The following is a 55,381-nucleotide window of genomic DNA, read 5'->3' as shown; positions in this document are numbered from 1 at the left end:
GAATTTTGTAGATCTATAAAAAATACGGTTTTATAAAATTCATTGTAATGGGCCAAAGAATAACCCTGACGCCTTTAATTTGTATTATAGGTAGTCTTACCCCTTTTTACACTGGATAAAACAATATACTAAAGCTACTTGTAACTCATGGGTAGTGAATTCGAGTAGTCATGGCAATATAGACGAATCTGAAAGAAGCGCATTTTACAAAATTCTCTTTTCAAGAAGGGATGTAAGAAAAGATTTCATTAAAAAGAAAATATCAAACCAAACTTTGTATAAAATTTTGTTGGCAGCCCATCATGCACCTTCTGTTGGATACTCCCAGCCATGGGATTTTATATTGGTTCGGGATCTGGATAAACGGAGTCAAATAAAGAATTCGTTTTTGGATCAAAAATTGAAATCTATTCACTTACTAGATAATCAAAATGAAAAAAAACAAAAATATCTTGAATTAAAATTGGAGGGAATTTTGGAATCAGATTTAAACATCTGTGTAACTTATGATCATGCTAGATTTGGCCCTTTCGTAATAGGTCGGATGACAATTAAAGAAGCAGGTATCTATAGCGTTTGTTGTGCAATTCAAAATTTGTGGCTGGCTGCAAGGGCAGAAAATATTGGAGTTGGATGGGTAAGTATATTAAACAATCGAGATCTAAAGAAAATATTAAACATTCCTCAACACATAAAGCCTATCGCTTACTTGTGTTTGGGATATGTAAAAGAATTTGAACCTTTGCCTGATCTTGAAAAAAGCAATTGGGCTGAAAGAATGCCATTGACGCAAGTAGTAAATTTCGAGTGTTGGGGATTAAAAGATCCAGAAAACGACATTGATAAAATAAATCAACAGAAAATTTTCTGGTAATATAACTTTTTTCAAGCCTGCTTTGCGAACTACTGTTCTTTTTTTAACATTTTACTAGTTAAAACAAATATAAAATTAATGAAATAGTGCTAATTATTTAGTAACATTACTTTGACTTTTTATATTGAATTAGCAGTAATCCACATTGAGGAGGCTTTTTTATCCTTTTTGATTTTTGCAAATCAATTAAATTGATTTTGTCTTCAATTTATATATTGCGGATTATTTACATTTTTGATAAATATTGTAATTTCCATACCATAATTTACATAAATGAGATAAGAAGCTGAAAAAATTATGCCGGAGGCGGGATTTGAGCCCGCGACCTTTCGATTATGAGTCGAACGCTCTGACCAGGCTGAGCTACCCCGGCAAGCCCAGCCATTCTAGGTTATAAGCATATCATCTTAAAGTTATGTACAATATAATCTATCCTTTCCGAGGCGCAAAATTTTATGTTTTGTCATAAAGGGTTAAACATGAAAGATAGGTTAGTTGTTAATTCAACCTTCCCAAGAGCAACCTTAATCCTCTCCCATTATTGCTCTTTAATTAACATGCTAAATTTTGATTTATTAAGATTAAAAAAGACTAACAAAAACTGATGCATAAAAAAATAAACTCGTATAATCCAATTTAAATTATATATATCGGAAAGAGGGCGCTGTTAACTTAAGCGTCGTTCACCTCCTTGTTATGATAATCTGAAAACATATTCAACCAGTTACTTACGTGCTTCAACTTGCAATTCTTTATTCTACAGGGAAAATAATCATCAAAACTTTCCGTTCTGTCTTTTATGTATTGCATCTTTCTTTCAATCAGACTTTTCTCCAGAGAGGAATGAATGTGATGATCGAGAATTAAGAATCTACAGGCCAGTGGATACCAAGTACCTCCATCAGTCGAAACTGGATGAATTCCATGAATCTTGACTAAACCTGAAATGAATCTTTCAGCTACAAACATGTTTCTCTCCTTTGAGATAGTTAGTGCGAGGATCTGTTTGTTTTTTGGTTCGATAGCAATCCATAGCCAGATGTACTCTGATCCCACCTTCAACATGGTCTCATCTATTATATACTCTAGAACTCTTCTTCTAGTTGACTTCAGCTTTTGAGGCTTGTACTTTTGAATCCAATTCCACTTTTGGCAAAGAAAACGTGATTTCTCTTGTATATCTGAGATAATCTTTCCGAGGCTTTCCTTAAGGATAGGCCTGAAAAGTACAAATGCAACCCATAATATACATACTTTGAAGGCGTTCTGTTTCTAGTAAGCATAAAAGAAATGGAATGCTTTCAAGCTATAGGCTTATCGTTAACTGAACAGAGCCTTCTTGAAGGTCCACATAATTGCACGCCAAGCGTTCAAATATTTTTTGTGAGTAGCGGAATGGCAGATTCAAAGTCTGAAGTAATCTTTGCTTTCAGGTGCTCATTTGAATATAAGGTGATTAAGATACTCGAAATCCTTAATTATGCAATTTTAGAAGTCCGGTAATGTCTATTTACTGATAGATATTTTTTTGATTTTTATTGACTTGTATTATCTTAGGAGCAGTATCCGCAATGGGGTATTAAAGATTAATATCATTGTTCCTGTGGCAATCGAGGTCAAATAAATACCAATAAAGATATTGCTCCATACCATAGGATAAAATAAATACCACTAAGGTATTGTCGTATTTCTTATTGATAAAATACTATACAAGTTAGTTTAATGTCCTACTGGGAATTCTAAAAGACATATCAAAAGTCACACATTGAAATCAAAGATACAATCATTTAAAACATCTATACAACTATAAATCACTGCCATTCGAACAATAAAAGTTTCCAAAATGTAATTCTCTTAGTCTAGATCACGGCAACGGATTTTGGTAAAAGTTAACCATGTTTTAGGGAATTAGGAATCATTAGACGAGTTTTGAATCCTTCATATTGCTGATGGAAAACTAAAAAATATGGTGATATACTAAATTAAAACGTTTTATAAATCATAGTAAATGTGTTCGAGACAAAATAAATATTGATAATGCAGCTAAAATCATTTTATAATTTATTCTTAAGACCATAAACTTTGCAATTGTAAAAATCAAGAACATTGGAAGGAACGTTTTAATTAATGAAATGTGAATTCTTTATAAAAAGAGTTGGTTTTTGACATTCCCACAAAGTTTGCTGGAATTGAACTGAACAATCCCATCATTGTAGCATCAGGAATATTGGGTTTATCTCAAAGTATATTTAAAAGATTAGAAAAGATAGGCGTCGGTGCTATTGTCAGCAAATCAATCAGCATTAAACCGCGGGATGGTTATAGGAATCCCACCATAGTAGCATTAGGTAATAATAATTGGCTAAATGCTGTTGGATTGGCAAATCCTGGTGCAGAAGCTTTTGCCAAAGAAATTGCAAACAACTCTGTCCCTTTGTTTGTTAGTTTAGTAGGATCGAATGTTTCTGAATATATTCAAATTGTAGAAAAGATTAAAAATCACAACATTCTTGGCTTCGAACTCAATCTATCTTGTCCTCATGTAGAGAAGATGGGTATGGAGATTGGCGATGATCCAAAGCTGGTTTCTGACATAATAAGATCAATAAAGACCAAGACAAGTAAGCCATTATTTGTAAAGGTAGGTATAGGTAAGACTGACGTTATTCATATTGCAAAAACAGCAGAAAATTCTGGGGCTGATGGTGTAACCGCAATCAATACCATAAGAGCGATGAAGATTGATATAACAAATAGATGCCCTATTTTAGAAAACAAAATAGGTGGTTTATCAGGAATTGCTTTAAAATCTATTGGAGTAAGATGTGTTTATGAGCTTTATAAAAGCATCAAAATTCCTATCATTGGATGCGGGGGAATTCAAAATTATGAGGATGTTATTGAATATGTGATGGCGGGTGCTACAGCGGTTCAAGTTGGAAGCATGATAGGAACATACGGCATCAATTCAATTCAAAGACTTGCCAAGGATTTAAAGGTCTATCTTGAGGCAAAAAAATATGATTCGTTAAGGGAGTTGATAGGTGTTGCACATCGATAAGAACATTCTGCGGATTGTGAGGATAAAAAAAACTAGAGAGGAGACTCCTTCTGTTAAAACCTTAATCTTTGATGACTATCTTTCTCATAACGCTAAACCTGGCCAGTTTTTGATGGTCTGGATTCCACAAAAAGAGGAGATCCCACTAAGTGTCATGATATCTAATTCGCAAGGTGAAGCAGCGATAACAATAAGGAAGAAAGGGTTAGCATCTACTTCATTGTTTAATTTAGTGGAAGGAGAAACAATAGGCATTAGAGGACCCTATGGAAATTCGTTTTCAACCGACCCTGGTTTTAAACATAGGCTTCTGATTGGTGGCGGAACTGGCTTGGTTCCTTTGGTCAGACTTCTCAATCATACTAAAAATTCTGACATCTTTTCTACAATTATCGTTGGTGCGAGGTCAAAGAGTGAGTTATTTTTCATCGACTTGATTTCACATATTATGCAAGACAGGCAATTTGAACTTCTGATTGCAACAGATGATGGTTCTATAGGGTTTAAAGGATACCCCACTGAACTTTTAGATAATATCGTAGAAAAGGATCCCAAGATAGATATGGTATATACTTGCGGTCCGGAATTAATGATGAAAGGAGTATATGAAATTATTTCTAAAAAAACTATACAATTAGAGGCAAGTGTCGAGAGATATATGAAATGTGGAATAGGAATTTGCTCAAGCTGTAGTATAAATGATAAGCTTGTATGCGTAGACGGAACCGTTTTCAACAAAGGCCAAATATCAAAATTATCCGAATTTGGCCGCTTTTATAGAAACAAATCTGGAATACTTGATAGTTATTGACAGGCTCTTTAATGGGTTTATTATATGGAGAATATTTTTATATTCTAAATAGGGTTTTACTTTATATCAATTGACTTCCATTTCGATTTCTTCTGACGATAAATCTGAGCAAAACATTAAAAACAAAGAGAACCGAAAATGGAATACACTCTTTCATAACGGAGTCTGCTTTCCACCAATTTATCAGCCAAAGGGCTTAGAGTTCAGAATTAAAGGTGAAAGGATTACATTGGATGCGGATCAAGAAGAATTGGTATACGCATGGTCTAAGAAAAAGGATACACACTACGTGCATGATCCGGTTTTTCAACAAAATTTTATTCAGGATTTTAAAAAATTATTTCCTGATAATATTCGATCAAGGATAAACCAAATTTCTGATTTAGATTTTAGTAAATTCAATGAACTGGTCGATAAAGAAAAAGCAATTAAGGAAAAAGAGAAACAAAATTGGAGGGATTTGCCAAAAGATGTAAAGAAAAGAATATCTTTAGAAAAAAAAGTTGAAAAAGAAAGGTTAAAAAATTTTTATGGAAAAGCTTTCGTTGATGGTACTGAGGTAGATGTCGCAAACTGGCTCGTGGAACCTCCTGGCCTTTTTATGGGCAGAGGTCAGCATCCATTACGCGGTAGATGGAAACCAAGGGTTAGTCCACAAGATGTAATATTGAATTTAGGTGAAGAAGCGAGCGTTCCAGAGGGACCATGGCAAAAGATCATTCACGATCATACATCTACATGGCTAGCATCCTGGATCGAGACTTTGACTGGAAAGCGGAAATATGTTTGGCTTCATGATTCATCTTTGATTCGTCAAAATTACGATAAAGCAAAATATGACAAGGCATTGAACCTTGAGAAATACATCTTGAAAATAGAGAAGGAAATTATCCATAGGATGAGTTCTAGGGACCTTAATCAGAAAAAAATTGCTACGGTGTGTTTTCTCATCATAAAGTTAGCCATGAGGGTAGGAGATGAAAAAGATCCAGATGAGGCTGATACGGTAGGTGCGACCACTCTAAGAAAAGAACATTTGATCTTCAGAGAATTACCAAATGGGACTAAAACCATTGAATTTAATTTCTTAGGAAAAGATAGTGTCCCGTGGCAAAAATCGATTGAAGCTGATACCCCTGAAAAGATACTTTTATATGATAACCTCATGATGTTTGTCAAAAACAAAAATGCGACTGATCACATATTTGATAATATAAACTCTTTAAGAGTAAATACATTCTTAAGGAACATTGACTCAAAGAATGTTCCAGGTTTGACTGCGAAGGTTTTTAGGACTTATATTGCTACCAACGTAGTTAAACGATGGCTCAGGGATCCCCCGATCAAAGTTAACAAAGCATCAAGTGAGTTTGAGAAGACGTATGTAGCCAAATACGCGAATCTTCAAGCCGCGATTACTTGTAACCATAAAAAAGGAATTGATCCAAAAAATCCGAATTCAGTCCTTACTAATCAAAGATTTGAAGATTCTGTCCTAAAGAAGAAAGAGTCTATTTCAAAGTTAAAATCTGATCTAAGTTCCCGGAAATGGAAGACCGATAAGCAAAGGCAAAGATTACTTGAGAGAATTGAAAAACTAGAATTTCAGCTCAAATTGCAAAAAGATACTCGAGAATATAACCTGGGAACATCCCTTCGTAATTATATCGATCCACGTGTATTCAAGTCTTGGATGAATCTAGTTGAGTTGGATTGGAAAAAGATGTACACAGGTACATTACAGAGAAAATTTCTTTGGGTGGATTCAGTATCAAACAAAGAACTGAAATCTTTTTTTAACTTCCGATAGACTCGTGTTTTGGAGAGGTATATTGAAATGACAAGCAGGACTCCACATATCAGAGTTAAAGCCATTCTAAATAATAGTAATAATGAAATCCTTTTTATTATTGTGAATAAGAACGATCCATTTTCGATGATTAAGATTCCAGTAGGTGACGTACTTTATAACGAATCTGCAGAATCAACTGCTAAACGGATAATTGCTGAAAGTACCCCATATGAGATCGAACCTATAGCGATACTTGGGATTTATTCGGAATATGATGCGGGTGGAACTAATCATTTTGTCACTGCCGTTTTTATATGCATTGTTACTGAATTTAATGCAAAAATTCGAGGCATTAATTTAGATGTTAATTGGCTAAATTCTAAAAATCTCAGCAATGCTAACCTATATGATGATGATGTCAGAATACTTAAAGACTATAGAGATTGGCGAATACATAAGTCCACATATTGGACCTCCAAAATAATTTGAAATCAACTAACTAAGGTGAAAATGTCCTTATTGTTGCTATGGCTGATTCCGTGAGTTTTATGGTAAATGCCGCAGCATTGTCAGATTGAATTTTGGATATCTTTTCTAAAAAATTTGTCTTGTTTTTTCCTCTTTCAAACACACCTCCAGATTCTTTAATACAAAGCGGAAATCTTTGAATTTTCATACCCTTAGAAAATAAATAATCAATGAATTTAAGATAGTTTTTCGTATCAGAGTATTCCCAATTTTTTTCTTCACAAAGCATAATCCATACATCTATCGAGTTTTGGAAAAACGCTTTATCTCTTAATTGTTCTAAACTCAACAAGATTAATCTGTTTGAAAGGGATTTAAATTTTAGTTTTAAAGCAATTTGTCATTAATTTGATATTTCAAATTGAAATTAGGTGTAATACCCAGTGGTGAATAATCTCCTGTTGAACATGAGAAACACAATTCACTTTTCTTTAATCCAATTCCTTTTGCCAATGTCAAATTGTCATTATACAATACAGTATTGGCTCCAATTATTTTAGACACTTTGTTTCCGATACTTTCTAAATTAGTTTCATTCCTAGCAACCTGAAAAGCTATCAACTCCTCTTGTGAGGGAAAATCAATTCCGGCGTAACACGGATAGCTAATAGGTGGATAGGTAACCACCATAGAAATTTTTTTGGCTCCGGCACTTTTTACCGATTCTATGATTGCTCGAGAACTCGTACCTCTCACTATGCTGTCGTCAACTATTATTACATGCTTATTTTGAATAACTTCTCTAATAGGAAGTATGTTTTGATTAATTTCTTTACGATCTTCATTTAAAGGCTCTATAAAACTTCGCATAGAACCCTTCTTGCTATATCGATCCTTTAGTAACCCTTCTTCAAATGGTATTCCTAGCTTGAGTGAATACCCAAGCGCTGCCGGACGTGAAGAATCTGGAACTGGAATAACTACGTCAGCATCACTAATAGGATACTTTTCAGCTAAATATTCACCAATTTTTTTTCTGGCCAAGTAAATGTTTATTCCTTCCATGATAGAGCTTGGGTGGGCGAAATAAGTGAATTCAAAAGCGCAATGCGCGTGCTTTGTTGCATCAGCATATGTTTCGGATCGAATACCATTCTGATCAATTCTTATTAGCTCTCCTGGTTGAATGTCTCGCATCAAAATGGCCCCGAATGAGGAAAACGCACATGATTCGGATGCAATTATAAAAGTATTTGTATCCTTGTGGTGACCTAGAACCATTGGTCTAAAGCCCTTTGGGTCCCTCGCAGCATAAATTGTATTAGAATCAGTCAAAAATGTAAAGCAATAAGAACCTATCATCTCTTTTTTTAGTATAGTCATTGCACTCTTCATGTCGTCTTTGCTCTTTAAAATTTCAACCAACCTTTGAGCTGCCACCAAAGTGTCCGTCATATTCTGTGGAGTAAAGGTGCAACCTCCTACCAAATTAGAAAGTTGTTGAGCGTTTGTAATGGTACCGTTATGAGCTACACACAGGTCTTTTACCTTAAGTGGCTGGGCGTTTTCTAAAGAGCTCGAACCAAAGGTAGAATATCGAACATGGCCAATACCAATATTTGATGAATATTTTGTGATTATATTCTCAAACTCATTAGCGGATCGAGATACCAATCCAGTTTTCTTATATGGGATTTTTTTTGGGACAGCGATTCCCCAAGATTCCTGACCTCGATGCTGTAGCGATCGTAGGCAATCTATCAGATAGGGTATGACGTTAACCCCACCAAGCGAATATATGCCAACAACTCCGCAATTTTCATGAACCATTAGAAAATTATCCTTCGTCTTTCCTTCTTTTTAATATTTCATTTTACCAACCTATGTTATAAAAAACTCATCGGAATCATGTGCGTTTTCCTCATTCGGGGCCATTTTGATGCGAGACATTCAACCAGGAGAGCTAATAAGAATTTTTAAAAAAATATCAACTTTTCCCCTTAAATAATTCGTTTAAGCAATTGTTATAGATCTCAGTTACTTTGACCAAGTCTAAAATAATATTCTCTTTATCATTCGCTTTAATTATACATTCTTTTGTTGACTGGGTAATCCCAATGTTAGCAAAGGGTATGGCCATATTATCTAAGTAACTTGCCAATTTTAATGGATTCTTGGTTGTCAATAGGAAACGATTATGAGATTCGGAAAAAAGTAGGTAATCCAGCCGACTACATTCATTAGGGATTTTTGTAGTCGAAATATTAAACCCAATTTGCGACTGTATGGCCATTTCTAGCAATGAGATAACGAGACCCCCTTTTGAGCAATCATGAATTGCATTAATTAATCCATCTTGATTAACCAGCGATTTGATCACCTCTATAGTTTGTTTTAGAATGTCCAAATCTACTATTGGTACTTGACCGCCTGTAAGATTCAAGCAATATTCAAAGTATTCTGACCCGCCGAGGTCCTCCTTGGTAGTTCCGATTATGAAAATAAATTCATCTGGGCCAAATTTTCCACCTCTCATCTTTGTCTTAGAATTAATAATCCCAAGCATACCTATTACGGGGGATGGTTTTATGGAACCATTTGAAGTCTCATTATATAAGCTAACTTTGCCTCCAACTACAGGAATTTCCATAAAATTACAAAAATCCCTAATCGCGGTAATTGACTGAACAAATGTCCAAAAAACCTCCTTATTTTCGGGATTTCCAAACTGCAAATGATCAACTACCCCCAATGGTTTAGATCCACTACATGAAATATTTCTAAGTGATTCAGCAAGAATACCAAGTGTTCCATTATATGGATCCAAGTAACATTGCTTTGAGTTTCCATCCAAAGAAAAAGTAAGGTATTTCTCAGAATTCAATTTTACCACTGAGCTGTCAGATTCGCCTGGTTTTGTTACCGTACGAACTCCAACCTCGTGGTCAAATTGCTGATATACCCATTTTTTGCTGCATATGGAGGGATCAGAAAGCAATTGATAAATGCTGTTTTCATAATCATCAATTATGGCGGGAGATTTAAATGATTTTTTGATTTCCTTTAAGTAGGAAGGGTAATAAGTCTCTCTTTCTAAAAGTGGAGCATGGGCTATTAATTTTGCGGGCATTCTAGCTAATATGTTATTCTTTTTAGTAATGCATAACTCGCCATCATCTGTAACTTCACCAATTATTGCAAAAGTAATTTCATGCTTATTAAAAATTTCAAAAAATTTTTCTTTCATATTAGGATCAATAATGTATAGCATCCGTTCTTGTGATTCAGAGATCATTATTTGTATATCCGTAATATCAGAGAGATTTGTTGGAACCATAGATAAATCAATCATCATACCTTTGTTCAAATTGTCAGCAGTTTCTGATAGACAACAAGACAAACCTCCACCACCCAGATCCTTCATCGATTTAATGCAAGCACGATCTACTGCTTCCATTGTGGCTTCCATGAGGATCTTTTCCAAGAATGGATCTGGAATTTGAACTGCGCTTCGATTTTCCTCTTCCAAGTTTTTGGATGCAAATGATGCCCCATGAATTCCATCGATTCCTGTGGCGTTACCAGCCAATATAATCAGATCACCCTTTGAAGCAGTATTACCAATTATCTTATCCTTTTTTGAAAATCCTATTGATGCAACATCCACCAGACAGTACTCATTAAAAGACTCATCAAATTCAACCTCTCCACCAAGAGTTGGAACTCCCATGCAATTACCATAATCTGCGATTCCCCTCACTACATTCTTAAATAACCAGAGATTTTTTCCGCCATCCTTGGTTTTGGAATCGATATTTCCAAATCGAAGCGCGTTGTACAATGCTATGGGTCTGGTCCCCATCGAGAGTATATCTCTTAAAACACCCCCGACTCCAGTTGCGGCTCCTCCATATGGCTCAACAGCTGATGGATGATTATGACTCTCAATATGTATTGTTACTACTTCACCATCACCTACATCAATTACGCCTGCATCATATCCAGGTCCAACAATCAAACTTTTGCTTTGGGTTGGAAGTAACTTGATGTGTTTTTTGGATGACTTGTATGAACAATGCTCTGACCATTCAGCGCTAATTATGTTTAATTCGAGTTCATTTGGAGTCCTACCAAGATTATTCTTGAGGTATTTATATTCATTATCACTTAGTATTCCCATCTATTTCACCAAAAGGGTTATTTCAGATAATTGATTAAAGATTTAAATATCAATATTGATCTATTATCAAACCCTTCGGGAACAAGATCAGGATCGCTACCTCTCTCAGGGTGAGGCATCATACCCATTACGTTACCTTTTTTGTTGCATATCGCAGCGACTCTACTAAGTGAACCATTTGGATTGTCATCATTGTACTGCAGAACGATTTGATTATCTTCTTTTATCTCATTCATGATATTAGGTTCTGTTACGTACTTGCCTTCCCCATGTGCAATTGGTATCGATAATAAATTCTCCTTATCAAATAAATTTGTAAAAGGCGTTCTATTATTTGCAACAGTTACATTCACCCATTTACAAATGAACTCAAGAGAATCATTAAGAATAAGAGCACCTGGTAGTAATTGAGATTCCACAAGTATCTGAAAGCCATTGCAGATACCTAAGATTGGAACGTTATCTTCTGCTTTTTCTACAATTTTATTCATTATTTCACTATGAGCGGCGATTGCACCTGCCCGTAATCTATCACCATAGGTAAATCCACCGGGTATAATGATAGAATCAAAATTATCAACTGAGGATTTATACCAGATATATTCGACATCTACATTCAGCAAATTTTTAAGAACATAATAAACATCCCTCTCGCAATTGCTGCCAGGAAATACAGTTATTCCAATTTTAGCCAATACTTAGGTACTCCAGTGATATTTAATAAATTCGTATTCTCAATAATTTAATAATTGTGGGGGAATATGTTACTGTTTTACTAAAATTGCATTTACTACCCCATCCTGACCAGGTCTCGAAACTACTCTGGCTAAACCCAATTCAGTTTCCAAAATCGAACCCTTGGTAATAACACCCCTTCTTTCAAAATCCTTATTGGCTGGATTTTTCGATACCGTTATGATCTTTACTTTAGTTGTCTTTTTGCTTTCTTGATCGCTAACGTTGGCGTATTCAGCAAATTTAAAAGCAACTTTAATGTTATGACCTCTCACCCTACGGACAATATTCTTAGTCTCTCCTACAATAGGTTCGTTAGGATATCTATCAATTTCATACTTTCTTCTTGTTCGATTTGGAATTATTCTTCCACCAGTGAATTTCCTACCTGAAAGGTTCTCGATAGATTTACGCACATATAAAATTTAACGAATCGCTAATTAAGTGTTTTTCTTATCCAATTCTTTAGGATTTAATAGCAGGGTTTTCTTTAATGACTTTAAATCATTTATACCAAAATAACTATTAAATTTGCTTGTTGTGGTATATACCTTAATCCTGCCTGAACTCTTGAAGTTAATGAAATCTTCTTCCTGTAGTTCTTTCAAATGATGGTAAACTTTAGAACCCCTAATCTCAAGCAATCTACGTGTAGTTACAGGTTGTTCAAATGCTATGTATGAAAGCGTTTTAAGAACAGAATTAGAAATTTGAGGTTTGTTTGAGAACCTTTTTACTATTGGATTGTAGATGGGTTTGAGCTGGAATACATATGTGCCGTCTTCCAATTTTGCAATTTCTAATGCCTTGAAAACTACTTGAGTTTTATTGATTAATTCACTGAGTAATTTTTTTACTTTGTCTTTGGATTCGATCCCTGAAGCTCGAATAATTTCATCCAAAGATAAGGGGCGTCCTGAAGAGTAAAGAGCTGCTTCGATCCTTGCAATAATCTCATCATTAGGTAATCTTGCCATTTGAATTCAACTAACTGTTGACTTTAGTGTGACTATGATTTGTTCATATTCAATGTTACTATCTGGATATTTGAATTTGGAATTTATAGAATCTGGAACTAGGTTTTGTTGGATTTTTCTTACCGGCTCAGCAACTATATCTATTTTATCCTTCATGCAAAGATACAGCATCGCAATAAAATAACGCGATGCTTCAAGACTGTCGAGATCCTTTACCAGTTCGTTAAAGTTTATATGACTATTAATTTTCAAGTTAGTTAGTAACTTCATCTCAAATTCTTCTATAATTCGTTCAAATTTGATTAAATAGTCTTGAAAATTGACAACCTCTACAGGCTCAAGGCTAACCTGAGATTTTTTTATAACCGGTTTGGTTAAATCAGTGACCATATTTTCTAAAATAGACAAGAGTTCTTCAAGCGAGATTGGATACGTAACTTCTTTTCTAAACGGAAAGGAAAGGTTTGAGATTTCAGGAATGGGTATTTTCTCACTTGCTTCCTTCAAACCGGTACCATCATTATACTGTTGTTTGCTTGCAATCTTCTCTAATCGAAATATAGATTCAACTTTCAAACGATGTATTAAAGTTGAAGTGAGAATAGCTACACCACATAGTCGAAGGTCCTTGTATTTTGAGGTTGTAAGGGTAGAAAGAAGAATTTCTAAGAGTTTTACAATATCAATTTTCCAAACATCATCTTTCTCAATTAACGAAGGATTAAAAAGTAAATTTAATGGAGGTTTGGATATTTTCTGTCTGGTTGTTACCTGATAGTTATCTCCCTCTTCTCCAACCATTTTATGGTTTATGGAAATACCGCAATTTAATATATACGGTTAAAATTAAATCGTTTTAGAGGATAGCAAAAGATTGCTCCATGAAAAATTAAGAATAATAAATAGAATAGAAATCAAATCCAGATGAGGGGTTGCATTTCCTAATAGAATATTTAAGAAGAAAACCTAAACTTCTAATTATGCATTATTGGTATGGGTGCATCGACACTCCCAATTCAGACTATCCCGATGATTTTGATAAATTTAGGGTGGTAGTGGACAATATTAAGTTAATAAAGGATCTAGGCAATTTTATTCCCGACAAGTCATGGATGTTATATCTATTAGAGATTTTTAACGTTCAAAAACAACCAGCCGAATTGAATCTCATATGTCAATTCGACAATCAAAACTATTTTGAAGCCATATTTAGAGGAACAAACCAATATCGTTTTAGAAAAGTTATCCCTCAGATCGGAGGGTCTTACCGGCGAGAAATACGGTTTAAGGAGGATGAATCAATAATTCAATACTGTTTGCAAGATCTTGATACTAAAACAGTGGAAATTTATGATTTAATTGTGGACAAAAGGACATTTGTATATCAATTTAGTCAATGTTTTACAGGAGTAGAATGGTGGAATAAAATGCGTAACCTCCCCTATCAATTAAGATTTGAAGTTTTCGTGTCGAATTTAATGTATGGATACAATGATGATGCACTCGATCCAAATTCTATGACTTTTTTTCCGATAGGCAAAATTTTTGAGAATAAGGATGGAAATCCAGTATCTTATCCAATAACAATTGAAGGAATGGACCGTATTGACGGATGTATATGTTACAGTATTAAATAGTGTTTCATATCTTATAAGAGATCTCTATTAAATACGCAATAGGCTATTAGGAGGTACCTCAAGGTCACCAAAGATAGTGGGGTTAACGATTTTACAAAGAATCTCAATTCCAGTAATCAAACGTGGACTGGGTTTGCTAAAATATGACGAGTCTACTAGATAGATTTCATTATTCTTTACTGCCTTTAACGAATTCCAATTGATTTCGCGGAGACGTTTGTATTCAGCCAGGCTTCTCTCCAAATTGAACCCACATGGAGAAATTACTATCTTATCAGGATCTAAATTTGCAATAGTGTTTATTAATATCTGTACAGAGTCAGGACTGGGTGGTTTATTCAATGAATTTCCACCTGCTATCTCTATCATTCCAGGAATCCAATGGCCTGCTACAAAGAAAGGACTAATCCAATCAAGAAAGAGGACAGTCGGTTTACTGTAAATAGATTCATTCGATTTTTCTGAAGTCTTGATTGCTGATTCAAGCTCCTTTGTCCTACTTTCAATTGTATTTATCAATTTATATGCATTGTTCAAGTTCCCTATTTTTTTTCCTATTGTTTCTATACTTTTTAATACATCACTGAAGTTTTTAGGGTTAAGAATCAAATTCTCAGGTTCGTAACCAAGTATTTCAGAAGCTGATCTTGTCTCTCTTGTGTAAGGTGCACAAACTGAGCACGTATCTTGACTTATTATCATATCAGGTTTAATTTCTTGCATCAGTTTTTCGTTGATTCTAAAAATTGGAATGTTATGATTCAATAATTCCCTCACTTTGGAATCTATCTGGGATGCATTTAATTCATCAAAATTTATGCTTGGCTCAATTACTCTAGGTTTATCATTTACTTGTGACGGGAAGTTGCACTCATGAGTAACACCTTTAATGATGTCACCCAGATCTATTTCATATAAAATTTCTGTAGCACTGGGAAGAAATGATACAATTCGATGGAATTTAGATATGCTAAAAGGACCTCCAGAGTATTATAATTAGAATACCGAAACCAAATCTACTGGCTTTTATAAAGAATGTAGAGTCCTTTAAAAAAATCCATGGTAACCTTAGAGTTCAATTTGCTAACCCCTAGTGCCCTATCTATAAAAGTGTAAGGAATTTCCTTTATATTGATATCTCTACGTTTTACTAAGATCTCTAACAGCATTTTAAAACCAGAAGTATTGAACTCTAGGGCTCTGACAATATTTCTTTTTACTATAAAAAACCCTGACAAAGGATCTTTAACCTTTAGTCTGAAAATTAACTTTGAGAGATTTGTGGCAAATTTGCTATAAAAAATTCGTTTTGAACTCCAACCTATTATTTTTCCCCCTTTAATATATCTAGAAGCAATTACCAAATCAGTTTCTGAATTCTTTATCTCATTGACCAATGAAGTTAGAATTGTGGGTTGGTGGGAAAAATCTGCATCCATAACAATTAAATATTCTCCTATCGATGATTTAAAACCCTCGTAAATGGCAGATATCAAACCGGATTCTTCTTTCCTTTTGATAACTTTGATGTAAAATTGTTTATTTACAGTCGGATATATCAAAAAATATTCATGAGAACGAATCCCTATTCTCTCTCTAATACGAAAAACCTTGAATCTACCCTCCTTATCAAAAGCACTAATAATTGTTCCAACGGTGTTATCAGGAGAATTATCATCCACTACAACAAGTTCATAGAATCCAAATTGTTTCATAGCGACATTAATTTCGCCAATCAAATTGACAATGTTAAGAGATTCATTGAATGTCGGTATGATTATCGAAATAAGAGGTTCGTTACCAAGTTTCTTAATTAGATCCTCCTGCTTCTTTTGACAAATGACTGTTTCACTCAAATTAATCAACCCAAGATATATACTATCTAATTTTGTGCGCTATTATAAGCATATAAATGTATAAAAAGAGAAAAATTCAATACAGTTCCTGCATATGCCAATCCTGTTCAAACCCCAAATTTTTTGCGGATTCATCTGAATTTGAATCCCTTTACCATTTGATTTACTTGAGGTAAGACTGTAGAGTATTCATCAACACTTGCAGAAAAGACTAATAATGCATGTTTTTGTCCATTTTCAAATAAAAATTCTCTGACAAAGGTTGGTCCGATATTTGATTCGTAAGTGTAGGTTATCACTTTTATCATGCCTTGGCTATGTTTGATATTGATAATTGAAATGAGGTCAAGTGACCGTAGGTTTTTTTGAATATAATTAAGTTCTGAAAATAGCTCATTATTCAGGTTCAAAGTGATATTGCTATATGTTGAGTTGGTACGAATGCCTGAATTGGTAAGATAAATATCAATACGCTCTAGATAATGATCACCTGGGCCAGAAATAGGTGAAATTAGTGAGACTCTATTATTTTTTTGATCTACTCTCCATTCAGGTGGATATTGAATTTCGAATTCTTCTGGCAAAACAAAATTATTAAATTTTATGACTGGACTACTTGCGATTTTTGATTTGGATTGCGATATTTTAAAAGAATCTAATATCTGATTTACCAATGGATTGAAATATTGATAATAATCTGGCTTCGTAGCAAATGTCAAAATGTAAGTTTCCAATCCATCCTTTAACCAGATTTGCATCACCTGTATTTGTCTGTTATCCAAAAAGTGTGAATATAAAATACGCTCCCCTTGTTTCCCAGAAAAAATTACCGGCACTAAATCAATCAACTTAAACCCAGCCAGCTTTTTTTTGAGTAATTTTATTGCCTGGTCTGTATACTCAGTTAGATTGGTTTCGATATTGGATTTTTCGATTCCAATTGTAAATTTGCTTGAATAATCCAATGGGTTGTGTGGTGGATTTAGCCCCAAAAGAAGTGATCCGTCATTTCCACTCAAGGAATAGTCCTCAAGTTTCCAATCATTAGGAAAACTTATTAAAAAAGATTTGTTATTTTGCGTAATCACAGTGTCATAATTTATCCACGAGATTGCTTTTGCAGGGTCATTATTAAAAACAGTGTACAGGCTACTAAATACTGTGATAGTAACAATGGATAAAACACAATGATGGATTAAAAGAACTTTAAACATAAAGGATTATTTTATGGATTGTCATATAAATTAAAATTAACTGAATTATTGATTCGAAATCTGACTGCACTACAAAGTCGCTACCAGAAAATATTTAACTTGTTGAACGAAATTGTATCTTCTCCCCCCATCAACTAAAAACTCGTCAGTTTCGTTCCTCTTAAGCATTTCATTCTGGATTGATTTAAACTAACGTTCTTGATGCAGAGGTCTTATCATAATTTCATTTACATTCATATGACCCGGAGAATCTATGGCAAATTTGATGGCATCGGCAATATTTTGAGCTTCTAGAGGTTGCATCTTTTTTACCGATTCAATGAACCCATGCAGTGAGTTATCCGTAATTGTATTGTTTAATTCCGTGTCTACAACCCCTGGTTCAATACATGTGACTCGAATATTTGCCCGCTGACTGAGTTCTTGTCTGAGTCCTTCGCTGAAGGCAGTTACCGCGTGTTTCGTTGCGCAATAAACGCTTCCAGCAGGAAAAACTATCCTGCCTGCTATAGATGATATATTCACTATATGTCCTGATTTATTCGATAACATGTTAGGTACTACTGCAGCCGTTGCGTAAATTACTCCCTTTAAGTTCACATCAACCATCCTGTCCCATTCATCTATTTTCAGGTTTTTAAAGAAACTTAAAGGCATCAGTCCAGCGTTATTAATTAAAACATCGATTCGATCATGCTTCTCCAATGCAAATTCTGCAAACTTTTTACATTCATCCTTTTTAGTCACATCTAAACTAATAATCGAAATCTCACCGTTGTAGGATTGGATTTCTTTTTCTAAAATCCTTAATCTGTCAACCCTCCTGGCTCCAGCCACAATTTTTGCACCTGCTTTGGACAGAGTTACTGCAGTTGTAAATCCGATTCCACTACTTGCTCCAGTAATGAGGACAACTTTATCTTTTAACATATTAAATCCTATAATGGAGGCACATTTAACTATATTCAGTCTTCTAAATTACATATCTGCATAGAAAAAAAAAATAACAAAGTGATATTATACAAGAATCTAATACCTAATCTAGTCTTTTAGACCGACATTATTAATATCTACAAAAAATAAAAAATTATTTGGGTCCGTGGTAATCGGGTGGAAAAACATCCCTATCTACGGTTTCGATTGGTTCTCCTGTAGGAAGTGGAGCTTCTTTAGGTACTTCATATTCGAAAATTTCGGGGAAATCAATCTTCAATATTACATTCATACCTACTTGATAAATCAAAGACTTTGGAATATCAAATCTCTTGTTATTTTCTCCAAAGATTACAATCTTATCATCTGTTTCCTTTAACACATGACCAACATGATCTTCATTCTTTGCTCTTACCCCTTTGTTAAAAAGAGTGTTAGGATATTTCCCTTCATAGGTAGCAAGGTCAACCATGCGATCACCCTCATCCCATGGGTCTTCTCGGCCTGCTGGCAAAGGTGCATCCCTAGATACAGAATATTTTGCCAATTCATTATATTTGAGGCCAATTAACACATTGGCACCAACCTGCTGGATCTCAGCTATTGGAATATCATATCTTTCATTTTTTTCCCCAAATACTATAATCTTGTCTGGTGTTTCTCTTACGACATATCCAAGATTTGGTTCATCCAAGGCTTTGACTCCCTTATTGAAATATTTACCTGAGGTCATAATTTATCTCTGGCAAAATAGTATAAATAAACTTTTTACAATATTTAAATTTCTCAAATATTCTAATTAAAGATTTTATGACAATAGAGAGCACCAGAAAAAAGACATAAAAAAAACTTGATTCAGAATCTCAATTTTGGTTTTACAACGATATCATTCTAATTATCTATTCATAATCCTTCAAACTGGGTCGGTAACCGCAAAATCGGGTCCAGAGGGATAACATCCCAAATGGGATTAAATCCTTAGGTTAGAAGAAAGGTAATTTCTCAACGCTGAAAGTACTAGTTTTATAATCTTGTTAAACATTTAAGCTATTCTACCCTATTTCCAAAATGATAAGAAAATATTTACATGTGCAAGTATTTTTTAGTAAGTTAATTAATAAAGTAGAACTGGTGCTAGTTGCATTAATTGCCTTTTACTTATTTTAATGACAATCCTTCATTAAATTTCACGCGGAAGCTGAATAGAAAATTCCTGCTTCAGATAAATTTCCTTTCTCAAAATCTCAAGCGAAATCGCATATTATTATTCTTTATAACATTGAACATCTTCCATACAGTAAGTCCTTTTTCTAATTTCTCAGGAATGAAAAAAAAATATTATTGGATTGGTTCTATTTGTTTGAGTTTATTTTCTGCCAAGACTTTATTTAATATTGTCAAATCATACATTTTCAATAATTTATCATTCCAATCAAACGCCTTGATAATATAACCTAAATCTTTTGAATCCTCAGAAATCTTGAGTAATGAATCAGCTAATGGATTCCAAGTATATTCAATTCTTGACATGGCGTCAACAAGTTGATTTTCAGTTAAAGTCTTGCCCGTTATGTTCATCAAACCTTTGCTGAACGCAGAAGCTGCCATATTTGATTCATTTTGGCTATAGTGCGTTCCTGTGCTGTTTGAATTTGAAAGCATTTGTTTCAACCATATTGTTTCATTTACGTGAGCTTCAAGCAATTTCTTGATTACATCTGGATTGTGCTCCAAATAATCAGTTCTTACTATGATATTCGATGAAATAAATTCACCGCCTGGCCAGAGATCTCTCTCATCAACAAAGATTTCCCCATTTCCTTGATGTTTGAGAATTGCAACAATGGGTTCTGGGACCCAGGCTCCATCGATTTCTTTATTCTGAAATTTAGATATAATGTCAATAGGCTTCAAGTTGATTACCGTTATATTTCCACCATTTTTGATGGTGTTAAAACCATTATCAATCAAATACTTTCTTAATGCTACATCATGTATTCCGCCTAAATGCGGAGTCGCAAACACTTTTCCACCCAAATCAGATATAGCCTCTATTCCAGAATCATTTCTCACTACAAAAGAAGCCCCACCACTAGCAGCACCGGACACGATCCGAAATTCATTTTCTCCCAAAAGCATGAAACCTTGAATAATTGAGCTAGCGTCGACATATGCAGCATCAATTTTGCCAGCATAAAGTGCTTCAAGCATTGACTGCCCAGATGAAAAAAGTTGAGGTTGAAGACTAAATCCTTTAGAATCGCTCAAATTATTAAAAAAATTGTTGAAAGTGACTTTACCTATTCCAATAATGGCCTGAGCGTGATTTAAATTTGGAAAAAATCCTATCTTTAAAGAATCAGCTTTAGAATTAATTCCATCATCTTTGAAATTTGTATTAAATGCTTGCTGACCTGGCAATAATGATAAATACACAGTAGAATTAGAAGATATAATTACTGCTAATACAATTAACCCTGATATTCCTAATTTAATCTTGTAATCCATACTGCATCTTGATTGGTTTGATATCTAATAGTAATTAGGAATATGCAAAAAATGAAAAGTATATGCAATTTCTGCCAAATTAATATATCAAAAAATGGGATGTGTAGTTCATTCCGCAGCAAAATCACTTTTGCAAAGTGTTTGATTTGGATAACTTCACTTGAGGATTTATTATTCAAAGTTGATTTGAAGAATTGAGAAATACTTTAATATCTCAGGGAGTAGCTTACCCTGCAACTTTAGCAAGTAAAGTTGTACTGATAGACGTCAAAAATCTTCATCCAATGCAGGATGGGTTTTATTATCTGTGTTGCTTCCCGTTTACATCAGAGGATTTGATCCATCCTGCATTGATTTTCTAATCGATAGATATGAGAAGATCTCGTAATGAGATATAAGTATAAAGTTACACTCAAATTTGTTTTTTTTAATGAATAAGTCCAGCTTAAATGATAAACGAATCAATTTAAAAAAAGAACTAGAAAACGATTTAGCTAGAATTAGGGAATATTCATGTTAAAAAACTCTGGCACATTATCAGCTTGGTTATTAACGCCGTATGCAATTATTGAATAATCATCTCCATAGACCACTTCAACAGCAAATTCTGTTCCCTTTGGTATTTCGCTCTGATTAAATTCAAATATCTGTGTAACAGTTTGTCCTGCTGGAAAGGTTATACCGTTTGCGTTCTTTACAGCTCCAGTCGAGCTTGATATAACGTGTATCGAGCCAATCAAATTATTGTTTCCATTATTCGTAACAGCAACATTAACCTGATAAGGCTCAGGATCTGTACTAGTTTTTGGACCTTGTGCAGAAGCGACTCTGATAGTTGATATAGACGGCATTGCAAACCATGAAATAGTAAGCAACAACGTTACAACAAATAATGCCCCATATTTAGAGTTCATAATTCTAATATTTCGATATACTGTTGACCTAAAAACCTTTAGATATAAAACCTGTGCAAGGATAAAAAAAAGATTGTTTTACAATAGGAGAAAAAGAATGAATAGTTGATCAAGGGATTGCTATCAAACCGTTATTTAAGAATGTTATTAGTCAGGGATTAAAGAGGTTACAAAAATAGCGTAAATCTACTTACCGTAGTAAATAAAAAGGGATAGATATCAAGTTCACCTTACAATATTGGAACTCACAAATAAATGATATCTCACCCCAAACAATAAAAGTAGCAAGACAGACTACTCATTCGACTTTGAATGTTTTTTTGAAACATCACTTATAAAACAAAAATATGCTTGATTTAAAAAAAGGATCAAGGATAAAGCTAACCCGATAAAACTATCTAGTATTTAAAACAGTCGATAAATGGAATATGACTAGAATAAAAACTATTTACGAATGATGACCATATGTATAATCTCACTGTTTGCCACACTTTATGAAAATTCCAAATCATTCATAAATATTATTTTACCATATTTCTAATTACTATTGAAAACTTGGACCTATGTTTGAGGGCAAAAGCCACATAACCAAACCGGAATAAGATAAAGACCACATTCATGTGATTAGTGTCTCAGAGAACTACTGAATTTCGGTCATTTTTGTATCAAGGCATAAGAAAACCAAGTTGCCAGCTAAAAAATAATGAGTCATTGACGAGTACAATTCCATATTGCACTCGTTGCACCTTTAAAGCATTAACAGATGCATTTTACCATTCTAATGAGTAGACCTAGATACAAAAGCGTGAAAAAGTTCACTGTTTGAGCTTCTAATCGATGCTTTCTTTCTACCGCATTTCTCTCTTTATCCTATTTGTTAATTAAATTAGTCTAGGAAACCTTCTTAATTATTACGATTTTTTGGAACTATGAACTTGTCACCTTTCCTTTGATAAACAATCAATATCTTTTCTTGATTTAGATTCCAGAAATATAAATAATTGAAAATATGATGAAGTATAATAAAAATATAATATCAAATGTTCTTTGTCGATACAATAAATCACGTAATAATCAAAAGACTTAAAAAATATGATGTATTTGCATTACTTACTATCAAACTATGGGAAAAACCATTCAAACCTCCTTAATGAATGTGGAGATAAAGACCAGGAAATGTTTGACTGCGAACTATGCACAATAACAAGTTGCTGATCTCTTTCTTTACATTTTGTATTTGATAGATGGTTTACTCGTATTCATATCAAAAAATTTTAATAGTAGATAACGTAGCTTTTCATGCAACTTTGTAAAGGGGAAAGTTGCACTAGTCAAAAAATGCATTCAGTATAGGATGGTGGATCATCAGTCTACAGGTATATACGTAAAATCAAAATAACCACGTCGGTTACTCATGTGCATGCACACACTCATGTATATATCCACTTAAGAAGATGGGATTGTTTCCTTACCCTTCAAAAGTCATTTCAGTAGGCTGATAGAGCCATCATTCTGTATGGTTTTGTACATATCCGCTATTTCTGTTCCACTAAATTCCTAGTTGTTTTCAACTTGACTTTGTACTGAGTACGGTTTTTCCTATCAAATATCTGTGTATTTGTGTATTCATTAACATTAATCAAATCTATCCTAATCCAAACGTCTACCATACACGCCTTGAGAATTCAGTACGAAATCAGAATTGCATTTGTTTTATTTAAATCCGGAAAATAACCACTATTACTTTATCTTAAAGAATGGTTAGATAGAATCGATTTGAAAAATTTTATTATCCGACGCAATAAACCCTTGTCATTTACAATCTTACATGGGAGAACAACTTATTATAGCCAGTAGGATAACAACTTTTCCAATTATAAGATTGAGAATGTTGTTTTAGTTGAAACCAATGTAATTTTAGCTCCGTCATACAGGATTTCAACCTTTTAGTATCATTAGAATCATTAAAAGTTACGATCAAATTATTTAAGATAAAAATTTCTTAAACAGTGAAGATAATGGATTAAATCTGGCATAGCGTAAGTGGCACCTAATTTTCCATATTACATATGTCGAGTTTCCATACAGTAGATACAAATTAATTCAATTTACCTATTAACTTGCTACATTATTATAATCAACAACAAACCAAAAACACTTTAATCAAGATAATGCATGTAAATGTGATTCATGACTGAGAAAATTAAGATAGATGAAAAGAAACTATGCAAAAATTGTAGATATACCTCTGCATAATTGCATTTCTTGAATTAAAAAAGTGTCTACAGCTAAAAACATTTATTATCACCTCGATGAGTGAAAAGTCCTATTCTTTATATTGGATATTTCATTTAATCTCTTGTTTTTCAATTTTAACGGAAAAGGGTCATATCCTGATACAAACTCTGTAGTAAAATTATTTTCAAATTTATTTATTGTTTTTATATTCCTTCATCTTTATTTTCGAAAGATATGGACTATCCTATGTTGAATCAAAGTGATTGCGGCCTTTACGTTTACCTTCTCTACGACCGTTATACCAACTTGTCATTCCTTTTTTATTTAAGATCGAGTTACTATAACCATTATTTAAACCACCAATTATACGGATGCAATAATAAAGAGAGAAATTAATGAATAACTAATCAGAGAAGTATTAAGATCAATTGGATAGCATGCAGAAGGTGAGGGGAAAAGAAAGATATCAGATGCTATTGGACGTCGGACTATGGACTACAATCTTACTCCATGAACTTAGAGTTAAGACCAAAGTTGATTACTCAGTATCTCTCCCCCCTGATTTGCAATCGATTGAATAAACCTACAGTTCTCCCTCTAGGTATATTTGACTCCATTCACCAAGCAATCTTGCATCTGAAATGATGGCAGGCTTACTACATTTTCAAGATATTTAACGTTTTTGGGTTCATTATACAATTACATTATTTTGGTCAATTTTTACATTATTACATTTTTTATGAACACATATTTATCCATATGCAATCTTTAAGAAAATCATCCATCAAAGAAGTTTATGACCCTGGATAATAGAATACTTTGAAACCCTTTTGATAAGAGATATTATTATTAATAAAGATATATGATATTCTCTCAAACAAAGCACTAACCTTTGAACAGGGTTAAGCCAAAGAGTGTTTGTGATCATCTTGATTCAATACGAGGAACAGGGAAATGGACAAGTAAAAAAAATTCACTCAAGTAGACAATATAGAATCGAGTATCGGCAAATTCCTTTCACTCTGTTAAAGAATAGGTTAAAGAAACTGAATCATGGAAATAATCAAATTTAATTTTTTTGCATGATTTAACAACAAAAGATATAGTGAATCAAAGAGGTAACAAAACAGAATAGTGGGAGTCAAAATGGAAAAACCTTTCACTTAAGAAGCCAACATAAGGAATAGGAAAGTAAAGGCAACAGTTGAATTCTCTTACTAAATATCTAATGTATGTTATTAAAATGTGAAACATCAGTAATAGATAAGAGAATTATGCTACTAAATGGTTGGGAGAAACAATTAATGTATAATTGAAATATACATAGAAAAGCTATTCTATTTTGCTGTATATTACAATATTAATCATATGTCTACTGATTCAAAGAATATTGTTCCATGCATATTTTTGATCGCCTTCATTGTAATTGGATGCATATCGCCCATCCCATCAGGTTTAGATCCTATTTCTAGCACTTATTACAAATCATATGCTCAACAGGTTGTAGAATTTCCGAGTTTTTCTAATTTAATTATCAAATTAGATAATGCAAAATTCAATCCTCTTTCTCCTCAAACATTAGAATATAGACCCACCTCAATAACTACCAATGCAACTGACCTGCAAGGAATAGAATTAAGCAAATCCACTTCTTCCTGGGTTTCAGTAACCGATAATGATGTATTCTTGTCGACGGTTTTTAAAACACCACTTTTGACAAATCAGAGTAAATTATCTGTTATCGATTACTCCAGTTTCTTCGATGTAAAAGCAGTAGAAGAAAGAGAGAACGGGTCCAAAGTTTTTAAACTCGATAGAACAGCGGAAACAGACGACATAATGGATCATCGTATTATAAATGGAACACTAACTCAAACCGGTAACAAGGAAGCCATTTTGATTCTCTATCTATTTCCCTAATGTGAGTATCAAATTCAAAAAAATAAGCAAAATAGCAAAAATGTCAAGTTTTGTAATTGAAATTCGGTTTAGGAGCAGTTGAAGGTAATTCAAAAAAACATTATTATAAGAAGTAAACAAGATATGGGTACTTTTACGATATTAATAGGGATGATCCCATAAAAACAAATCTAGATGCAATTATCTATGTCTATAGAATAAAAACGATGACAATTAGATTCTTGTACCAAAAGGCTTTTATCATCAATTTTTTTAGGAAAGTTATGATTCTTTCCAGAATCGTGCCAATTGTTCTTATCTTGGGAGCAATTTATTTGGTTTCCTATTTTCCAACATATGCATATGCTCAACAAGATACTGATTTTGTTGCAAATCTTACTGGTGAAGGTATTGTCCCACCAGTCGATACTACGGCAACTGCGACAGTCAAATTCCACGTCAATCCAAATGAAACTATATCATATGACATTAGCGCTCACAATATAGATAAAGTATTTGATGTCTACATGGGAACACAGAATAATACAAACCTTTTAGAGCTGATTAACCCATACGCTACAGTTCTAAGTGGACCGCGTGTTACAAATCAATTTCAATCCGCCTATCCTACTGGCCCAATCGATGGGGAGCTAACTAGTGGAGTCATAACTGCTGATAAATTTTACGGCTCTTTGGCAGGAAAAAGTATATCTGATTTAGTAACTATGATGAAATCAGGCCAAATGCAGGTAGAAATACGTACTATATCTCACGAAGATGGCGAAATAGCAGGACCAATTATGCCTTCCAAGTGACTCGGACTTATTTTTATATTTCATAGCCTCGTTGACTTGATCAAGAAAGCATCAGAGATTCTAATTTACAGTTCAAAAAAGAACATCCTCCAGTATATTATGACATAGAAGATCTTGGGAGTCAAGAAACATCGTGTAAGGAAATTAAGTAGATATTGATGATATCTTTGATCAAAAATGGATATAGAACAGGTAAATTCGATAAAAGTATTTTAGTTATTCATCCTTAGTTGACCTGAATTGAAACCTTCGTCAATCGCTAAGATAATTGGATTTAATTATATGCTGACAACGTTAATTTTAGTATTGGCTACAAGTCTTTTTCAAGTTGGAGCATTTGGCCAAGAAAATAATATTCATAATAACAGCAATAATAATAAAAAATATGACATTGTATTATTGAATCATAACTATAATAGTGAAGGATTGTTCTCCAATGAACTTGCTGGTGAGATACTTAATAATGGAACAGCCACTATAAAGGCAGTTGAAATTACTGGAATCTTTTATGATGATCAAGACGATATTATAGGCAAAGAGAGAAGTGGTACAAACCCTTATGCTATTAAGCCAGGTGGTAGAGCCACTTTCAATATAGAAATATTTGACGAAGGTATCAAGACTAATGCTTCAAGTTATGACTTTACTGCAAAGTGGAAGGATGAATATTTATTTAGCAGTTATTTTACGAGGTTAACAGGAGGAGAGATTTCAAGAGATGGTGACGATGATGCTGGAGAAGACGATGATGCTGGAGAAGACAACTAAATTATTATTAAAAATATCAAGAAAAAATACCCTGGAATAGTGTATAGCATAGTATTTGATTACCTTGACAGATGTTATTTAAGTAGAATCTGAGGAATAAATTATCTTTGACCTGCCTATGTCAAATGTGAAAGTCCACGATGGGAGAAGCATTCCAAGTTTAATGACAAGAAGAAGTATGAAAGGGAGTAGGATGGATTAACAGTAACATACACTCCTCGATCCTCGGTTATCAAGATGCAAAGAATCCTGATGTCATTTTGTTCTGGATATAGTAGTTTGCGGTAGCCAAATACATATTACATTATATTTATATCCTGATCTTTTTGACAAAATATCTGAATTAATAGGTATATGAATCAAAGTAGAATCTAATCCTGAAAATGACGTTAGAGATTAGTATGGATAAGACTTTATTATTTGTACAAATTATTAAAAAATGGTTCAGTCTTAAAACAGGGATTGATAATTATGTTAACAACATGCAATAATTGAAATTTTTTATTTTATTGTTTCAGCCGATATACAGACATCACATAGGAAGGAGATTTCGAAAGAAGTGCTATAATACTTACTGCAACGATATCAATGTCCTTAATGGCTTCAGCATTTCAAATAAACCTAAAAGAGCTAAATACTTCCCTTAATTGTTGCTGACTCTGGCCTGATTTGTAGTTTTCTGGTATATCTTCAAAAGCGATGACGAATACTTTATCTCTGTATGCAAAGGAACTTTTGTCGCATTCATAATAACTATCACCATAATCTAAATGATAGTCACGTATACTTTTTCTTTCCATAATTAATGTTCTTTCTTGAATTATGTTACCGATCCGTTTATCAATTTTATGAACTAGTATAGTCGCAGATTTTGAAGGCGATTTTGGCGTTTGATATTTATTTGATTCTACATCTCCTACCATTATTTCATTGCTCTGAACTGAAGATAGTAATAGCGTTTCGAGAGCTTCTGTTTGGGTTATTATATCAGATTGAACTTGCTCAGAAACCCTAATGACTCCAAAACTGGTAAAATCCTTAAACATACAAATATCTATCCCATGCGTTAGCTTACAATTTACCATAGAAACCCATTCTGGAGGATACTCAAATGCAATACCTAATTTTGGATTTTCATATATTTTCTTTTTGGTTCACATGTTTTATCTATAAAAAAAGTAATGGGTTAATGCTATTTTTGCTTTTTTCTCTGCCTATGATGCTTGATTTCATGGCCAGTCTTTACAATTTTATTCTCATCTAACAAATTTTCAGTGATTGCCTTAATACAATGTCCTAATGTTACTTGGTCATCCGGGTTTCCTTCTCATACTTTCTAAACAATCCTTGATTTAATGTAAATAGACTAATTGTAAACTAACCGTGCTAACCTCTTTCCTACTAGATATTCGTTATGAGACCTTTGTATGCATTGTTTTCATATTAGACAGGCATCTCTTTCTTTTCTTCTTCTACTTGATCGTCTAATTTATTGAATAGATCATTACAAAACAACTTTCTTAATACTTGATAGTCTTCTAAATACATACAAAGCATTGTGGTGATGGCAGTCAGAATATTCTTCTTTAGACTCTCTCTATGCTTTGGATACTTTGCATAGGACTTTGAACTCTGTTTCTTAGAATATCATTTGAAGGACCGGCATTTGATTAGATAACAATCTCCTCTTTCTCCTCGAAACAAAGGTGAAGACAGATTTGAGATGGACATCTCATTTTTCTGATACTTTTTCGGTCATCTGCTGCGTCACACAATGCGATGACAGCGTATGATGATATTTTGATAATGTTTCACAAGTTTTGGAGATGGTGTAATATTACATTATTGTCTAATGAATTCAACAATGATGTAATAAGTTGATCAAATTATGTAATCCTGCAAAGTAACGAAAACCTATAAATACATTTTTGAAGTATATCAATTACTCCAAAACAAAACAGATGCAAGCGCTCGCTTCAAAAATTTAGCTCAATAGGATGCTGAACTGTTTGGGTTTATTCAGTCCAGTTTTCTGTTCAGGAGGGATGCTTTGGAGAGGTTAGTCTTGTAGATTCGGAATTAAACACTATTGTCAATCCATCTGTATTATCCCTTCTGAATCAACTCAACAAAAGAAAGAAAAAATATTCAAATACCCACCTATTCTTGAAGATGAATAATCATTACTAAATAGTTGATGAGTTCCCATTTTTACAATCTAAGTAAACCTTTTATCATTAGATTCTCCTGTATGATCTGTGACAAACATTGATGGTTTAAATCAAGAGGAAATTGAAGCAAGGCAAAGAGCATTTAGTCAATCTCCTGAATTCAAGAAAAGAGAAATTGTATTTAGTCAAATACAGCAGATCAATGTCAGGCTATCTAATTTAGAGGCCAATGTTGAGGAAATTTTGAATATCTTAAAAGCAAATAATTAGAAAAATTGTCGACAAAAATTGGGGATAAAACATAGGTGCAAAATAGAGTTAGTTCCTGGATTGGAGAATTAAAGGCAAATCTAACATAATTAAATACTAAGAACCATTACCATAGATAATTTAACATAATTTGAAACTGAAGTAAAAATATATTTCGCATGTCTAATATCGATCCGACAAAGTATAAGGCAGGTCAGCGTCAAGGCTGGAATACCTTGGTTAATGGGTGGCTAAAGTGGTAAAAAATTACAGAGTGCAGGCGAGAAAGTAAGCAAACGGTTGATAGATTTTGCTAGAATGAGGGAAGGTTCTAGGATTCTTGACATAGCAACTGGTATAGGAGAACCATCTATAACAGCAGCACAGGTAGTAGGAAAAAATGGACATGTGTGAGCAATAGATATTTCTCATTACATGCTGGCAGTTGCAAAAGAGAGGTCTATATCTTTGGGCCTTCAAGACGTGATGGATTTCATGGAAGGAGATGCAGAAACTACTGACCTGCTATCTTCCACATTCGATGCAGCACTTTGTAGGTTTGGTCTTGTGTTTTTACCCAACGTCAAAGCAGGATTATCAAATATTCACAGCAGATCATCAGTAAACGCGGGAGATTCGCTGCAGCAGTTTGGGCTACTCCGTACAGGACTCCTTTTATTTCATTACCATTTAATATGTTATTGAAGTAAACAATTATCGCACCACCTCCGCCAAATTCCCTTGGTCTTTTTAGCTTATCTAACGAAGACTTGCTAAAGGATTTGTTTGTCAACTCAGGATTTGAAGATGAAAAAACGGAAAAATGGGATATGATCTTTAACTTTAAGTCAGCAGAAGAATTTACAAATTTTGTATGCGAAACAGCATCTACAGTTCAGGTAATATTATCCACTCAATCAGAAGTAAGAAAAAAATGAGATATTGAAGACAATAACTGAAACAACGGCAAATAATTACGTTAATAAAAATTCAGATTCAATTAGTTTTTACAATGAATCTATTTGTATTGTAGGGGCTAAGTAATTAAGTCATCTTCCAGTGGTAATCTAATTGTAAAAAGTTAGCAAGAACAAAAAAAAGTTATTGGTCTGGATCGTTTTACAATTTAGGCTACTCTTTACAGACTCCTGGCTTACCTGGGACTTCACCTGCTGTTCCACCTTTGCATCCTTTTACAACAAGTTCATCTGCTTCGATATCTACTGAACTATCCTTCGGTGTGTTACTGCTTGTAGTTTGACTATCTAGAACTAACAGGCGGTTGTTGCTTGGGTTATCGAATACTACGATCTCATCTGGAAAACAATCTGTATCTGTTTTGGGATCACATCCAGTTTTATCAGGATCATTTGGCGCAGCTGCAAATATACTACTTGTAGGCAATATGCAACATGTTAGTACAGCAAATGTGACTACCATGGCAATTACTGCATGTCCGTGTTCTTTCTTTTCACGATATTGAGTTGTTATTTTGTTACTCATATCACCAATAAGGAATAAAAAAATATATTGGATTTACTAACCAATTGCAATATTCTAATACTCTCATACAATTAGAACTTAAAATTTATAATGGCAAGTCACATGCAAAGACAAGGTTTGAGACGGTAAAGTATCAGATGGTCTTTGTAATTAATTTTAAATAGATTTCATGTTATTTAGTAAGGTATTGCATTATACGAGTTGATAAAGTAATGTCATCAAAACTAATAGTGATGATATAATTAAGGAGAATATAACTTTTGTAATATGAATAGAACTAGTTTATTAGATATTATTTCGTCCCCCATTACTACGATAAAAATATCATTTTCAAATCTTCTAAGACTATTAGAATATTGCAATTTAAGGATAAATTCTAAATAATTTGGCTTTCTATCAAAGTGTATGAGTAAAAGATCACATATCAAAATGAATAAACTGAATCATGAGGGGAAACTATTTCATATTTTCTTATCTGTGGTGACAGCCCTAACCCTTCTAATCAATTCCCCTCTAATTATGAATGTAGCAATGGCAAGTCAAGGTGAAAATCAGGGTAATTTCATTATCCGGGTCACGCTGATTGACGATTCACGGATTGATATTGATCACGTTTTTTATGATTTAGTCGATATATATGTAAAAGAGCATCCTGAATATGGTCATTTTAATATGGATTTGTCTGATGCACTATATAGTGACACGTCTAATGGAGAATATACAACTGATATAGTAATGCCATCTGGAATAATAGATGTAAACGAGACATTTCACATCTGTATAGAAGGTCCTGTAACTGACGAGGGTAATGGTGTGATATGTTATAATCTCTTAAATAATCCTCAAAGAGGACCAGAGGAGATAACAATAAGGGTATAAATTTCAATATTCTAATAGATGTAAACTTGAATGTATCTTTCCTTTATTTCCAGACATACTTTTATGGCAAGCAAAGTCCTTAATTAAATACTAAATTATTCTAAGAATTCTCATCGAATAATCTTCCAAGGTATCTACATGCTATAAAGGACAATTAAAATATATGCAATTCAATATATCTCGTAAAAAATACATGGTAACATGGAACCTTATTGGATGGTTTTCTTAATTTCAATACCACTGATATTTTCAATGATGACTTTTGATTTGAGTGAAACATTTAGCATAGAGTTTGTATTTGCTCAATCAAATGGATTGACTCAAACAGGAGGTGATACCGGTACTACCAATGCAAAAGAATCATCATCAATACAATCGTCTTCTGATAGCAGTAGCTTTATAATCTCGGGAGGAGATGCAGTTGGGTCTGGGAATCAGATAATGTGTAATTCTAGCGCGGGAGACAAAGGGACAATGGGACTCGGCCTAAAAGATAGCAGTGGAGTTTGCCTGGAAAGAGAGAGTCGACCGGATCAACCTCCACCTAGCGATGACGATGAGGACAACACAGCATCGCTAGCTGTATCTATAATAATAGGATGTGAAAGTCGTGGAGGGAATCCTAGCGATCTTGCCGTTTGTAACTTTGTTCTAAACAATATAGAACCATCAGTATTTTCTTTTTTAATTAGTGGTAACAATCCTAATCCATCTAATTTTCCGGCTTCGGAAGCGGGAACGGATGTATCATTAGGTGCAGGAGACTACAGAATTGTAGAGAATGTAGACGATGAAGTAATTCAATCGTTAAAAGATGATCTAAACGCAGATGAGTTTGGAATTCTTCCAGAGTTTACGGGAGATTGTACACAAGAATTCCCATCTTTGGATACAGCAACTGGTTCGGTTAAAGCAGGAGATTCTGTTGAATGTAATGTAACAAATCAATTTTTAGTTCAAGGGGGAACAGCTCCATCCTCTTGAAGTGATTTTCTGATCTCGTATTAGCCAATATGATATATAGGGTATTAGCAGTTAAAATAAGCATAGACAAACTCTATCATCCCACAGTAAAAGGGAAAATAGATCAGTTATGGGTAACATGATTGAACATTGGCGGATACAAACTTAAACAGAAGTAAAAGACGGTGAAAACCTAACCATAATAAACACACTAACTTCATTACTTGCGAATAAACCAGAACCAAAGTTTCATCACATATCTTTAAAGTCCTGGTTAAAGTCTCCACAAGAAGACATAAAAGGTTGAAACTAAAAGGCAATTCAAGTTTAGAATGGATTCTTCTCTCCTCTAGGAATCAGGGATTAGTCTATGAGGGTAAGCTGTCTCTTTACAGGTCGTATAAGATAATTTTGTTTATCCTTATGGAACTGTCATTATTACAATCGCATCATCCAGGGAGCCATATCAATGGCATTCAAGAAAAGATTGGCTTAATTTGATACAAGCATGCGGCTCAATACATCAGAAAATAAAGGATTCTCTAGGTATTTCAGAACCTCTAATACACACCAGTGTTTCGCAGTGGAACGTAACCCAGATGGATATAAAATATGATTGCAAACTAGAAAATGGTGACTACAACAGCAGAGTGAATATATCGAGGTTATTTAATTGCTCGATAAAGATAAAACACCTAGATAATGTTTACCAAATTTATGATAAACCTCTCCCCTATCATGGAAAAATACTCAATTGAAGATCAGCGATACTTTCGCAACAGCAATATAAAAGAAATAACCTCTTCGTTACTTCCAATATTACTTTCAGAGCCAAAAGAAAAAGTTGAACCCAAAAGCATTACAGAGATTTTGTTTCAGATGTTTACTTATTAGTTTCTTCTGATCCATTTGAATTATTTATTTTAAATTCTAGTTTATGATATTAATTCACCTATATCGTGAGGAATTAAAGAGGAATATGTCGGGGTCAGACTCATTTTAATCACAAGCATTATTTCATATATTTTATAAAATCTTGTCATAAGTACTAAAGTTGTTAAAACGGAAAACCTTTAATTGATAATTTTGTTAAATTTAATTTCAAACCAATTCAACTACCATATATTCAATCTATTAAATTTAAACAGGTGCCTGTGGAGTGGGTTATTTTCCGGTAATTCCACGTTTCTCATGTGAGGTAGTCCCATTCCATGATTTGATCTTATTTTATAAGTGAAAAAATATTCTTGATGATTGTGGTAAAGATTAACCTAAAAGTAGCATAATAAATTTTGATTGTGATTAAATACACATCTTGCTTTATTTTCACTACAAGTTTGTGATAAGGTTAAAACCAACTTTACCAAAGCCATTGTATGGTTAAGAATATGACGCCTGAAGAAGTACTAAATTCTGTAGTTGAAGGTATTAATATAGGGGATCTAGATTCTCTCATGACGCTCTATGAAACTGAAGCATGTTTTGCCACCCAGTCAGGACAACTTGCAAATACCCCAGAATCCGTCGGGCAAAGTCTACAGGGATTCATAGATTTAAAAGGAAAATTAGATTTAAAAGTCAAAAGGGTCCTTCAAACAAGTGATCTTGCTTTAGTAATCACTGAATGGTCATTTAGTGGAACAGGCTCAGATGGAAACCCTGTTAACATGTCAGCCAAGTCTGCAGATGTTTTACGTCAACAATCTGATGGCACTTGGAAGTTTGTGATTGACAATCCTTGGGGAACAGATTAGGATCAAATAGATCATTTTAGTTATTTATTTATCTATTCATTGTTTTAAGCATCGAACAAAAGGGAACAAATAGCCATTCTGATCTTGGTGGTATTTCATATATGGTGTTTGAAAGTAATTAAATCAAAATATTGATTGATGATAAGTTTTGAATTTATAAAATAAATTTGATTTAAGATATGATCAGTAGTTAAATGCCATGTCATAAGATACCGTCATCTGGTTAATCCATAATGACTATCATTGAAAATATGATAGTTTGATGGTAGAAATCAAAAACTTGCGGAGGGGGTCTGAGGCATATGAAATATAGATGTCAAGTCTACTGTTACAAGAAACAAGACCTTTGTTGACACCTTATTGCTTTTGAAATAATTTCAATGTTTCTGATAAATCATAGCCTGGAAAGTTGATTTTAAAAAACGTGATTCTCAAAATTGAAAGTTAATAAGTTTGTAATTTCAATATGTGTGTGTAATAAACAGGAATAAAATGAGGAGATGTTAGAGTAGGCATCAATAGGCATCTCGTAACCCCTTACGCTTTTGCATCAACACAACTGGATAGGGCCATAATGACTAAGAAGAGTGATGCTAATAGAGCATTATTAACGCACTTTAATGACCCTAGCAGATGGTATCGGTCTGGTTGATGAAGATGCTTATGACGTAAGTGTAGCCTACTCCCCCATACACAATACAGTGTATATATCCTCATATCTTGATGGTTGCAGCCTGTTGTCACAGTACTTTCAATTGGCAGGAATTTCTTTTATAAGCAAGATGGTATTTATCAATTCTTTAGTATGCAATTTTAGGCTCGTTATTGATATATAACGGCGTTATTTACCGCATATTATTATAAAATCCGTATTTTATGATATTAACATTAAAGGGATGAATTGAGGTAGATCCAGTCTTAGTTGATTCAAGTCTAACATAAATAAACACTAATACCATTGTCAAAAATAATTTTACATAATTATAGACAAATGAATTATATACAATCACAGCATCTTAATTAATTGTCAAAATTTAGCATATAAGATCTTACTTGAACTTGAAGGTTTTATTGACATGCATAACACAATGACATAATGAATTTAACCATAGTCATAGATACATTGTATGTACATCCTACAAACTATTTTATTAAATTGGCAATTTCATCTTTATGATCAGATTTAATACTTGGAAATAAGTGGATTTAATCAAAAAAATTAAACAATGAAAATAAGAGATTATTTTCGGAATAGATTATTCAATCGCTTTAGGGCATTACCATCTCGGTCTTTATTATTGTTATCATCATTATCGTTATCATTGTTATCGTCATCATTATCGTTATCGTCATTATCAATAGCTTGTACTTGCTCTCCAGTTATTCTCTTTGAGAAGTCATTAAAATCATTGTTTTGCCACTGTAAAATAAACTCATATGTTTCAGTATCATCCTCTATTGTATCACTTGTTATGAAAATGTTAAATGCAGTCTTTTGATCTGGAGCTATTGTTGATGGATCGGTATAAGTAAAGTCTGAACCTAGAATTGCTCCATTTTCGTCGTAAAAGGATACAGATACCTTGGCATATTCAGCTGTTATAGTACCATTGTTTAGAATTTCACCAATAATCTCATCACCGAATCTTTCATCGTTATATCGCTGACTAAGTAGGACCAAGTCATTTACTGGTTTAGTCAGACTATTGTTGTTTGAATCAGCACTACTTGATGTATACGGTAATCCATTTGAGTTATACGGTTCATCTCTTGGAATTGTAAAAGGTTTGATTATAATTGATTCAGATTGCGGTATAGTCGTTTGATTACTTATTACATCAGTAGTATTCAATTGAGCATTAGCAGGAGAAAACCCTAGATAATGACTTGGTATAAGGCTTATGGATATGATAATAAATATTATTGTGAATTTAGAAGTTATTGTTTACTTTATGAACACTAAATTTTATTTATTATTCGGCTCTATCTGGATTTCGACTAGAATGATCTAATTGACATATAAATTCAAACAATATCAAAAGCTCAATGATAAAAGATCTCCTATACAAAATCTTCAAAAAAATGCAAGTAATTTTTAGAATAGTAAGATTTAGTGGATGGTATTATATTCGAAAATTTGATGGTTCTCATATTGAGCTTCAGTACATTTTTCATATTTTAAGGCACAAGCTTGAAATAAATAACTTAATGCTAAATCATCAAAAATATCAGAAAAAATTGATGTTCCTCTGTCGACCGTCCAAAGAAGAAGAAGAAGCAGGATAGAAACCTCAGCAAATATTAATAGAAGGTTTCGATATTAACTATCGTCTATTAAGATTGAGGGTTGCAGATCTCTGATAAAGATTTCAAAAAGAGATATTGAATCCATTGTAAGTGAAATCATTAATCAAAATTCTAAAAGCATCATGGAAATAATAGTACGCATTGGACAGCCAGATATTAATTTGATGGTAAGAAATGTTTACAAGGGCAACGACAAAGCATATGAAATCATGCGTACATTTAATACATAGGACCATATACACTCTATCAAATGGTCTGAAATACTTAAGGAAGTAACAATATTAGAGTCGGATTAATAGAAACCTTGTTCTCAAGAGTTAAAATCATCTAATTACAGGAATCAGTTGTAATTTATTATGTTAGATAACTAAATTAATTTGCTATAATATTTTCTAAATCTTTCTAGTCTAAGATGGATTAAGTTTCTTACATAAGAATAAAGTGAATAATCAATACGTAGCCTGAAAACAAGAGTAAAAAAAATTTGTCCTTTAATTGTCCTTTAACTTGGCTTTTCATTCTAGTTTTATGCAAACATCAAACACTATACCAGCTCCTATGACCGATACGCAATGACTACGGATAAATCTGCTTTGATAACACATAATAAAAAAGACAAATATTTCTCTTTGATTAAGGCAACTATTTGTTTTTCTCTAGCTTAAACTACACAAAAGCGGCTAATTAGTTAATTATGTTAGGTGTAACAGGAATATCTGTAATTATTTTGGTTGAATCTGTAGGATCCACCCTTGTTAGGATTCTATGTTAAACTTGTTAATATTGGTAGGCAGTGATGATGTATCGTAGATAGAGTCGTCAAGTGGGAATAGTTTGATTAAATCAATCCTGTTTGGCTTTTTCCAATTTATCTATCAATGTATCTAAATAGTCATTGTCCATATTTCCCTCCAGACTTTCTACGGGACAAGCATCTTTGGAAAACTGTAATAATGTTTTTAAATTCTTTATGTCATCCTCTGAGAAATCTATTTGAACCATTTAATGGTTAATGCATGGTATTGCTTTAAGTATTTTGATCAAAATCTAAATTACGCTTGTGTTTTAAATTAATTGATTCAAGGTAGTATTATCTACACTTTTCATTTCTTTATATCATGAAAATTCAAGTGCTACAGCTACTGAACCCTAACAGGTCTTTGTGTGTTTAGTGTTTTACTTGCCAATATTTCATGGTCGTTCTTATATCATAATTATCCCTAACTTGAGTTCATACACTGTTGGGCTCTGTTCATTTAATGATATATCCATAGCTTGAAGAGGTTCTATCTCTTGTATGAATACTAGAAACAGAACACCTTCAAAATAAGCCACTATTATTCTTGTTTAACCTTTCTCGCTCTTTGTTTTTTTATCTCCTGACTCTTTACCGTTCTGAGAATATACATTTCCTCGAATTGCTCTATCAAAAGTAGATAATCTAACATTATTTTTTACTCCAAAAAATCTCCATGAGGGAGAGTCTTGCGAAACATTTGCCTTGTGGGCCAGACCTCATTGTAAATTTTTTCCTTTACAGTGAGAGAATTCTAGCCGCTTAAGCATCTAATTTAATCCATACAAATGAAGTAAATATTCTAATTCTATATTACTGTCAAATATCATAAGTCTATAAAACGCCATTAATGGGTTTATTGTCTCTAACTGATATAGAATCAGAATCTACATCATGATGGACGTGATACATCTGAGGTTTAGTATTTCCTTCCACTATAACGCTATACTTTGACAGGATGATAACTGAGATGCGTGCTTGATTTGGATTGTTTTCTTTTTTGCTGATAATTTGTTCTGACATGATAAAGAAAAGTACAAATGACTCAGCTATAAAGATTCATTTTTTACTATGAAATTTTATCTCCAATATTTAATTTATCAATACCTAATTTAGTTATACTAAATTTATCTGTGCCAATCTTATGATCTATCAATTTATTTTGTAATAAAAAGTTCAGCATATCGTCAAATCCCTTTATCATTTCTGCCATGCTAGCTCTCAACGCGGTTCTCTCTACCCAAGGAGTTTGTACCTCATTTTCAGAGTATAATTTTCTCAATATTGCTAAAGCCACATTTTTACGATCATTATCAACATTTTGGAATAGTTTTTTCATTGAAGTATCTTAATGGTACAATCTTAAATCCTTACCTTGATAATCCTACATCTACAAAAGGGATGGGTAATCAAGTCAGGCTTTGGTATAAGGTTAAGATCACCTAGTTTCCAAAATACTCCATCCAAAGGCTTGCAGTATTTCTTGCAGACCTTATCATCCTTTGCTGTGACCCATACAAAATAATATTTTTCCCTTAGTTGTGTAGACAGAAATGTTGTGTCTACAACTGATGGGTCCAGAGGGATTTGAACCCTCGACCAACTGCTCCGCAGGCAGTCATTCTATCCAAACTGAACTATGAACCCGCATACTGTAAGAATAAATTTCTATAAAATTCTTTTTAATCCAAAATTGGCCAGGTTAACTTTAGCATACCATCTTTTCATTATGACAATTGAAAAATAAATTCAACCAGTTTCATACATGCTTTAGTTTGCAGTTCTTCTGTCTACATGGAAAGTAATAGTCGAAGCTCTCGATTCCGTCTTTGATGCATTGCATCCTTCCATCTACAAATCTTTTCTCTTTGCAAAAAAAGAATGAATATGGCTTTTTGGTTTTAGAAACTTGCATGTCATGGGGTACCAAGTGCCACCATCTATAGAAACAAAATGTTTTCCATAACTCTTGGATCAGACATAAACATTTCAAGAGTAAACATGTTTCTTTCTTGAGGCTTATTTTGTGCTAGGATTTGTCAGTTTACGAGCTCTATTTATTGCAACCCAATGCCATTCACATTCTAAACCAACCTTGAGCAATGTTTCACAAACTATGTAATCTGAAATCCTTACTATATTGATTGATGGCATCTTCTTGGGCTTGTACTTTTGAATTTACTTCCATTTTTTTGCAAATAAAACAGACTTCTCTTTACCATATGTAAGGAAAATATTGCTCAGGAAGCACTTCTGGTTCATAAACCAAGAAAGTACAAATACAAAGCATGGTCAATATCTAAAGAAGGTGTTCTGTTTCTTTTGATGATCATAACTGAAATAGATCATCTTCAAGCTAAATCACTTTCTTAAGTTAACAGAGCCGGATGGACTATCTCCACCTTCAATACTTTTATTGTTTATTGGGCAGGTTTGCACCAGCCTTCATTAATATTTCTATTAGATGGAAATTACAATCTAATTTATTCCCAATCATCATTTTTTTGAGTATTTCCATATCGATTTATTTAGTTTGTCAGTCGGATTCAAAATCAAAATATTCTGATAAATTCTATCCAGGATCGCTTTAATTTTGATGCTTGGCAGTTAAATAAATAATGTGATAATAAAAATGAAGTAGACTTCTCCCCGTTAATTACTACAAATTTAGCGAAAATCCGAGTAATCTTTGTACACATGGTAAGTTCTGATGATTCAGATGTAAGAAAAAACTTAAGAAAATAACTATGTTTGTAACAAAATGTGTTCTGAAATTTGTTCATAAATTCAGTTCGAAATCAAATACGTTCACTCTTGTCGACCTAACCCATACTGGCTATGATAACTTAAGTTTTTCGATTCATATCCACATTATCTCCGGAATACGACGATTCACTTTAGCACAAAAGGTCAGAAATTCCACTCAAATTGGATAGATATTAGATAAAACTAGTTGGTTTGAATATGGATAGACTATAATACCAGTTTAGTTAGTTGCTTAAGTTAACAAGACATCTGTACTAGCCAGAAGGGGTTAACTCAGAGGTTTGTTGCTAAAAATGGACCAAAATCCATTGACCACATGGTTGTAAATTTGGATAATTGCAACAGAGAGTAAGAAAGAAAATAATAATCACATCAAGGTCAGTTGAATGTGTCATTAACTCGGTGCAAGAGTATTAATTCTTGGCATACTCGATTACAAAAAAAGAAAAGAAATGGTAATTCATTTTATAGTCACGTGACACATCAAAACATCAAATAGTGAATCTTATCTCATCCCAATCAACAAAAATGATGGATTCTTCTAATTTTTTATGTCAATTCCTGTAAATATTGTTTATATAAGATTTGGTATATAGATATATTAAGGGTGATTAATTCTACTTTTGTGTCTCAAGTGACACAGGTATTTTTCTCTTAAAAAAAGAAAATATAACAAATCAATCTCCAAAAATAAATAGGAAGATCTATGTGTTTATATAATATGTTTTATAATATTTAAAAGTTATTGTTATTGTTATCACTCGAGTTGGTTGGTTAGTATAAAATTCTTTCACTTAAATTAAGAAATACAAACAATCACATCCATTTGATTTGAATCAGTACGTTTTTCTCGGCACTGTTATCTTAGGAATTAATCATCTCCTTGTTATAATGCGTGATAAACAGGTTCATCCAATTTCTTACATGCTTTAATTTGCAGTTCTTTATTCTGCAAAGAAAATTGTCATCAAAATATTCTGTTCTATTATGGTATGCTGTATTTTCCTTCCTTTCAATAATGTTTTCTCTTCTTTGCCAAAAAAAGAATTAAGATGGTGTTTTAGCTCCAGAAACGAACAATCGGGTACTATGTATCTATATCTATAGATACTAGGTGTTTTAGGTAATCTCTGACGACAACTCCTGACAGAAACCTCTCACTTATCAACAAACATGTTTCTTTAATTATATTTGGTATGAGCATTAATCCGTTGTATTGCCCAATTGCAATCCATAACCATGTAAATTCTGAACCACTCTTTAGGATGGTCTAGTCTATAATGTATTCTGATATTTTTCTTTTGTTTGAGGATACCTTTCTGAAATGACATCTATGAATCCATTTCCAGACAGATACGCGACTTTTCTTAACTATGTGAAGATATCAAAATGCCTTGACAATGTTTCTTAACGATAAACCAAGAAAGTACAAATACAAACCAAAACTAATGTATGCTAAATATGTTCTTTGTTTCTATTGGGCTATGTTAACTTGAAGTAATTTTTCAAATGTTTCCCAATATTTCATATGGATTAGAATGAATGATATTAGAACATATGGTCTGAAATCGTGCTTAAAATGCAGACAATCATGTCGAAAGTGACTAGTGTAGTCCAATGGCGTTTCAAACTTGCTCTGCTTCAAACGCTTAAGTCAACAGCTATGTAAACTTATACATACCTCCTTTCTGTAAACTGATTGTACTTGCTTTGAATCCATGTTTTTTTGCTGTAATTACAGGTCCAGTCGCACACAGCTTTACCGGTATCCTGTTCATTTTTAAATGTGGAATTGTTTATTGCTGCTTGTCTGTGCATCCACATCCACCACCTTACCTCTATTAGATTATGTTCAGGAGATCTCGTTTGAAGAAATGCCAGACGTATCCTTGGATAAAACTGGCTAGATTCTGTTTTACTTTGTTTGATTTATGTATTGATACATTATCCAGTACCGAAAATATCTGTTTGATACTGTTATTGTATTTTTGTTCAATTCTTTTTATAAAGACTAGGAAATGTTTTCCAGTTTTGCTTTGTTTGTAACCGTGCGTCCACTTCTGATTGTTGGTATGGTCATAGACACCAAACACATTCTGCATACCTTTTATCTTCTGGGCCTTGAATACCTTTGAAAAGGTGGTGGATGTCCAAGAGTACCTCCGCAGGTCTTGGCTACTATCGGTCCTTTCACCTCATCTTCGTAAAGAAGGACGGAATTGGATGGCATATTTTCATACCTTAAATCTTCACTCTTTTTTTCAAATGGTATTCCGGATCCCGGTTATTTCCCAATGTAATCTTTGACTGCCTGCAATTTATCCCATGCTTGAGAAGTATGTTTCTAATCTCTGCCGGTCTTATAGTATCTACAAAGTTTATCTCTTTGGAGACATAGCTTGCTAGTACCCTCAAAGACAGCGTGAAGAAGGGTAGTCCGTACTCTTCTCTTGGATTTTTGGTCGCCATATCCACTATCTTTTCTCCATCTCTGCAGTTATCTTGACTGGTTAGTGTCTGTGTATTTTTGATACTATTTCTTTGATACCTTGTTCATTGAATCGATACATTCTTTCATTTTCTGATGTTGATGTCATGTCATGATTGGTTGCCATTCTTATTTCAGCAACTGCATATCATCCACCCTTTGGTAAGATGATCTTGAAACGGTAACCGGATTCTTCATTATCTTGCAACATATCATATAACATGTTTCCTTCGTCATCTGAAAGCAATCTGAGGAACGTATCCCTCATGATGAGGGTAATTCTAGAGGGTAAGCTAAAGGTGTTGTGGTATAATGTTTAAACGAACACTGTTAGTTTACACAAAGATACAGACTATCTTTTGTACAACTGTTAAAAGAGCCTTCTATTGATAACCAAAATTAAAATAGGAGAACTTCATGGTATTGGTTCATCCTTAAGATAACAGAGCCCAATAATTAGATGAAAGAATTATAAGCAAAAACTGTACCACAAGTATTAATAATAATATTGAATTCTTTTCTGACTGAATTAAATGATAGAATCCTCTTATTCGATGGCGCAATGGGTACAGAAATTCAAAAGTATTCACCCACAGAAAGAGATTATCTAGACAATAAAGAAGGATTTAACGATAGCTTGAATTTTAGCAGACCTGAATGGATAAAACAAATTCACCAAAATTATATCCAGGCAGGCTGCGATTGTATCGAAACTAATACTTTTGGAAGCAATACATTGAAGCTGAAGGAGTTCGGAAACCAGTATAAAACAGAGGAATTTAACATACAAGCTACAAGAATTGCAAAGGAGGCCATGAAGGAAGCAAACAAGGAAGTCTATATCATCGGATCAATGGGACCAACAGGTTTTTTGCCAAGTTCTAATGACTCAGATCTGGGAAATATCTCTCTCAATGAGATCGAAGAAGCTTATTTTGATCAAGCCATTGGTTTAATCAGCGGAGGTTGCGATGTTCTTTTAATTGAAACGGGACAAGATGTCTTAGAGATGAAATTGGCGGTAGAAGGAATTTTTCGAGCATTTAAAAAACTGGAAAAATCACTTCCTTTAATTTCAAATGTTACCCTTGATCAATACGGTAAGATGCTCCTTGGGACGAATGTACAATCAGCTTATACCACCTTAAGTAATCTTGGAGTCGATCTTTTTGGACTTAATTGCTCCACTGGTCCAATTGAAATGACCCCTAGCATACACTGGTTATGCGAGCAAAAAGAGATCCCCATTTTAGTAATGCCAAATGCGGGAATGCCCATTAATGAAAATGGCCAAGCAAAATATTTAATGTCTCCAGAAGAAATTTCTGCAAAATTGTCTGACTTTGTTAGCAAATACGAAATGATAAGAATTATAGGAGGATGTTGTGGTACTTCACCAAGTCATATTCGTAAACTTCGATACATGTTGGATGAAAAGGAGCAATTTGTGAAGAGTCATAAGTCTTTCGAATCTAATTTATAGGCTCCACCTAAAATATATGGAAATATCACCCGTGATAACAAAATGAAGTTAAAATACAATAATAATCCTAAAGTTTCTTCCTCATTAAATTGCGTAGATTTATTTCAAAACCCAAGACCGTTAATAATAGGAGAACGACTTAATTCTCAGGGTTCAAAAAAAGCGAAACAGATGGTCTTAGCTGATGATTTTGATGGTTTGATCGAAATTGCAAGGTATCAAGTTGAAGATGGAGCTCACTGTATTGACGTTTGTGTCGCAACTACCGAGCGGTCAGATGAAAAATCTTTCATGCAGAAACTAGTAAAAAGGCTTAGTCTAGAGATAGAGGCACCACTGGTTATAGATTCTACAGATTCTGCAGTTGTTGCTGCGGCATTACGACAGATACCTGGTGTTCCTATCATCAACTCAATTAATCTAGAAGGTGATGGTTCCAGGTTTAAAGATATAGCGCCACTCATGGTAAAATACGGAGCTCCTGCGATTTCGATGTGTATAGGACCACATGGAATGGCCAAGACTTGGCAAGATAAAGTGAATGTTGCTGGATTGATTCATTCAAAGGCACTTGATAGAGGAATAAAGCCATGGCAACTTATTTTTGATGTCCTTACTTTTACCCTCGCCACTGGGGAAGAAGAATACATCAATTCTGCTTTTGAAACTTTAAATGGGATTAAATTTGTAAAAGAAAAATTTCCAAAAACCCTTACTACACTTGGATTGAGTAACGTGAGTTTTGGTTTGCCCGCAAACGCAAGGAAATTCTTAAACTCTGTTTTTCTATATCATGCAATTAAGAATGGTTTAGATACAGTCATTATCAATCCCAAGGACATAATTCCATATCCTCAGATAAGTGGATCCGAAAAAAGCAAATGCGAAGATTTGATTTTTAATACACAATCTAATGCACTATCGGAGTTAATTTCTCACTTTACCACAACGAGTAATGGAAAACGTACCGCTGGCGAGATGGTCAAACCTTCCAGCAGTATGGAAATAGATCCGGCTTGGAATGCCGACAAGAAATGTTACTTCAGGATAGTAAATAGAATAAAAGAAGGCATTGAGAATGATGTAGCTCTATCCATTTCATCCAAAAAGATATTAGAGGCAGAGGTGAAAAAAGTGAAAAATATTTCAAGTAACGGGGTAGAAAAGATTGAATTAATAGGGGACAAAGAAAAGCTTCATCAAGCCGCGGTTGAAACTCTTAATGAAGTCCTCCTGCCTGCGATGAAAGAGGTAGGTGACAAGTTTGGATCTGGGGAATTAATACTGCCATTCGTATTAAAATCAGCTGAATGTATGAAGGCGGCCGTTGCTGAGCTCGAAAGATATCTAATTAAACAGGAAGGAATTAGCAAAGGAAAATTAGTCCTTTGTACCGTTTATGGCGACGTACATGACATAGGAAAGAATTTGGTCAAAACTATTTTTGTCAACAACGGCTATGAGGTACACGATTTGGGAAAGCAGGTTCCAATTCCAACCATCATTAACAAGATTAAAGAGGTAAAAGCAGATGCCGTTGGTCTTTCTGCTCTCCTGGTTTCAACTTCTAAGCAAATGCAATTATTTTCAGACTTTGTTAGAGAGAATAAAATTGAAATTCCTGTTCTTTGCGGTGGGGCTGCTATTAACAGTGATTACATCAACAGAATTGCCAAGGGTATAGGGGAGCAAGAAATTTACCGACCGGGTATCTTTTATTGTAAAACAGCATTTGAAGGGCTCAAGATAATGAATAGTCTGATGGGAGAACAGAAAGAACAGTTTATGTCTACTTGGTATGAAAAACTCTCTAAATGGAAGGAGAAAAAATATGAAAATTCAAAAAGCAAAGAAGCACAACAAATGAACAGCGATGTCAAACCTGTCAGAAATAAACCAATACCCCCCTCTTTAAACAAAATTTATAGGTTCACAAATAAGCAACTTGATTTAAACGAGATTTGGACATATCTTAACAAAAAATCTCTCTTTGTATTGTCGTGGGGTGTTAGAGGGAAAACCGCGTCGGATTTGAAAGAGAATTTTGATGCTTTACTTGAAGAATGGAAATTAAAAGTAATACAAGAGAACCTATTCGACCCCCAGGCGGTGTATGGCTATTTCAAATGCAGAAAAGTTGGAAATAATGACCTATTAGTCAAATATACTAATGAGAAAGGAGAAGAAATAGAGCTCAAGTTTGAATTTCCCCGGTCTTCTAATCAGCAACACCTTTGTCTCGCAGACTACTTTGATTCCGATTATGACGACTTTGTAGCATTTCAATCGGTAACAATGGGACAGAAAGTAGCCAAGCTTATAGAAGAATGGAATCAACAAGGCCGATATACGGATGCTTATTACCTGCATGGACTTGCTGTGGAATCAACAGAGGCACTTGCAGATATGATCAATTTCAAAATTAAAGAAGAATTAAATTTAAAAGAGTCAGGCGGAGGTTTAAGGTACAGTTGGGGATATCCAAGTTGTCCTGATATAGCCCAACACTTTATGGTATGGAAGTTAATTAACCCTTCACTCAATGGTATGACTTTAACGGAAAGTGGTCAGATAGATCCCGAATATTCGACTGCCGCCATTGTGGTGCACCATCCCAAAGCACAGTATTTTACCTTATAACTTTGATTGCTTAATTACCCTAACTTTATTAGAGCGTAATAGTTTTTGCATGTTAATGGGTAAAGTAGAGAAGGGAGTAACTTGTAGTGTGAAAGGGTGTGAAGAATCGGCTGATAGATCAATGAGTTTGGTTAAAGCCAGAATGTCTCAGGACTTGGATTTTGACATTTCAAAAAAAAGGGTTTATCTGTGCAGAGTACACTACAAAGACTGGAAAAAATCTTCTAAAACAGATAGAGAGACAGAAAGAATGCGCTGGGATTAATCGTTATGGAATCAATCCGTTTTTGAAAAACAAAGATACTCAATTTTTTTAAGGCACATTGTTATATTGAAAGTAAAAATAAACAGCTTAAGTAATGCAATATGAAAAAAGTAATAAACAGCTAATGGCGACATTAATTGTTAGCGAGTTGATTTAGTGTATGGCTTTAAGTAGTGTGCCCAAGTTTGTTAAAAAAAGTGAATTAGATAATAAACGTTGGTTCGTTAGGGCATTGCTATTGTCAGCAGTATTAACGATATTGTTTACCAAAGCATATCTGACTTTTTACGTTATTGACTTAGGAGTAGGCATTTACAGCATTCTTACCTCTTTTGTACTCTTCAACATCCTTTTTATTTCGTATTTTAGATACAAAGATCCATACCTGAAGGTTTTTGATAAGAAAATCCCTGATACAGAAAAACCACTTGTTTCAATTGTAGTGCCAGTGAAGAATGAGGAAGTTGACATAACTGACTGCATCCAATCATGTCTTGATCAGACGTACGAAAATAAAGAGATTATTGTTATTGATGATGGAAGTACGGACAAAACAGGTGAAATCTTGGATCGGTTAAAAGAGCAAAACAAATCTGCGAATCTTAGGATAGTTCATTTGGAAAAAAGTGTCGGCAAAAAAAAGGCAATTGAAGCTGCTAGCAAAATAGCAAAAGGAGAAATTTATGCGTTTATGGATAGTGATTGCGATATGGCTCATGATGCTACAGAGAAGGCAGTTCAAATCTTTTATTTTGATAGACAATTGGGTGCGATAACCGGTCATGGGAGAGTAAAAAATCGCCATGCCGGTGGTTTTAGGGATCACTTTTTGGAAAAGCTACAAGATGTTTATGCAGACGGAGCCTGTCGTGCCCAAAAGGGGATGGAAAGCGTTTTTTCATCGGTGACTTGTTGTGCAGGTTCATTGAGCTTTTACAGGAGAGATGCAATACAGGACTTTATACCCCAGTGGGCAAGAGATAGATTTTTGGGAATGGAATTTAAATTTGCGACCGACAGGAGAATGACTGCCCATGTGCTTGCAACCAGGCCACCCGGATTTTCTTCCACTGCCACTACCAATAAGACCAAACAATCAGTTTCAATTTTAACCGGCGATTCTTCCACATCAGCGGCATTAGGTCAGGATAAAGGGCATATCGAGGTTAAATCAAGTTTTGAGGATATGGAAGTCAACGGATACTGGAAAGTATTATACTCTTCTCATATTCGTGTAAATATTGGAGTTCCGCCAACCCTAGATTCATTAATAAAACAGCAGGTACGTTGGAGAAAGAGTTTTATAAGAAGCCTATTTGCTGCAGGAGGAATTTATTGGAAGAGACCGTTTTATGTAGCACTTCTATATTATCTTCAAACCGCAATGAAATTTATTCGTCCATATATAGTAGCTTCAACTGTAGTATTTTTGCCTTTGATGGGTGATTATACAACTCCAATTGTTTGGTTTGCGGGTGTTTTGTTTACGGGGATGATCTACGCTGTTGATTTCAGACTACGTAACCCAGGAGATCGCAATTGGCTATATAGGCCATTTTTCACGCTCTTGTCGACTTATGTTTATACATGGCTGTTGATATATGCAGCAATCACCATAAAGAAAACAGGCTGGAGATAAAAATTGGAAGCAAAAATATTTTATAGGCAGGTTTGCTACTTTTGACTACACAAATAAAAGTAAAGTATCTCGACGTTGTCTTAATTGGGATGGGCATGTTCATCGGCTTTTGTGTGATATTGATGCATTTAACTGGCATGTGGCCATGTCAAATATTGAGTTCAACAGGAAATTTCGTCAATATTGATAATTTTCAAACCGCTAAGGATCCATTCACCTCTTTTGCTTATGCCTCGCATCAATGGCTATTGGGATTCTTTAAGTGCAGTTGAGATGATGTTAAAGTATCTGGGATTGGATCCAAGATATGATAACAAAACTATAAATTTATTCAAAAGATAAACTAGACTCTACATGTATTGCTAGTAACCAAATCCTTTCCGACATAATTTATCTTATTTCGCTCATCTAATACAATCTCCTCAAAATATCTCAAGACAGTAATCTCTGAGATTTTCGGCTGGGTTATAGACTTGCCTTCAACAAGATCTATTATCATTTTTGGAAAATTAGCGCCAGCAAGAGTAGTAAAAATTGTTCCTCCACCCAGCCTCGGATTAATCTCTACTAACCTGAAATTACCGTGTTTGTCCTTTTTCATTTGGATGCATGATGGCCCTATAATTCTTAGTTTTCTAACTATTTTCATAGATTCCTCTATAAGTTGAGGTTCCATTACAATTTTCCCTTTTGTGGAAATCCCACTTTTTGTTTGAAGTCTGATTCTAGGAACTGCAATGATCGGATTGCCATCAAAATCACTCATTATATCGATTGTGTATTCATCGCCAGGTAAGTAATCCTGATAAATCATATTAGAATATCTTGAGCTTACAAATTGCAATTCTGATTTATCGTTAACTTGAAGTACATCCCTACTACCTTTACCATATCTAGGTTTAGCTATAACTGGAAATGATGTAATTTCTTCAGGATTTAATGTTGTAAATGGCAGTTCAAAGTTCTTACTCAAATGATTAAAGGTGTAAATCTTATCTCTACAAATCTCTAGAATTTTTCTGTCGCTTACCACTGGATAAACTCCATGCTTTTTTAATTTTGATTTGTGTTCACTAAATGGAAAAATATCATAGCCGGATGAAGGCATCAAAACCTCGACACTATACTTATCTATAATATTCAGTAATACCTCGATATAATCATCTGCCTCTGCCTCTGGGATTACCTCATAAAAGTCAGAAAGGAAAAAACCAGCCGATAAATTATTAGAGTCAGTAGATAATATCTTTCCTCGAAATTCTGCTAATCTTAAGGATTTGATTGTATTAATTCCAGCAGGTGCAGAGGCTCCGGGTATTAATACTGTTGATATTTTTCTACGCAATCGGCATCCGTTTTAATACAGTTGTTTTTGTTAATGATATAAATATTTTTGAAGCAAACAATTGAGAATAATTATTAAAGATAACCTAGTAACTTTTTTACAAAATAATGATAATAAATCTGAAAGAAGATCTGCACATACACTGTAATTATAATGACCACAGCGACGTTGATTTAACCATACCTAATGTCATAAAAAGAGCAGAAGATTTAAAACTTGAGAGAATAGCCTTTACTGAACATGTACGGAAATCATCCGAATGGACTAGAAGGTATCTAAATGAGTTGGATCAATACTCTCAAGTGACAAACATACAAGTGCTAAAAGGTTTTGAAGCAAAGATTCTACCTGACGGTAGTATTGATTGTCCTGATGAATTTATTTCCGATGATTATTTCATAATTGCGAGTTTTCATAAAAAGTACGATAAGGAGATATGGTTGAATTCCTTGCTTCAAGCAATTAAGAATCCTTGTGTCAATGTTATCGGACATTTGGCTCCCGAAGCTGAATTTACCTTAGATGATGAACAAATTTATAATATAGGCAAATCATTAATCGAAAACAATAAAATTATTGAGATTAATGCAAAATATATACGTCCTCCTTTGAATTTTTTAGAGATTTTTATCAAATTAGGAGTAAAATTTCATGTTGGAAGTGATGCTCACAGGTTAGAAGACATAGGTGATTTTAATAGAATAATGCATTTGATAAATTTTATAGAAAAGTAATAAGATATAGTTAAAAAGAAACTTAAATAGATATTATTGATTAAAAGGTTTGGGAAGTAACACGGTAGCCACTATTGACGGTCAAAGCAGGTTCAATGCAATATTTTCAAAATATCTGAACTCCTCTGATTCGGATATCAGCAAATTTGTAGAGTCAATCCCGTCAAAGTTCGATCAAGCTACTGATGCTTTGAGAGACTATCCTTGGACACAGCCAAGTGAAGCGGTATTATCAAACAGGCAACGCTTGAAAAATGCAGTTACAAAATTCCACAATAGGGCTGGCACTCTTAATGACAAAATATTGGGTCAGATCGAATTATTAGATTATGAGAAATCTAAAATTTATGTAGGTATTCATCAACCAAATTTGTTTGCTTTTAGTGGAGTATTTAAAAAAATAGTACTCCTTCAGGCCTTAGCTGATCATTCCAAAGATAATGACTTTAAGATAATTCCTCTATTCTTGGTAGTAGACCATGATTTTATGGACGATAAGTGGATGCATATTGCCAAACTTCCAAGCATTCGTAGTGCATCAGGAATTCTAGATTTGAGATATCCCATTAATGATACTAAACGATGGAAGATATCCAGTAAAACAGAACCACCCACTCGTTCTTTAATAAAATCATGGGAAAATATTGTTTATAACTGGATAAAAAACAGCAATAATTTGTCAAAACCCCAGTTAAAAAAATTATACTCGCGCTTTGAAGTATTCTGGAGACTGGTTGAACATTCGGCAACGGTGGCAGAAAACTACGCAGAATTTAATTCAATAATAATGTCCAGAATTGCAAATGAAATATGGGGTTACAATACAATATTCGTTAATTTATCGGATCTGTCTTCAGTGTTTGAACGAGGATATAATTTCTTATTGTCAAATAATGAGGTTTATTTAGAATCATTAGACAAATCAGAAACATTTTTTAGAGAGAGAGGAATTTTTACTGGCGTAAGCGCAAATCTTAATAAGCATTCACCCCTCTGGCTCCACTGTTCTTGCGGCAGCAAGGCATCTTCAAAAATAATGGTAAACGATGACCAATGTATATTGATCGGTCGGTGCATATCATGTAAAAAATATTTGTCATTAGCGATCGGCAAGACCTCCGATATTTCCATCCCCAAAGACAAAATACAAATGGTTTCACCCCGGGCGATCCCCATCTTGTTGCTTTTATCAAGAGAATTATCAATTACAGGTTATATTTCTGGAACAGGTGGAAGTATTGGATACACTATAGTGGGGAAAAAGGTGTTTGATGATCTGAAGGTGTCGCTTCCAATTATGGTCTTATGGGCAGGAACGGATGTTTATTCAGGTATTGGTCAAAGAGAAGCATCAGACTATCTTTCCGAAAATTCAATTAGTAACGTGTCAAATTTTCTAACTGCAAAAAACAAAGAATTTAATGATCTGAAAGATAGAATCAAACCGCTCATTTCGAGGAGAAATCTAATATACAACGACGAAGAAAGCTTAAGGAAATTGCTTGATGAGTTGTTTAGATACAAACAGGAACAGAGGGCAATAAAAGATACTTTGAAAAATGTTCAGAAATCTAAAAATGCGTTAAAATTAAAATCATGTATTATTGATTATGCGGTCAATTTAGGGTTGGAGCATGCTGAAAAGGAGTGGTCCAGTAATTTGGTTAAAAACAACGATCTGACAAAACCCGTCCTGATAAATTAACATTTCTCTTCCAAGATATCAATGAAAACTGTTAAAGTAATGGTAACATCGGCTGGTGGTATTGTAGCTCAAGGTATAATCAAATCATTAAAATATCACAACGGATCAGAAGGTAAAAAACAACACAAATACAAAATTTTGGGAACTGACATAAGCTATGATGCAGCGGGGCTGTATCGCTGCGATAAATTTGCCATAGTAAAGAAGCCGGACCAAAAGGATTACATACGAAATTTAATAGATATATGTTCACAAGAAAAAATTCATGTAATATTTATTGGCTCAGACATAGAACTTCCAATTCTTTGTAAAACCAAGGATTTGCTCGAGGATAGGACTGGGGCCAAAGTAATTACCAGTCAAGAGAATATTGTAGAAATGTGTAGGGACAAATATTTAACTAACGAATTTCTTATTAAAAACAACCTTAATTCGATCCCCACATGCTTGCCGGCGGAAGCAGATTTGTTTTTGGAGAAAAATCATTTTCCATTGGTTGTAAAACCCAGAGAAGGTTTTGGCTCGAAGCTTCTCAGCATTGTACGTAACAAGGATGAGCTTGAGTTTGCCGTAAAGACTATTGAAAAGATAGGATGGAGACCAATGGTACAAAAATACCTGCAGAATGATGCATTAGAGTTTACAACAGGTATTACCCTTAATTATTACACCAAAAAAATTATGTCAATCATTACTTTAAAAAAAATATTAAAGCATGGTCAAACATACAAAGCATTCATTGACAGATATCCAAAGGTAGAGAAAATTTGCAGGGAAGTAGTAGGAAAACTCGGCGCAGTTGGCCCCCTCAATATTCAAACTAGAATTGATCCTGATGACAATAAAATCAAGATAATGGAAATAAATCCACGATTCTCAGCATCCTGTCCTATGAGAACAACCGCAGGCATAAATGAACCTGATATAATGATTAGAAATATTTTATTTAAAGAGAAAATAAAAATTAAAAAATATAGACTACTTGTTTGTATGCGATATTGGGAGGAGACATATGTGGATCTGGCAGATTACAATAAAATTAGATCAAACAGAACTAAAATAAAGAGTTTAAAATCAGAAAAGTTAAACTATTTCTAAAATCTCGATTAATTTATGAATTTATGTTCTAGATCAATCCCTTAACTTTTTGTTAAATTTTACCATTTTGAGATTCTAATTACTTCAAATGCCTCCGCATACTTGCAATTTAGTTGATAACCTCTATAGGCAGCTCTACCAATTATAGCATCTATCCAGATAGGTCCGCACCTGACCTGTTGGGAATCAAAACATTCCAGAGCAGATTTCTTAGGATCAATAAAATCAGTTATATCTATGAAAAGTTGAGACCTGAAAGCTTGCTCAGTTATTCCACCAGGAATAGTAGTCTCATACATATAGAGATCAGTAGTATCCCTACTACCAGAAATTACTGATTTCGTAAGAGCCTGATGATCCTGGTGAGAATCCCCAATCCATTGAGTAAAAACTGCCACAGGTTTATAATCTTGGATATACTTGTCTATAGTTCCAATTAATGATCTGCTATGCGTCATTTGTTCGGGCGGTAAATCCAAGAAATCCGGTTCCGGACATCCCATTACCTTTGAAGATCGAACTGCCTCCATTCGCCTTTCTTCTTTTTTATCATTTTGTGTAAAATTGGGTAGGGTAGCAATGACCAGTTTTACATTAAACCCTAATCTCGACAATTTAGTAACGGTGCCTCCCATACCAATTTCTAAATCATCCGGATGTGCCCCAAATACGAGGATGTTTTTTGATTTCCCTTCACTAGTCATTTAAGAAATCATCGAATTGCCTTTATTATTTCGCAGTTAGTTTCCTTGCATGACTCTTTTGACTCGTCAAAGTTATGGAAATAAACCCTATAATCCTCATCAATTTCCATGGCAGCTTGAAGTATCTTGCTCTTCATTGTGTTAGATGAATTGATAAACATCTTTGTATCCTTTGGTAGACAGTGTCCACCAATTCCATCTCTTGGTTCAAG

The 55,381-nt window shown here is 33.9% G+C and carries 54 protein-coding genes, 2 tRNA genes and 1 pseudogene; 26 read left to right on the top strand and 31 right to left on the bottom strand.

Translation table 11 applies throughout. The features are described 5' to 3' along the window. Positions 1-154 precede the first annotated feature (154 nt). Entirely contained in the window at positions 155-874 is a 720-nt protein-coding gene (gene bluB / locus F1Z66_RS13370; protein WP_201448631.1) for a 5,6-dimethylbenzimidazole synthase, read from the top strand. 298 nt (positions 875-1,172) lie between these two features. Here bluB and F1Z66_RS13365 read toward each other — a convergent pair. The 3 genes from F1Z66_RS13365 to F1Z66_RS15700 all read right to left on the bottom strand — a co-directional run bounded on the left by F1Z66_RS13365 (position 1,173) and on the right by F1Z66_RS15700 (position 2,157). Then, positions 1,173-1,247 (bottom strand) — tRNA-Met (locus F1Z66_RS13365). 299 nt (positions 1,248-1,546) lie between these two features. Then, the gene (locus F1Z66_RS13360) at positions 1,547-1,951 is read right to left on the bottom strand and encodes a DDE-type integrase/transposase/recombinase (protein ID WP_255437931.1); all 405 of its coding nucleotides are present in this window, start codon (positions 1,949-1,951) and stop codon (positions 1,547-1,549) included. Between the two features lie 32 nt (positions 1,952-1,983). Continuing rightward, the gene (locus F1Z66_RS15700) at positions 1,984-2,157 is read right to left on the bottom strand and encodes a hypothetical protein (protein WP_154670574.1); all 174 of its coding nucleotides are present in this window, start codon (positions 2,155-2,157) and stop codon (positions 1,984-1,986) included. Between the two features lie 872 nt (positions 2,158-3,029). Here F1Z66_RS15700 and F1Z66_RS13355 point away from each other — a divergent pair. The 4 genes from F1Z66_RS13355 to F1Z66_RS13340 all read left to right on the top strand — a co-directional run bounded on the left by F1Z66_RS13355 (position 3,030) and on the right by F1Z66_RS13340 (position 7,027). Then, positions 3,030-3,935: a dihydroorotate dehydrogenase gene (locus F1Z66_RS13355; RefSeq protein WP_149864128.1), complete on the top strand. Its 906-nt coding sequence runs from the start codon at positions 3,030-3,032 to the stop codon at positions 3,933-3,935. Further along, complete coding sequence (locus F1Z66_RS13350) at positions 3,919-4,746, top strand: dihydroorotate dehydrogenase electron transfer subunit (protein WP_201448632.1); 828 nt, start codon at positions 3,919-3,921, stop codon at positions 4,744-4,746. The genes F1Z66_RS13355 and F1Z66_RS13350 overlap by 17 nt, the downstream gene beginning before the upstream one ends. A 70-nt stretch (positions 4,747-4,816) precedes the next feature. Next, complete coding sequence (locus tag F1Z66_RS13345) at positions 4,817-6,556, top strand: DNA topoisomerase I (RefSeq protein ID WP_230207568.1); 1,740 nt, start codon at positions 4,817-4,819, stop codon at positions 6,554-6,556. A 27-nt stretch (positions 6,557-6,583) separates the two neighbouring features. Continuing rightward, positions 6,584-7,027, top strand: coding sequence for an NUDIX hydrolase (locus F1Z66_RS13340; RefSeq protein ID WP_149864127.1), 444 nt, complete (start codon positions 6,584-6,586; stop codon positions 7,025-7,027). A gap of 10 nt (positions 7,028-7,037) precedes the next feature. Here F1Z66_RS13340 and F1Z66_RS13335 read toward each other — a convergent pair whose 3' ends face one another. The 7 genes from F1Z66_RS13335 to F1Z66_RS13305 all read right to left on the bottom strand — a co-directional run bounded on the left by F1Z66_RS13335 (position 7,038) and on the right by F1Z66_RS13305 (position 13,699). Continuing rightward, on the bottom strand, positions 7,038-7,355 hold the full coding sequence (locus F1Z66_RS13335) for a hypothetical protein (protein WP_149864126.1): 318 nt from the start codon (positions 7,353-7,355) through the stop codon (positions 7,038-7,040). Positions 7,356-7,393: 38 nt separating this feature from the next. Then, entirely contained in the window at positions 7,394-8,836 is a 1,443-nt protein-coding gene (locus F1Z66_RS13330; RefSeq protein ID WP_149864125.1) for an amidophosphoribosyltransferase, read from the bottom strand. A gap of 157 nt (positions 8,837-8,993) precedes the next feature. Continuing rightward, positions 8,994-11,186, bottom strand: coding sequence for a phosphoribosylformylglycinamidine synthase subunit PurL (gene purL, locus F1Z66_RS13325; protein WP_149864124.1), 2,193 nt, complete (start codon positions 11,184-11,186; stop codon positions 8,994-8,996). Positions 11,187-11,203: 17 nt separating this feature from the next. After that, positions 11,204-11,881, bottom strand: coding sequence for a phosphoribosylformylglycinamidine synthase subunit PurQ (gene purQ, locus F1Z66_RS13320; protein ID WP_149864123.1), 678 nt, complete (start codon positions 11,879-11,881; stop codon positions 11,204-11,206). A 69-nt stretch (positions 11,882-11,950) separates the two neighbouring features. Beyond that, positions 11,951-12,337 (bottom strand): 30S ribosomal protein S8e, encoded by a 387-nt coding sequence (locus F1Z66_RS13315; RefSeq protein WP_149864122.1) that lies wholly within the window; start codon positions 12,335-12,337, stop codon positions 11,951-11,953. A gap of 24 nt (positions 12,338-12,361) precedes the next feature. Continuing rightward, positions 12,362-12,898 (bottom strand): SMC-Scp complex subunit ScpB, encoded by a 537-nt coding sequence (scpB, locus tag F1Z66_RS13310; RefSeq protein ID WP_149864121.1) that lies wholly within the window; start codon positions 12,896-12,898, stop codon positions 12,362-12,364. 6 nt (positions 12,899-12,904) lie between these two features. Further along, complete coding sequence (locus F1Z66_RS13305; protein ID WP_149864120.1) at positions 12,905-13,699, bottom strand: hypothetical protein; 795 nt, start codon at positions 13,697-13,699, stop codon at positions 12,905-12,907. A gap of 131 nt (positions 13,700-13,830) precedes the next feature. Here F1Z66_RS13305 and F1Z66_RS13300 point away from each other — a divergent pair, with 131 nt between their 5' ends. Further along, the gene (locus F1Z66_RS13300) at positions 13,831-14,535 is read left to right on the top strand and encodes a hypothetical protein (protein WP_149864119.1); all 705 of its coding nucleotides are present in this window, start codon (positions 13,831-13,833) and stop codon (positions 14,533-14,535) included. A gap of 27 nt (positions 14,536-14,562) precedes the next feature. On the opposite strand, the gene F1Z66_RS13295 is transcribed toward F1Z66_RS13300, so the two are convergent. From F1Z66_RS13295 to F1Z66_RS13265, 7 genes are all read right to left on the bottom strand, one after another. Further along, positions 14,563-15,486: an ABC transporter substrate-binding protein gene (locus F1Z66_RS13295; RefSeq protein ID WP_255437930.1), complete on the bottom strand. Its 924-nt coding sequence runs from the start codon at positions 15,484-15,486 to the stop codon at positions 14,563-14,565. A 65-nt stretch (positions 15,487-15,551) separates the two neighbouring features. Beyond that, a complete protein-coding gene (locus F1Z66_RS13290) occupies positions 15,552-16,391 on the bottom strand; it encodes a polyprenol monophosphomannose synthase (protein ID WP_149864117.1) in 840 nt (279 codons plus the stop codon). Positions 16,392-16,522: 131 nt separating this feature from the next. Then, the gene (locus F1Z66_RS13285; RefSeq protein WP_149864116.1) at positions 16,523-17,605 is read right to left on the bottom strand and encodes a DcrB-related protein; all 1,083 of its coding nucleotides are present in this window, start codon (positions 17,603-17,605) and stop codon (positions 16,523-16,525) included. A 189-nt stretch (positions 17,606-17,794) separates the two neighbouring features. Continuing rightward, entirely contained in the window at positions 17,795-18,535 is a 741-nt protein-coding gene (locus F1Z66_RS13280) for an SDR family oxidoreductase (RefSeq protein ID WP_149864115.1), read from the bottom strand. A gap of 157 nt (positions 18,536-18,692) precedes the next feature. Beyond that, on the bottom strand, positions 18,693-19,271 hold the full coding sequence (locus tag F1Z66_RS13275; protein WP_149864114.1) for a hypothetical protein: 579 nt from the start codon (positions 19,269-19,271) through the stop codon (positions 18,693-18,695). Between the two features lie 605 nt (positions 19,272-19,876). Next, positions 19,877-21,046 (bottom strand): ABC transporter substrate-binding protein, encoded by a 1,170-nt coding sequence (locus tag F1Z66_RS13270; RefSeq protein WP_149864113.1) that lies wholly within the window; start codon positions 21,044-21,046, stop codon positions 19,877-19,879. A 500-nt stretch (positions 21,047-21,546) separates the two neighbouring features. Continuing rightward, positions 21,547-21,960: a hypothetical protein gene (locus F1Z66_RS13265; RefSeq protein ID WP_149864112.1), complete on the bottom strand. Its 414-nt coding sequence runs from the start codon at positions 21,958-21,960 to the stop codon at positions 21,547-21,549. Positions 21,961-24,626: 2,666 nt separating this feature from the next. Here F1Z66_RS13265 and F1Z66_RS15690 point away from each other — a divergent pair. The 4 genes from F1Z66_RS15690 (at position 24,627) to F1Z66_RS13250 (ending at position 27,680) form a co-directional block, all read left to right on the top strand. Next, complete coding sequence (locus F1Z66_RS15690) at positions 24,627-24,779, top strand: hypothetical protein (protein ID WP_154670572.1); 153 nt, start codon at positions 24,627-24,629, stop codon at positions 24,777-24,779. A gap of 787 nt (positions 24,780-25,566) precedes the next feature. Then, on the top strand, positions 25,567-26,118 hold the full coding sequence (locus F1Z66_RS13260; protein ID WP_149864111.1) for a hypothetical protein: 552 nt from the start codon (positions 25,567-25,569) through the stop codon (positions 26,116-26,118). Between the two features lie 263 nt (positions 26,119-26,381). Beyond that, complete coding sequence (locus F1Z66_RS13255) at positions 26,382-26,912, top strand: CHRD domain-containing protein (protein ID WP_195907541.1); 531 nt, start codon at positions 26,382-26,384, stop codon at positions 26,910-26,912. 240 nt (positions 26,913-27,152) lie between these two features. Continuing rightward, positions 27,153-27,680, top strand: a complete 528-nt coding sequence (locus F1Z66_RS13250; RefSeq protein WP_149864109.1) for an FxLYD domain-containing protein — start codon at positions 27,153-27,155, stop codon at positions 27,678-27,680. Positions 27,681-28,291: 611 nt separating this feature from the next. Here F1Z66_RS13250 and F1Z66_RS13245 read toward each other — a convergent pair. Continuing rightward, a complete protein-coding gene (locus F1Z66_RS13245) occupies positions 28,292-28,765 on the bottom strand; it encodes a hypothetical protein (protein WP_149864108.1) in 474 nt (157 codons plus the stop codon). Between the two features lie 1,173 nt (positions 28,766-29,938). On the opposite strand from F1Z66_RS13245, the gene F1Z66_RS13240 reads away from it, so the two are divergent. The 3 genes from F1Z66_RS13240 to F1Z66_RS15685 all read left to right on the top strand — a co-directional run bounded on the left by F1Z66_RS13240 (position 29,939) and on the right by F1Z66_RS15685 (position 31,038). Next, positions 29,939-30,121, top strand: a complete 183-nt coding sequence (locus tag F1Z66_RS13240) for a hypothetical protein (RefSeq protein ID WP_149864107.1) — start codon at positions 29,939-29,941, stop codon at positions 30,119-30,121. A 396-nt stretch (positions 30,122-30,517) separates the two neighbouring features. Further along, entirely contained in the window at positions 30,518-30,805 is a 288-nt protein-coding gene (locus F1Z66_RS13235) for a class I SAM-dependent methyltransferase (protein WP_320410720.1), read from the top strand. A gap of 77 nt (positions 30,806-30,882) precedes the next feature. Continuing rightward, complete coding sequence (locus F1Z66_RS15685; RefSeq protein ID WP_154670571.1) at positions 30,883-31,038, top strand: hypothetical protein; 156 nt, start codon at positions 30,883-30,885, stop codon at positions 31,036-31,038. A 193-nt stretch (positions 31,039-31,231) separates the two neighbouring features. Here the strand turns inward: F1Z66_RS15685 and F1Z66_RS13230 are convergent, their stop codons facing one another. Further along, on the bottom strand, positions 31,232-31,603 hold the full coding sequence (locus F1Z66_RS13230; protein ID WP_149864105.1) for a hypothetical protein: 372 nt from the start codon (positions 31,601-31,603) through the stop codon (positions 31,232-31,234). A gap of 405 nt (positions 31,604-32,008) precedes the next feature. Between F1Z66_RS13230 and F1Z66_RS13225 the strand changes: the two genes are divergently transcribed. From F1Z66_RS13225 to F1Z66_RS13210, 5 genes are all read left to right on the top strand, one after another. After that, entirely contained in the window at positions 32,009-32,482 is a 474-nt protein-coding gene (locus F1Z66_RS13225; protein WP_149864104.1) for a hypothetical protein, read from the top strand. Positions 32,483-32,749: 267 nt separating this feature from the next. Then, the gene (locus F1Z66_RS13220; RefSeq protein ID WP_149864103.1) at positions 32,750-33,466 is read left to right on the top strand and encodes a hypothetical protein; all 717 of its coding nucleotides are present in this window, start codon (positions 32,750-32,752) and stop codon (positions 33,464-33,466) included. A 696-nt stretch (positions 33,467-34,162) separates the two neighbouring features. Next, positions 34,163-34,339, top strand: a complete 177-nt coding sequence (locus F1Z66_RS15680) for a hypothetical protein (protein ID WP_154670570.1) — start codon at positions 34,163-34,165, stop codon at positions 34,337-34,339. Positions 34,340-34,833: 494 nt separating this feature from the next. Next, the gene (locus tag F1Z66_RS13215; protein WP_195907540.1) at positions 34,834-35,199 is read left to right on the top strand and encodes a YybH family protein; all 366 of its coding nucleotides are present in this window, start codon (positions 34,834-34,836) and stop codon (positions 35,197-35,199) included. Between the two features lie 620 nt (positions 35,200-35,819). Further along, positions 35,820-36,035, top strand: coding sequence for a hypothetical protein (locus F1Z66_RS13210; RefSeq protein ID WP_149864101.1), 216 nt, complete (start codon positions 35,820-35,822; stop codon positions 36,033-36,035). Between the two features lie 404 nt (positions 36,036-36,439). Here F1Z66_RS13210 and F1Z66_RS13205 read toward each other — a convergent pair whose 3' ends face one another. From F1Z66_RS13205 to F1Z66_RS13180, 9 genes are all read right to left on the bottom strand, one after another. Next, a complete protein-coding gene (locus tag F1Z66_RS13205) occupies positions 36,440-37,051 on the bottom strand; it encodes an FxLYD domain-containing protein (protein WP_149864100.1) in 612 nt (203 codons plus the stop codon). Between the two features lie 1,298 nt (positions 37,052-38,349). Continuing rightward, positions 38,350-38,508 carry a hypothetical protein gene (locus F1Z66_RS15675; RefSeq protein ID WP_154670569.1) on the bottom strand — a complete coding sequence of 53 codons (159 nt, stop codon included), beginning with the start codon at positions 38,506-38,508 and terminating at the stop codon, positions 38,350-38,352. Positions 38,509-39,136: 628 nt separating this feature from the next. Then, complete coding sequence (locus tag F1Z66_RS13200; protein ID WP_149864099.1) at positions 39,137-39,325, bottom strand: hypothetical protein; 189 nt, start codon at positions 39,323-39,325, stop codon at positions 39,137-39,139. Between the two features lie 46 nt (positions 39,326-39,371). Further along, positions 39,372-39,641: a hypothetical protein gene (locus F1Z66_RS13195; protein WP_149864098.1), complete on the bottom strand. Its 270-nt coding sequence runs from the start codon at positions 39,639-39,641 to the stop codon at positions 39,372-39,374. A 233-nt stretch (positions 39,642-39,874) separates the two neighbouring features. After that, positions 39,875-39,949 (bottom strand) — tRNA-Arg (locus F1Z66_RS13190). 2,790 nt (positions 39,950-42,739) lie between these two features. Beyond that, a complete protein-coding gene (locus F1Z66_RS15670) occupies positions 42,740-42,886 on the bottom strand; it encodes a hypothetical protein (RefSeq protein WP_159357597.1) in 147 nt (48 codons plus the stop codon). 23 nt (positions 42,887-42,909) lie between these two features. Next, a complete protein-coding gene (locus F1Z66_RS13185) occupies positions 42,910-43,236 on the bottom strand; it encodes a transposase (RefSeq protein ID WP_149864097.1) in 327 nt (108 codons plus the stop codon). After that, complete coding sequence (locus F1Z66_RS16300; protein WP_255437928.1) at positions 43,176-43,298, bottom strand: hypothetical protein; 123 nt, start codon at positions 43,296-43,298, stop codon at positions 43,176-43,178. Before F1Z66_RS16300 ends, F1Z66_RS13185 begins: the two co-directional genes overlap by 61 nt. An 11-nt stretch (positions 43,299-43,309) precedes the next feature. Next, positions 43,310-43,543 (bottom strand): hypothetical protein, encoded by a 234-nt coding sequence (locus F1Z66_RS13180; RefSeq protein WP_149864096.1) that lies wholly within the window; start codon positions 43,541-43,543, stop codon positions 43,310-43,312. Between the two features lie 521 nt (positions 43,544-44,064). Here F1Z66_RS13180 and F1Z66_RS13175 point away from each other — a divergent pair. The 5 genes from F1Z66_RS13175 to F1Z66_RS13155 all read left to right on the top strand — a co-directional run bounded on the left by F1Z66_RS13175 (position 44,065) and on the right by F1Z66_RS13155 (position 49,855). Continuing rightward, the gene (locus F1Z66_RS13175; RefSeq protein WP_230207566.1) at positions 44,065-45,039 is read left to right on the top strand and encodes a homocysteine S-methyltransferase family protein; all 975 of its coding nucleotides are present in this window, start codon (positions 44,065-44,067) and stop codon (positions 45,037-45,039) included. Positions 45,040-45,081: 42 nt separating this feature from the next. Further along, the gene (locus F1Z66_RS13170) at positions 45,082-47,679 is read left to right on the top strand and encodes a dihydropteroate synthase (RefSeq protein WP_149864095.1); all 2,598 of its coding nucleotides are present in this window, start codon (positions 45,082-45,084) and stop codon (positions 47,677-47,679) included. Between the two features lie 55 nt (positions 47,680-47,734). Beyond that, positions 47,735-47,944: a hypothetical protein gene (locus F1Z66_RS13165; protein WP_149864094.1), complete on the top strand. Its 210-nt coding sequence runs from the start codon at positions 47,735-47,737 to the stop codon at positions 47,942-47,944. 160 nt (positions 47,945-48,104) lie between these two features. Continuing rightward, on the top strand, positions 48,105-49,583 hold the full coding sequence (locus F1Z66_RS13160; RefSeq protein WP_149864093.1) for a glycosyltransferase family 2 protein: 1,479 nt from the start codon (positions 48,105-48,107) through the stop codon (positions 49,581-49,583). Between the two features lie 41 nt (positions 49,584-49,624). After that, positions 49,625-49,855 carry a hypothetical protein gene (locus F1Z66_RS13155; RefSeq protein WP_149864092.1) on the top strand — a complete coding sequence of 77 codons (231 nt, stop codon included), beginning with the start codon at positions 49,625-49,627 and terminating at the stop codon, positions 49,853-49,855. A 71-nt stretch (positions 49,856-49,926) separates the two neighbouring features. Here the strand turns inward: F1Z66_RS13155 and F1Z66_RS13150 are convergent, their stop codons facing one another. Then, positions 49,927-50,928 (bottom strand): ATP-grasp domain-containing protein, encoded by a 1,002-nt coding sequence (locus F1Z66_RS13150; RefSeq protein ID WP_149864091.1) that lies wholly within the window; start codon positions 50,926-50,928, stop codon positions 49,927-49,929. Positions 50,929-51,035: 107 nt separating this feature from the next. On the opposite strand from F1Z66_RS13150, the gene F1Z66_RS13145 reads away from it, so the two are divergent. The 3 genes from F1Z66_RS13145 to F1Z66_RS13135 are packed head-to-tail and all read left to right on the top strand — an operon-like array spanning position 51,036 to position 54,465. Then, positions 51,036-51,662 carry a PHP domain-containing protein gene (locus F1Z66_RS13145; protein ID WP_149864090.1) on the top strand — a complete coding sequence of 209 codons (627 nt, stop codon included), beginning with the start codon at positions 51,036-51,038 and terminating at the stop codon, positions 51,660-51,662. Positions 51,663-51,711: 49 nt separating this feature from the next. Next, the gene (gene bshC, locus F1Z66_RS13140) at positions 51,712-53,367 is read left to right on the top strand and encodes a bacillithiol biosynthesis protein BshC (protein ID WP_149864089.1); all 1,656 of its coding nucleotides are present in this window, start codon (positions 51,712-51,714) and stop codon (positions 53,365-53,367) included. 21 nt (positions 53,368-53,388) lie between these two features. Continuing rightward, positions 53,389-54,465 carry an ATP-grasp domain-containing protein gene (locus tag F1Z66_RS13135; protein ID WP_149864088.1) on the top strand — a complete coding sequence of 359 codons (1,077 nt, stop codon included), beginning with the start codon at positions 53,389-53,391 and terminating at the stop codon, positions 54,463-54,465. 59 nt (positions 54,466-54,524) lie between these two features. Here the strand turns inward: F1Z66_RS13135 and F1Z66_RS13130 are convergent, their stop codons facing one another. Together F1Z66_RS13130 and F1Z66_RS13125 are read right to left on the bottom strand one after the other, a co-directional pair. Beyond that, positions 54,525-55,169 (bottom strand): PIG-L deacetylase family protein, encoded by a 645-nt coding sequence (locus F1Z66_RS13130; RefSeq protein WP_149864087.1) that lies wholly within the window; start codon positions 55,167-55,169, stop codon positions 54,525-54,527. 8 nt (positions 55,170-55,177) lie between these two features. Further along, positions 55,178-55,381, bottom strand: a pseudogene (locus F1Z66_RS13125) (hypothetical protein); the annotation flags it as partial.

Source organism: Candidatus Nitrosocosmicus agrestis (assembly GCF_008389435.1).
Classification (GTDB): Archaea; Thermoproteota; Nitrososphaeria; order Nitrososphaerales; family Nitrososphaeraceae; genus Nitrosocosmicus; species Nitrosocosmicus agrestis.
This window is presented reverse-complemented; position numbering and strand designations above follow the sequence as displayed.

Coding starts and splice junctions, on each gene's coding strand:
- F1Z66_RS15670 (WP_159357597.1), bottom strand. CDS start 42,886: ATGCACAGACAAGCAGCAATAAACAATTCCACATTTAAAAATGAACAG.
- F1Z66_RS13210 (WP_149864101.1), top strand. CDS start 35,820: ATGACCCTAGCAGATGGTATCGGTCTGGTTGATGAAGATGCTTATGAC.
- F1Z66_RS13145 (WP_149864090.1), top strand. CDS start 51,036: ATGATAATAAATCTGAAAGAAGATCTGCACATACACTGTAATTATAAT.
- F1Z66_RS13330 (WP_149864125.1), bottom strand. CDS start 8,836: ATGGTTCATGAAAATTGCGGAGTTGTTGGCATATATTCGCTTGGTGGG.
- F1Z66_RS13260 (WP_149864111.1), top strand. CDS start 25,567: ATGTCTACTGATTCAAAGAATATTGTTCCATGCATATTTTTGATCGCC.
- F1Z66_RS13255 (WP_195907541.1), top strand. CDS start 26,382: ATGATTCTTTCCAGAATCGTGCCAATTGTTCTTATCTTGGGAGCAATT.
- F1Z66_RS13245 (WP_149864108.1), bottom strand. CDS start 28,765: ATGGTAAATTGTAAGCTAACGCATGGGATAGATATTTGTATGTTTAAG.
- F1Z66_RS13165 (WP_149864094.1), top strand. CDS start 47,735: ATGGGTAAAGTAGAGAAGGGAGTAACTTGTAGTGTGAAAGGGTGTGAA.
- F1Z66_RS15680 (WP_154670570.1), top strand. CDS start 34,163: ATGATAAACCTCTCCCCTATCATGGAAAAATACTCAATTGAAGATCAG.
- F1Z66_RS13160 (WP_149864093.1), top strand. CDS start 48,105: ATGGCTTTAAGTAGTGTGCCCAAGTTTGTTAAAAAAAGTGAATTAGAT.
- F1Z66_RS13230 (WP_149864105.1), bottom strand. CDS start 31,603: ATGAGTAACAAAATAACAACTCAATATCGTGAAAAGAAAGAACACGGA.
- F1Z66_RS13280 (WP_149864115.1), bottom strand. CDS start 18,535: ATGTTAAAAGATAAAGTTGTCCTCATTACTGGAGCAAGTAGTGGAATC.
- F1Z66_RS15675 (WP_154670569.1), bottom strand. CDS start 38,508: ATGGTTCAAATAGATTTCTCAGAGGATGACATAAAGAATTTAAAAACA.
- F1Z66_RS13270 (WP_149864113.1), bottom strand. CDS start 21,046: ATGGATTACAAGATTAAATTAGGAATATCAGGGTTAATTGTATTAGCA.
- F1Z66_RS13340 (WP_149864127.1), top strand. CDS start 6,584: ATGACAAGCAGGACTCCACATATCAGAGTTAAAGCCATTCTAAATAAT.
- F1Z66_RS13225 (WP_149864104.1), top strand. CDS start 32,009: ATGAGTAAAAGATCACATATCAAAATGAATAAACTGAATCATGAGGGG.
- F1Z66_RS13170 (WP_149864095.1), top strand. CDS start 45,082: ATGAAGTTAAAATACAATAATAATCCTAAAGTTTCTTCCTCATTAAAT.
- F1Z66_RS15700 (WP_154670574.1), bottom strand. CDS start 2,157: ATGCTTACTAGAAACAGAACGCCTTCAAAGTATGTATATTATGGGTTG.
- purL (WP_149864124.1), bottom strand. CDS start 11,186: ATGGGAATACTAAGTGATAATGAATATAAATACCTCAAGAATAATCTT.
- F1Z66_RS13130 (WP_149864087.1), bottom strand. CDS start 55,169: ATGACTAGTGAAGGGAAATCAAAAAACATCCTCGTATTTGGGGCACAT.
- F1Z66_RS16300 (WP_255437928.1), bottom strand. CDS start 43,298: ATGCCATCCAATTCCGTCCTTCTTTACGAAGATGAGGTGAAAGGACCG.
- F1Z66_RS13195 (WP_149864098.1), bottom strand. CDS start 39,641: ATGAAAAAACTATTCCAAAATGTTGATAATGATCGTAAAAATGTGGCT.
- F1Z66_RS13275 (WP_149864114.1), bottom strand. CDS start 19,271: ATGACCTCAGGTAAATATTTCAATAAGGGAGTCAAAGCCTTGGATGAA.
- F1Z66_RS13135 (WP_149864088.1), top strand. CDS start 53,389: ATGAAAACTGTTAAAGTAATGGTAACATCGGCTGGTGGTATTGTAGCT.
- F1Z66_RS13285 (WP_149864116.1), bottom strand. CDS start 17,605: ATGTTTAAAGTTCTTTTAATCCATCATTGTGTTTTATCCATTGTTACT.
- F1Z66_RS13265 (WP_149864112.1), bottom strand. CDS start 21,960: ATGAACTCTAAATATGGGGCATTATTTGTTGTAACGTTGTTGCTTACT.
- F1Z66_RS13200 (WP_149864099.1), bottom strand. CDS start 39,325: ATGTCAGAACAAATTATCAGCAAAAAAGAAAACAATCCAAATCAAGCA.
- F1Z66_RS13215 (WP_195907540.1), top strand. CDS start 34,834: ATGACGCCTGAAGAAGTACTAAATTCTGTAGTTGAAGGTATTAATATA.
- scpB (WP_149864121.1), bottom strand. CDS start 12,898: ATGGCAAGATTACCTAATGATGAGATTATTGCAAGGATCGAAGCAGCT.
- F1Z66_RS13305 (WP_149864120.1), bottom strand. CDS start 13,699: ATGGTTGGAGAAGAGGGAGATAACTATCAGGTAACAACCAGACAGAAA.